Origin of the sequence: Streptomyces sp. P9-2, from assembly GCF_051903975.1 — a bacterium.
GTDB classification, from domain to species: Bacteria; Actinomycetota; Actinomycetes; order Streptomycetales; family Streptomycetaceae; genus Streptomyces; species Streptomyces cellulosae.
In genome coordinates this window covers 115,033-170,530 of record NZ_CP192634.1, presented here as the reverse complement: position 1 = coordinate 170,530, position 55,498 = coordinate 115,033, and the positions used below count along the sequence as shown (strand labels likewise).

Genomic DNA, 55,498 nt, shown 5'->3' with positions numbered 1-55,498 from the left:
GGCCGCCACCTGGGGTCACCGAGGGGACCCGCCTGACACCCGCGCCGTACCGAAACGCGGTCGCAGCACCGCGCCTCCTTCGGCACACTCGACCCGATGGACGAGATCACCCGCATCGGGCACCGCCTGCAAGAGGTCGACGGAGTCGTCGCGGTCGCTCTCGGCGGCAGCCGCGCCCGCGGCACCCACCGCCCCGACTCGGACGTCGACCTGGGCCTGTACTACCGGGCCCCGCTCGACACGGAGGCCCTGCGCCGCCTGGCCGCCGAGCTGACCGGGGCCACGATGGAGGTGACCGAGCCCGGTGGCTGGGGACCCTGGGTGAACGGCGGCGCCTGGCTGACCGTCGACGGCACACCGGTCGACTGGATCTACCGCGACCTCGACCGCGTCCGCCGCGTCTGGCAGCAGTGCCGGGACGGACACGTCGAAACGGGTCTCCAGCCCGGTCACCCCTACGGCTTCTCCTCCCACACGTACGCCGGTGAGGTGGCCCTCGCCCGCGTCGTCACCGACCCCACAGGCGAACTGACCGCGCTGCGGGACGAGATCCGCTCCGGGTATCCCCGACCACTGCGCAACGCCCTGGTGGGTCAGACGCGTTGGGAGGCGCCCTTCACCCTGTCCGTCGCCCGCAAGGGCGTCCCCCGCGGCGACGCGTTCCATGTCGCCGGCTGCCTCTACCGCGCGGTCGGCCTCCTCGTGCACGCCCTGCACGCCGACGCCGGAGCCTGGGTGCTCAACGAGAAGGACGCGGTCCGCTCGGCCGGCGCTCTCCCCGCCGCCCCCGCAGGCTTCACCGCCCGCGCCCACACCCTGTTCGGCACCCTCGACCCGGCCCCGGACCGCCTCACGGCCGTGCTCGACGACGCCGACCGGCTGGCCGCCGACGTACTGAACGCCCTGCCTGCGGAGTGAGCCGACTTCAACTCGGATCTTTCAGGTGCGGATTGCCGGGTACCCGCCGTCGCGGACGATCCGTACAGGGGGCCGACGTGCCCGGCACGCCGGCCCTTCGCGCACAGAAACCCAGGAGGATCCATGAGCACGGTCAAGGAAACGGTCGACGTGAACGTCCCCGTCCGCCGGGCCTACGACCAGTGGACGCAGTTCGAGGAGTTCCCGCGCTTCATGGAGGGCGTCGAGGAGGTGACGCAGCTCGACGACCGGCACAACCACTGGACCACCGAGATCGCCGGTGTGAAGCGCGAGTTCGACACCGAGATCGTGGACCAGCTCGTCGACGACCGGGTCACCTGGCGGACCGTCGGGGGCGAGACGAAGCAGCGCGGGTCGGTACGGTTCGAGCCGCTGGACGACAGCCGCACCCGCGTGGAACTCACCATGGACGTCGAGCCGACCGGCGTGGCCGAGAAGGGCGCGGACGCCCTGGGCGTCATCGACCGCCGGGTCAAGGGCGACCTGCACCGCTTCAAGGAGTACGTCGAGAACGGCGGCAGCGGGGGCGGCTGGCACGGCCGTATCCGCCCGGAGAACCCGGCCGCCGGCCACTGACCCGGAGCACGGGACGCACGAAGGCCGGCCCTCCCCGCGGATCGCGGGAGGGCCGGCCTTTCGTGTGGCGTACGGCGGGACAGGCGCCGTACGTGCGTCAGGACTCGACGATCTTGCGGACGTTGTCCACGGAACCGCAGCCGGACTTCAGCTGGCGCCCCCGCTCCTCCCAGAACGCCTTGCCCAGCTCCTCACGCCGCTCCATCGCCACGTTCTCGCGGGCGCCGTTGAGGATCGTGCGCTCCTCCTCGTCGGCGTGGTGGGTGACCGCCTCGACGAGTTCCTCCAGCTTCTCGTCCCACTCGTCGCCGCCGATCTCCTCGACCTCCAGCAGCGCCAGCAGGGCCTGGTTGCCCTCGTTGTGCTCCTCCTCGCCGTGCTCGACCTCGTCGTCCTCGATGTTCTTGTACCGCTTCAGCGCGGGGTAGACCTTGGACTCCTCGGCCAGCGCGTGCGCGATCAGCAGGTCCGAGAACTCGCGCAGCGCGGCGCCCCGGTCGTCCTCGACACTGCGCATCCGGCGGAACAGATCCTCCATGCGGCGGTGGTCCTGGAGGATGAGCTCGACGACGTCGGAAGTCTCGGGCATGGGACTGCACTCCTTACTTCGAGCGGACTCGGCGGTTACCGACTGCCCCGTCCCGTCGGTCTGAGTACTCCCGATTTCCCGCAGCACCCCTACGGACCCACCGGACGGTCAGGCCGGCGTGAGATCTGTGCGCGGGTCGATCGACCAGTGGTTGCAGCGCAGGACCCGCCCCGCGAACGTCACCTCGCCCTCGGCGACGAAGCGGAAGCCGAGGGAGCGGCAGATGCCGTTGGAGGCGGCGTTGCCCGTGGCGGGGAACGCGTGCACGACGCCCCAGCGGTCCTCGTCGCGGGCCCGCTCCAGCAGGGAGTGGGTCGCGCGCCTGCCCAGGCCGCGCCCCTGGTACTCCGGGAGGACCATCCAGCCGATCTCCGAGACCGGACCGTCCTCCGAGTCGTGCGACCAGAGGGTCACCGTTCCGGCGACCACGCCGGGGGCGGCCGCGTCGGGCACGATCATCTTGATCCACGCGACGTCGGCGGCCGCGTCCCGGGCGTCCCGGCGCACCTTGTCCGCCATGCCCTCCTGCGGCAGCGGCCCGCCCAGGTCGGCCGTCATCACCGGATCGCAGCGCATACGGACGTACGCGTCCACATCCTCCGGCACGACATCCCTCAACTGCACGGCGCCCTCCCCGCTCGGCCTGCCCGTGACCCTACCGATCCGCATGTCTGTCACGGGGCGGTCTCCCGTTGTCTGTCACGGGGCGGTCTCCCGTCCGGTCACGTACTGACAGAGGGGGCATCCACCGACCACGACCGAACCGGGACCGACCATGGTGACTCTGGACCAGCCGATGAGCAGTGCCGATCTCTCCGACACCGCGCTCGCCGTACTCGACGACGACGGGGCGGTGACCGGATGGACCCTCGCGGCCCGCCGGCTCACCGGACGCGAACCCGGCGAGACCGTGGGCCGCACCGCCGCCCGCCTCCTGCCCGCCGTCGCGGACCGGTTCCCCGCCCGCGACGGCCTGCCGGGCCCCGCCCGGACACGCCACCGCGACGGGTGTCTCCCAGACGTCACCCTCCGCGTCTCCCGCACCCGCGCGCTCCGTCCTGGCAGGGAAGCCTCCTGGATCCTGGACCGCGACCCGAGGGCCGTGCGCACCGCCCGCGCCCTCACGGCCCGCACGCTGGAGGAGTGGGGCCTCGACGCCCTCGTGGACGTCGCGGAACTGGTCGTCAGCGAACTCGTCACCAACGCCGTACGCCACGGCGGCGTTCCCGTCGGCCTGCGGCTCCTGCGCGACAAGACGCTCACCGTCGAGGTCCATGACGGCGGGCACGCCCTCACCCCGCACCCGCCCCGCGCACACACCACGGACGAGGGCGGCCGGGGCCTCTACCTCGTCGCGAAACTCGCCCACCGGTGGGGCGCGCGGCCCGTACCCGGCGGCAAGGTCGTGTGGGCCGACCTGGAGTATCCCCGCAGGCCTGGGCCCTTCGCCCTTCCCGCCCGGTTGACGCCCACCCCACTCGACGCCCCCGCCCTCGACGCCGCCTGAGCCACCGCTTCCCCACTCACGCGTCCCGCAGCCGGTGTGACGCGGCCCATCCCCGCCCCGCCACACAGGTGAGCGTGATCTCGCCGCGACGGGGGACACGGTGCGGTATGGCAAGACGAGTGGGTCACGGGGCAGGGACGCGGGCGCGGGGAACGGCACAGGAGCCGACGGCCCTGAAGCGCGCGCTGACGACGCCGCTGCTGTACTTCTTCATCCTGGGCGACGTGCTCGGCGCCGGTGTCTACGTCCTGGTCGGACAGATCGCCGCAGACGCCGGGGGAGCGGTGTGGGCGCCGCTCGTCGTCGCCCTGCTGCTGGCGCTGCTCACCGCCGCCTCGTACGCCGAACTGGCGACGAAGTACCCCCGCGCCGGCGGCGCCTCCCACTACGCGACGCGCGCCTTCGGGCCGTTCGCCGGCTTCGTCGCGGGCTTCTGCATGCTCGCCGCCGGCATCGTCTCCGTGGCGGCGCTCGCCCGCGGCTTCGGCGGCGACTACCTGTCGGCCTTCGTGACCCTGCCCGTGGGACTCGTCGCCGTGGTCTTCCTGGGCCTGCTGGCGCTGGTCAACGCGCGCGGCATCAAGGAGTCCACCCGCGCCAACGTCGTCGCCACCGTCGTCGAGGTCGGCGGACTGGCGGTGGTCGTCGTGCTCGGCGCGTGGCTGCTGCTGCGCGGCGACGGCGACCCCCGGCGCCTCACCGACCTCGGCACACCGGAGAAGGGCATGGCGGCCGCCGTGCTCAGCGGCTCCGTCCTGGCGTACTACTCCTTCGTCGGCTTCGAGACCTCGGTGAACGTCGCCGAGGAGACCCGTGACCCGCGCCGCTCCTACCCGCGCGCCCTGTTCGGCGCTCTCGCCACCGCCGGCGCCGTGTACGTCCTGGTGGGCCTGGCCGCGTCCGCCGCCGTGCCGACCGCGCAACTGGCCGGTTCCAGCGGGCCGCTGCTGGAGGTGGTGAAGGAGGCGGGCGGTGTGCCGCCCAAGCTGTTCAGCGCCATCGCGCTGGTCGCCGTGGCCAACGGCGCCCTGCTCACCGGCATCATGTCCTCCCGCCTCGCCTACGGCATGGCCAAGGACGGTCTCCTGCCCGGCACGCTCACCAAGGTGCTGCCCGGCCGCCGCACCCCGTGGGCCGCCATCGCGGTCACCACCGGGCTGGCGATGCTCCTCGCCCTCACCGGCAGCGTCGCCACCCTCGCCTCCACCCTGGTCCTGCTGCTCCTCATCGTCTTCCTCATGGTCAACACCGCGGTCCTGGTGCTGCGCCGTGACCCGGGGGAGGCCGACCACTTCCGTACGCCGGCCGTGCTTCCGGTGCTGGGCATCGCGTCGTGCGTCCTGCTCGCCACGCAGATCGAGGCCGCGGTGTGGCTGCGCGGCCTGGCGATCGTGGCGGTCGGCACGGTGCTGGCCGCGATCAGCGCGGCGCGGCGATCGCGGCGGGCGGAGAGGAGCACGGAACAGCGCGCGGACGTGGACGCGTCCCAGCCCGGCTGACCTCGGCGCCCCGGGCCTCAGGCGCCCACGGTCCCGTCGACGCCCTCGCGCAGGAAGTCGGCGTGCCCGTTGTGACGGGCGTACTCCAGCAGGACGTGCAGCATCACGATCCGCAGCGACACGTCCTCGCCCCACCTCGGCTGGTGCCCGGCCCGGTCGAGGGAGGACGCCTCCCGCTCGATCCGGCGCGAGTTCTCGACCTCCGCCTCCCACGCCGTGAACGCCTCGCTCCTGGTCGACGCGTCGGCATCGTACGCGGCCTGGAAGTCGACCCTGTCCGACCAGACCATGGGCGCGTCGTCGTCCTGGAACACCCGGCGGAACCAGGCGCGTTCCACCTCGGCCATGTGCCGCACCAGACCGAGCAGCGACAGCGTGGACGGCGGCATGGACCGCCGGCGCAGCTCCTCGTCGCTCAGGCCCTCGCACTTCATGGCGAGCGTCGCCCGGTGGTAGTCGAGGCAGGCGCGCAGCGTCTCCCGCTCGCTGCCGAAGAGAGGCGGTCCGATCCGGTTGTCGCTCGGCACTGAGTGAACTCCTTCGTAGGCGTGGGCGTACGAGTATGCCGGGAGGCGCTCGCGCGGTCAGGGTCAGAGGTGATGGCCGCCCGACACCTCGATGTTCTGGCCGGTGATCCAGCGCCCCTCCTCGGACACGAGCGCGGCGACGGCGAGGCCGATGTCGTCGGGCTCCCCGACCCGCCCGAGCGCGAACTGCCGTGCCAGCTCCGGGACGATCTCCGGGTTCCGGGCGAACGCGTCGTCGGCGAAGCGGGTGCGCGTCGCGCCGGGGGAGACGGAGTTGACCCGGATGCCACGGGCGCCGAACTCCTTGGCCATGTAGCGGCTGAGGACGATCAAGGCGCCCTTCGCGGACGCGTAGACGGAGTACCCCGGCTCGGTCACGTGGGGGAGCGCCGAGTTGCTGGACACGTTGACGATCGCGCCACCGTCCGCGAGCAGCGGCAGCAGGGTCTGCGTGAGGAAGAACGGGCCCTTGAACAGCCCGTCGGTGAGACGGTCGAAGGACTGCTCGGTGGTGTCCTCGATCATCGCCATGCCGGCGAAGCCCGCGTTGTTGACCAACTGGTCGAACGAGTCCCGCCCGAACGTCTCACGCAGGACACCGGTCACGTCCTCGCGGAAGGCCGGGAAACCGGACGTGTCGGCGATGTCCAGCGGCAGCGCCACCGCGGTGCCGCCCAGCTGTTCGATCTCCCGGACGGCCTCCTTGGCGCCCTGCCCGTTGGAGCTGTAGGTCAGGACGACGCCCGACCCACGTCGTGCGATCTCCACGGCCGCGCTGCGGCCGATGCCCGAGCTGGCGCCGGTGACGACGGCAACCTTCATGGCGTGCCTCCCTGAGGTTCCGGAGCCCGGAGGCTCCGTACGGAAAGTGACACCTCCAGGCAACCGCGCGGCCGCCCCACGGGAAACAACGATCCTCCCCGCCTCTTGCTCGATCCTCCCGCGCCGGCCACCTGCAGCTTTTCGGCCGTTTCCGGCGACCCACCTCTGATCACGCCGTTCACGGGCCGGTGGCGTCCTATGCTCTACGCGTCTGTAGAAACGGGCGCGTCGGGCGACGGGCCCGAGGCACGCACGTACGCACAAAGGAGTGGACGCCGCCATGGTGTTCAAACGACTGCTCGGATCCCTCGGTGTGGGCGGCCCCACGGTCGACACGGTCCTCGACCCGGGAACGGCCCGGCCCGGTGGCGCGCTGACCGGCCAGGTCCATCTCGAGGGCGGGCAGGCCGACTTCGACATCGAGCACATCACCCTGGAGCTGGTGGCCCGGGTCGAGGCCGAGCACGCGGAGGGGGAGAGCGAGGGCGTCGTCGCCTTCGAACGGTTCGCCGTCGGCGGCGGTTTCCGCCTCGCCGCGGGCCAACGGCACAGCGTCCCCTTCACGGTCACGCTGCCGTGGGAGACACCGGTCACCGAACTGCACGGCCAGCACCTCGGCATCGTCCTCGGCGTGCGCACCGAACTCGCGGTGGCCGGCGCCCGGGACAAGGGCGACCTGGACCAGCTGAGCATCGCCCCGCTGCCCGCACAGGAGGCGATCCTCGAGGCGTTCGGGCAGCTCGGTTTCGGCTTCAGGTCCGCCGACCTCGAATACGGCCGCATCGCCGGCACCGGCCAGCAACTGCCGTTCTACCAGGAGATCGAGCTGACCCCGGCGCCCCAGTACGCCCACCAGGTCAACGAGATCGAGGTGACCTTCCTGGCGAACCCGGGCGGCGTCGAGGTGGTTCTGGAGGCCGACAAGCGTGGCGGCCTCTTCTCCGGCGGCCACGACGCGCTGACCCGCTTCACGGTCGGCCACCACGACTCGCGCGACTGGAACGCGGAAGTGGACGCGTGGGTACGGCAGTTGACCGAACGGCACGGTGGCGCGTACGCGGTGTACGGCGACCACGGTCACCACGACAGCCACGACCACGGCGGCCACCACCGGAGCGGCCCCGGCATGGGTACCGCCGTCGCGGCGGGCGCCGCGGGCCTCGCCGTCGGTGTCGTCGGCGGCATGGTCGCGGCCGAAGTCGTCGACGAGGTGGGCGACTTCTTCGAGGGTGACGAGGAGGACGAGGGCTGATCGAGGGATCCGCCCCCTGCTGATAAATTCTACAGTAGTGTAGAAACACAGGGAGCCCGGACGACCCCCTTCCGTCCGGGCTCCCGCCCGACACGTACGGAGCTTTCATGGCCCTGTGGGACCGCCTCAAGGAGTCCGCATCGTCGATGCAGACCCAGCTCATGGCGAAGAAGAACGACCTGAAGAGCGGCGCCTTCCGGGACGCCAGCATGGCGATGTGCGCGCTCGTCGCCGCCGCCGACGGCACCGTCGACCCGGTCGAGCGGCAGCGCGTCGCCCAGCTCATCGCCACCAACGAGGTGCTGCAGAACTTCCCCGCCGACGATCTGCGCCGCCGCTTCGAGGACAACCTGAACAAGCTCACGAGCGACTTCGCGTTCGGCAAGGTGAGCGTCATCCAGGAGATCGCCAAGGCGAAGAAGAAGCCCGCCGAGGCGCGCGCCGTGATCCAGATCGGCATCGTCATCGGCGGCGCCGACGGCGACTTCGACAAGGACGAGCAGGCCGTGGTCCGCGAGGCGTGCTACGCGCTGGACCTGCCGCCCCACGAGTTCGACCTCTGACCCACCGCGACACACGGAGGGCCGGCACCGTCACGGTGCCGGCCCTCCGCACATCCCGGCCTCCTACAGCGGCGTCGCGGCGTGCAGGATGAGCACCATCGTCACCGCGGAGTTCGCCGACGACATCGCCGACACGGCCGCCCCCGTGGCGGCACCCCACGCCGCGACACCCACCGCCGTGAACAGCGACGGCCACGACCGCACCGCCGGCGCGGGACCGAGCAGCGCGGCCACCCGGCGCGGCACCGGGCCCGCCGCGGCCAGACCCGCCAGACCGGCAGGCGTGGCGGCCGGGGCGCCCCGCGACAACAACGCCGCCTTGCCGATCGCGCGTGCCACCGTACGGCGGCTGCCGACCGCCTGCGCCGCGTCCTCGTCCGCCCACCGCTCCGTCGTGTACGACACCGCCGTACGCAGTGGCCGCAGGAAAGGATTGGCCTGCGCGGCCAGCCGCACCGCGAGCAGGAATCGGTGGTGACGGGCGGACAGATGCGCCCGCTCATGGGCGAAAAGCGCCCGCCGCTCGGCCGGTTCCAGACACTCCAGCAGGCCTGTCGTGACCACCACACGGTCCCGCCGGCCGCCACCCGGCAGCGCGTACGCGTACGGCGTGCTGTCCGGCAGGACGGCCACCTGCGTGTCCCGCAGCCCCGCCAGCGCCCGGTGGGCCCGACGGCGCACCCGCGCGTGCCGCCACCACGTACGGCCGCACACCGCCAGCACCGCGAACAGCGCGGGAATCGCCGCCTTGCCCGCCACCTCGTCGTACGGCACCGCCGCCCGCACCTCCGGGTCCGACCAGCCGTCGGGCAGCGGATTGCCGGGGAGCTGGGCCGTGCCGACGACCATCACCAGGGCGAGACAGAGCGTGCTGCACGCGGCCATCACCGCGGCCACCCCGGTCAGCAGCCGCGTCGCGGTGCGCGGATGCAGATGCTGCTCGGCCAGGCGCGCGATCGGCCACGCCGTCAGCGGCAGCACCAGCGGCAGAAAGACGAAGACCCCCATGAGGCTTCAGTCTTCCCCGTCGTGCCCCGTCGGACGCAGCAGCCCCCGCAGCAGCCGCTCGTCGTCCGGCCCGAGGCCGGTCACGAAGCTGGCCAGCACGGCCTCGCGGTCGCTCTCGGAGTCCAGCACCTTGCGCATCCGCCGGGCGGCGAGACCCGCCTGGTCCAGCGCGCACGTCCAGGCGAACGACCGCCCGGCCCGCTCCCGCGTGACGGCGCCCTTGGCCAGCAGCCGGGTCAGGATCGTGATCACGGTCGTGTACGCGAGGTCGCCGCCGAGGCGCTCCTGCACCCAGCCGGCGGTGGCCGGGCCGTCGGCCTCCCGGAGCGCCGACAGGACCAGAGCCTCCAGCTCGCCCTGCCCCCGCCGCCGGGGACGCTGCCGCTGCTCGCCCACGTCCTGTCTCCCTCCTGCCGCCATGCGTTCTCCCGCGTTTCCCGCGCGGACATCGTATAGACGCCTGGGGGCCGTCCGTCCGTACGCCATGTACGGGTGCGCGCGGTCCGGCGTCCAGAACGTACGGTCCCACGCCCTGCCGCGTGATCTCTACAGTGATGTAGATTCGTAGCTCCGGACCCGAGCCGCGGGCCCGACCGCACCCGCCGAGAAGGAGCACACCGTGGGAGTTTCCCTGTCCAAGGGCGGCAACGTCTCGCTCAGCAAGGAGGCGCCGGGTCTGACCGCCGTCCTGGTCGGCCTCGGCTGGGACGTCCGTACGACCACCGGCACCGACTACGACCTCGACGCGTCCGCCCTGCTCCTCGACGCCTCCGGCAAGGTGCTGTCGGACCAGCACTTCGTCTTCTACAACAACCTGCGCAGCCCCGACGGTTCGGTGGAGCACACCGGCGACAACCTCACCGGTGAGGGCGAGGGAGACGACGAGAGCGTCAAGGTGAACCTGGCGGGTGTGCCGGCCGAGGTCGACCGGATCGTGTTCCCCGTATCCATCCACGACGCGCAGAACCGCGGCCAGAGCTTCGGCCAGGTCCGCAACGCGTTCATCCGCGTCGTCAACCAGAACGGCGGCGCGGAGATCGCCCGCTACGACCTCTCCGAGGACGCGTCCACCGAGACCGCGATGGTCTTCGGCGAGCTGTACCGCAACGGCGCGGAGTGGAAGTTCCGCGCGGTCGGGCAGGGTTACGCTTCCGGCCTGGCCGGGATCGCCGCCGATTTCGGCGTGAACGTCTGACCCGGAGAGACAGAGGGAGCGGGAGACCATGTTCGGACTGAGCGAACTGGCCATCATCCTCATCGTCGTCATCGCGATCGTGCTGGCCAAGAAGGGCCCCGAGCTCGCGCGCAACGCGGGCAAGTCGGCGCGCATCCTCAAGGCGGAGGCGCGCGCGATGAAGGAGGCGGAGGAGCAGAAGGCGACGGACACGCCTCCGCGGGTCATCCCGGGCGAGACGATCCCGGGCCGCGAGGAACAGCCGCCCAAGGACGGCACGCGCCCGTAGCCCGCCGCACGGCTGCCGGGACCGCCTAGAGGGCGATCAGCCCGGCAGCCGTGGCCCGGAAACCGCAGGCGTCGAGATGGAACGCCCGCAGATGCTCCTCGAAGTCGACGTGCAGCCAGTGACATCCGGCGCTACGGGCCCCTTCGGCGGCGAGACGGACGAGCGTGGTCCCGACGCCGCCCCCGCGGCACCTTGTGGCCACGACGGTGTCCAACAAGAAGGCATGGACCCCGCCGTCCCAGGCGACATTGACGAACCCGACCAACTCCCCACGGTCCCAGGTACAAACCCACCCAACACTGTGCCGTTCCAGCCTCCCCCGCCAGTCGACCACCCCGACGGGCCCGCCGAACCCTTCTGCGTGCAGGGCATTGAGGGCGCCGTTGTCGATGTCGCCGCGCCATTCGTAGGTGATGGTCATGAGAGGTGAACCGGTAACTCGGGGTGCCTCGCCCCGCGTGCCCTACAGGGGAATCCACGATCGCCGGCCATGGTGCGGCAGTGTAGGCGTGGCAACGGGGGTGTGACATGGGGCTGGTGCTCTTCCCAGATGACGGTGACGTGACGAGCCCGGACGTCGACTGGACGTACTCCGGTTTTGCCATGTTCCGAAGGTGGCTGGCGCAGATCGAGGGGTTCGCGCTCAACGACATGGACGGCTTCTGCGGGGAACGCCAGTGGTCCAGCGTGCACACGACCCTGGAGCCACTGCTCAACCACCCGGACGACCATGGGGAACTCACACCTGCCCAGTGCGCCACGATACTGCCGCGGTTGGAGGAGATCCGTGACCACCATGTGGCCGACGGCTGCGACCCCGACATCCGCCAACACGCCAAGGACATCGGCCGATTGGTCACCGTCCTGCGGATGTGCGTGGCAAAGGACGTGGATCTCTGTTTCGGTTAGTCGTAGGTGCCCTGGGCCATGCGAGAAGATGCCTAGAAAGCATCCACATAGGCGAGATGAGTGCCGCACACGGTGCAGCGGAACAGCACCGCATTGGCACCGCCACCCAGGTGGGCTGCGAAGTCACCGAGCTGGTCCAGGGCCTCGGGATACTCCGCCAGCTCCGCGTACCCCACCTCTCCGACCAAGGCCGCCGCATCCCCGCAGTGGGACAGCCAGTGCGGCTGCTGCCAGCCGGAAAAGCCCGGCGTGCGCCGAGTGACCTCCTGCACGACGTCCATGCTGACCCCGTCGAGCCCGAAGCAGTCGGTGAAGTCACCCTCGAAGCGTTCGGCCGCGCTTCCGTCGGCGATGCACCACGGGCAGAAAGGCCCGTCGACATCGTGTGCGGTGTAGAAGCCGGCCGTGTAGATCCAGCCCCTGCTGCGCCCGCAGCACACGCACCTGTCGGAGGACGCCCGGACGGACCCGGTGGCCACGGGGTCCGGGTGATAGCGGAAGTTGGGCAGGTCGTCGCTCATCGCCGGGCCCGCATCTGTCTCATGGGCGGCAGTCTGTCCGTGAACATGGCGTCGATCGAGCGAGGTCCAGTCACCCCGCACCCCTTCCACGCCGCGCAGCCGCACCCCGACCGCCCTCCGAGGCGCACATGCGTCTCCACCTCGGAGGTGTCCGGGCCGCGCCGAATCTCGACCGTCGGCAGTTCACCACCGCTCACGCTCAGAGTGCCGCCCCTCATAGTCGAGCTCGATCTCCACCGCGCCGAACAGATCATCCTGGACGGGCGCTTGCACGATCGAATCCATGGAGACTCCCTGACTCCTCACTGATCACCTATCTCAAGCCTCTGCCGGACCGCAGTGAACGGGAAAGCCGCCGTCCGGCTCTCCGTCCGGAACCGGCGGTAGAAGTCCCCCATCACCTCCGCGACCGGCGCGTACCGCGCGACGACATCGGCGAAGACCGCGGGCATCCGCACTGGCCGGACCCCTTCGGCGCACGTCCGCACGAAGGCTGCACGCTGGTCCGGCCCATGGCCGAGCAGAGCCACGATCAGCCAATTCACCAGATGCGTGACGGCATAACATCGGTCGTACAGGCAGTGCTGCTCGAAGAACTCCGCTTCATCTCGGCCCAATTCAAAACGAGACGAGAACGCCAGCCCGAAGTCGGTGAAGAAGAGCCGACGGCCGTCGGTCAGGATGTTCTCGAAGTGCGCGTCGAAATGCAGCGCCCCGTTGGCGTTCATGAACGCGATGCCCGCCCGCAACTCGTCGTCCACCATGGCGCAGGCCCGCTCGGCGGCCTCCCCGCCGGCGTCCATCCGCTCACCGAGCCAGTCGTGCAAGTTCTGCGGAATGTATTCCAGGAACAGCAGCAGACTCGCCGACGACCCCCGCAGCGCCTCGATGCGGCACCGCACCTCGGGCCCGCCACCCCAATACGCGACCGCTCGCTCCACATCTGCCAGTTCATCGGGAAGCGGCCGGCCCTCGTCCGGCAGCACCCGCCAGTGATGCAGCACCGGGAAGCCCTCGTACCGCCCCCCGATCACCCACTCCGTCGTCATACGGTGTACGGCCAACTCCCGCCACGCCCCGAAGCCCGGGCCGCCGATCGTGCCGACCCCGTAGTGACAGAAGAGCGGCAACTCGAAGAGGTTCCGCGTGGAGTGCCGATTCTCCGGCCGCCGCTCCAGATCGGTCAGGCGTACCCGCTTGACGAATACGGGCGTACCGTCGACGTCGACCAGTACCCGGTCCCCGCCGATGCCGGACCCCAACGGCCGCCCCGCGTCCACGAGTTCACGCAGCCCGCGCTCGTCGCACATCGCCAGCGAAGCGGAAACACCACCATGGGCGGCCAGGCGCGCACCGCGCGACATGCCACCGTGCTCCACGGACACCTCCCCATCACGGAGCGAAACGGTGCCCCACCGTACCCTCCCCCAAGTCCCGAAGGCGCACGCTCGCCGCACCTTCACCGCAGCGTCTGCGTCAACTCACTCCGCCCCGCCGCGTGCACCACGCGTCCGTACGCGCCGTTGACGATCGGCATGTACGGCGGGACGTGCCCGCACTCGACATCGGCGATGACCGGCACGTTCAGGCAGTGGAGCGCGTCGAGGACCGCCTCGTGCTGGGTGAGGGACGGGCTGTCCGGAGCCGCGGTCCGGCCGACCAGGATGGCGTTCGCACCCTCGAAGAACCCGGCGAGCCTCATGCCGTGCAGATGACGGCAGACGGTGAAGGCGTCGCTGTCGCACACCTCCACGTAGACGAGCAGTCCGTCGGGCGCCATGTCGCGGGTGAACGCCGGCATGTCGAGACAGGGCGTCCCCGCGAGATTGCACAGCGTCTCGACGCAGCCGCCGATCAGCCTCCCCTCGACCTCCACGTCCCCCGTGCCGTCCAGCCGGGTCCAGCCGCCCTGCGCGTCGAGCGTGTACTCCCGTACGTCGGGGAACGCGGCGAAGTCGTCGAAACCGACGGTGCGGTGGCGTCCGGGCGGCGTCTGCCTGAACGACCAGCCCGGCGGCGCGGCCGCGATGTCGAACCATGACAGCAGCCCCTCCGGCACGCGGTACGGCGTGTCCATGAGGTTGTTGCCGTGGAGCGTCGCCGTGCCCGTGAGCAGTGTGAGCGGGGTCATGAGGGTCGACATGTCGGAGAAGCCGACGACCCAGGTCGGTTCCGCCTCACGCAGCCGGTCCCAGTCCAGCAGCGGGATCAGGAACCGAGCCGTGCAGCAACGCCTGTGGGCGGTCTCCGAGGAGCTGACGGGGGTCACGTTCCCCGTGTAGTCGGCGGCTCCCCCACGAAGTGGTCCGACTGAGATCATTCCGGGGGAGGTGGTGGCGTGACCACGAAGAGCCACCGTTGGCGGTGGTCGGCGATCACGGCGACGGCGGTCCTGTTGGCCGGCTGCGGCAGCGGGGAGGAGAGCGGCGGCGACGGCGGCCGGGCGGCTGCGCTCACGAAGGAGCAGGCGCGGCGGGTGCTTCCGGACGGTGCGTCGATGGACGGGTGGATGCCGGCCGCCGAGCCCAACAGGTGCGGGTCGGGACCACGCTGCTGTGGGTCCAGACGGGAGGGGAGTCCGAGGGAGACATCGACCCGGACGGCGTCCGCGACTTCACCGAGCTCCTCGCGGAGCGCTCCCGGCAGGCTCAGAACGGCGACACCCCCACCGCCGCACTCGGCGACTGAACGGATCCGCGCACGTGCAGGCGTGGCGCCCGGTCCCCCGGGCACCGGGCACCACAACCGTCCTCACTTCAGCCCGAGAACCTCCATCGTGTGCTCGGCCATCCGCCGCTCACCCAGGGCGTTCGGGTGGACGGGCACCAGGCTCGTGCCGAACAGCACCGGCTCGATCCAGCGGGTGCCGAGCGGTGTGCACGCGTCGTGGCCGTCGGAGACCTCGGCGAAGTCGACGAAGGTCGCGCCCGTCTCCTCGCTGGCGCGTTCCACCGCCGCGTTCAGATGGGCCTGCACGTCACGCAGGTACGGCACGTCGCCCTCGGCGATCGGCAGCTTCAGGTAGCACGACGGGTCGGCCTTCTCCGGGGTGATCCAGGGGTAACCGAGCACCGCCACCCGCGCGTTGGGCGCCTTCGCGCGCACGGCCCGCAGAGCACTCTTCAGCGCGGGGTACGTGCTGTTCTTGATCTCGTCGTTGAAGGACGAGCCGTACTTGTCCTTGCACGGGCTGCCCTTGCCCCCGGTCAGCAGCCCCGCGCTGCCGCAGGACGTGATGGCGTTGATGAAGGTGCCGTTGTCGTTGCCGCCGATCGTCAGCGTCACCAGATCCGTGTCGGAGCTCAGCGCGTTCACCTGGGGCGGCACGCCCAGGTACTGCGACGAGGTGAAGTCCTTCGTCTGGGCCGCGCCGCAGGTCACGTCCTTGAGGTGGGCGCCCGTCCGGTCCGCGATCACATGCGGGTAGTTCACGGTGGACCGCAGGCAGAGCAGGTTACTCGTGTCGACGGGCAGCACGCCGGAGCCGGCGCTGTAGCTGTCGCCGAGGGCGACGTACCGCAGCGGGTCGGACGCCTGGGCCGTGCCGCCGGCCGTGAGGCTCAGAGTGAGCGCACCGGCGAGCGCGCATGAGGTGGCCATGACATTACGGCGCGAGACATGCTTCTGCATGTGATCCCTTTCCGGAGGGAGGGCGGCGGGCTGCGGGTGCGGCGGGCGGCAGGGTGTGTCGGCAGGGCGGACGGGGCGGTCGTGGCGGGGAAGAGTGCCTGGTCGAGCGGTTACCGGTTGGTTCTACCGTCAAGTAATGTGCAGCGGCGCCGAGCCGGAGTCAACATTGTTGACCGAACTTCTTGAAACACACACGCAATCTGCGTCCGGCCCCTGTGAACATGTGAACGCGCAGGTGCGAAGCGCACGGCCGCCTATCCTGGCCCGCATGCTGCAGACCGGCTCCAGCGTGTCGACCCGCGAGTCCATCCACTCGGCCGCCGCCCAGCTCTTCCGGAGCAGGGGCTATTCACGGACCACCGTCCGTCAGATCGCCGCCGAGGCCGGCACGGACCCCGCACTGGTGATCCGTCACTTCAAGTCCAAGGAACTGCTGTTCCTGGAGACGATGCATCTGACGCTCGACGACGAACCGCTGCTCGACGTACCCCTGGAGCGTCTGGGTGAGCGCCTCGCCGAACTCCTCCTGGACCTCGGCGGCTCCGCGCGCGGCGTCTTCCTCGCGCTGGTTCACGGCAGCAACGAACCGCACATCCACGACCGGCTGCGGGACACACACGAACATCTCTTCGTCGAGCCCCTGCGCCGCCGGCTCACCGGCCCCGACGCCGACGTCCGCGCGCGCACGGCGGCCGCCGTGGCCGGAGGACTCCTCTACGCCCTGTGGGTCGCGGGGGACCAAGGCCTGCTCCGCATGGACCGCGCGGAGCTGGTGTCCCGGTACGGCGCCCTGCTCCAGGACGTGCTGACTCCCCGGACACCCGAAGGTCCCCGGACCCCCTGACCGGCGGAGGCCCGGGGAGACACCCCCGTACTGCCCGCCGCTACATCTTCCCCGCCGCCGACTTGATCGCCTCGCGGATCCGCGGATACGTACCGCAGCGGCAGATGTTCCGGATACCGTCCAGGTCGTCCTCCGTGACCTCGCGGCCTTCCTCGGCGACCCGGCGGACCAGCGCGACCGCGGCCATGATCTGCCCCGGCTGGCAGTAACCGCACTGCGCCACGTCCTGCTCCAGCCACGCCTCCTGCATCGGATGCAGCTCGCCGTCCACCGTGTCGGCGAGCCCCTCGATGGTGGTGATCTCGTCGGTCGGCCTCAGGGCGCCGACGGGCACCGCGCAGGGGTTCACCGCACGGCCGTTGAGATGGCTCGTGCACGCCTTGCAGACGTTGATGCCGCACCCGTACTTGGGTCCGGTCACGCCCAGGACGTCGCGCAGCACCCACAACAGCCGCTCGTCGTCCCGCACATCGACGGTGACCTCTTCGCCGTTCAGGCGGAAAGTGTGCTTGGGCACGTGAGAGCTCCAGGGGTGTTCAGCGGACGTGGTCCAGGCCGTCGGCCGGGGAGGCGGGGATCGGCGGCACGGTCGGTTTGGGATCGAAGGACAGGATGTCGTGGTTGATGGGGAAGGTGGTCGGCATGGTGCCGGTCGCACGACCGTACGCGCAGGCCACCGCCGCCATCGACGCGGCGACGCCCAGCTCGCCCGCCCCGCCCGGCTTGCCGGTGGTGTCCGGCATGACGATCACCTTCATCTCCAGCGGGGCGTTCCACTGCCGGGTGTAGAAGTAGTTGTCCCAGCTGGCCTCGAGGAAGTGACCGTCGCGCAGATGGAGGCTGGAGGTGAGGGTCTGGGCGATGCCGTCCATCAGGCACCCCATCATCTGCGCTTCCAGACCGAGCGGGTTGACGGTCAGACCGACGTCCACCACGACGACCGCCTTGGTGACCCGGGGACCGGCCACGCCGTCCTGCACCCGCCGGTTCACCGTCTCAGGCCGGCAGTCGATCTCCACCAGTACCGCGTTGGCCGAGTGGTACTCGGTGTGCAGCGCGATGCCCTGCGCCATGCCGTCCGGCAGCGTCCGGCCCCACTCACCGGCCTCGGCCGCCTTGTCCAGCACGGCCCGCGCCCGGTCGTCCCGCAGGAACCGTCGCCGGAACTCGTACGGGTCCTTGCCCAGCTTGGCGGCGAGCCGGTCCACGATCAGCTCCCGCGCGCACACGACGTCGGGGGAGTAGACGTTGCGCATGCTGCCGGTGTTGAAGCCCTTGTCCGTCTCGGCCAGCAGCCTGCTGTTCGCACCGAAGTCGTACGGCATCGACTGCGACAGCTGGAAGAAGGTCTCCGAGAACCCGATGTCCCCGACCGGCAGCTTGGCCGCCATCGCCGTCAGCAGCTCGCCCAGGCCGTGACCGAGGTCCGTGGAGACGCTCGTGTGCCGTTGCTTGTAGCCGAGGACCGTGTCACCCGCGTACGAGACCCGCACCCGGGAGATCGCCATCGGATGGGTGCGGCCCTGACGGGAGTCGTCCGCGCGGTGCCACATCAGCTTGACGGGCTTGCCCGTCTTCTTCGACACCTCGGCGGCCTCCAGCGCGGCGTCGAAGAACAGCTTCCGGCCGAACGAGCCGCCACCCTCGGTGACATGCACCTTGACCGCGCTCACCGGCAGCCCGAGCTTCACCGCGATCGTCTCCTGGGCGACGATCGGCGACTTCAGGGACGACCAGATCTCCGCGCGGTCCGGACGGACGTCGGCGATCGCGCAGTTGGGCTCCAGCGCGCTGTTGCTGCGGAAGTGGAAGATGAACGAGCCCTCCACGCTCGGAGTCAACGAAGGCAGCCCCATGGACGGTTCGGCGGCGCGCAGCTCCTTCAGCACCGACGCGTCGGACTTGCCCTCCGCAGTCCCCGGCTTCCACGACACGCGCAGCGCCCGTACGGCGTCGATACACCGTCCGAAGGTGTCCGCGCGCACCGCCACCCCGGTGGAGATCACCACGACGTCGGTGACGCCGGGCATGGCCCGCACCTCGTCGAGGTTGTTCACCGTGCCGGGCCTGCCGTTGATGGTGGGCGGCCGGCACACCATGGTCGGCAGCGCACCGGGCACGTCGAGGTCCATGGTGAACTGCTTGCGCCCGGTGACCGCTTCGAGGGCGTCCACTCGGGTGTGCGGGCGGCCGATGACACGGAACTGGTCGCGCGGCTTGAGGCTCACGGAGACCCGCTCGCTCGTGCTGCCCGCAGCCTTCCCGGAGAGCTCCCCGATACCGGCGCTGCGACCGCCGGGGGCGGACACGACGCCGGCCTTCAGCGTCAACTCACCGGTTGTGACCTCGAATTGGTCGGCGGCCGCGGCCAGCATCCGCTGGCGGGCGACCGCGGCGGCGACCCGCACCGGCGTGTAGGTGGAGAACGTCGTGTTGGAACCGCCGGTGAGCTGGTTGAACAGCAGCTCGGGCCGCGCGTCGGCGAGGGTGACCCGCACCCGCTCGACCGGCACGTCCATCTCCTCGGCGATCAGCATGGCCGTCGAGGTGGTGATCCCCTGGCCGACCTCCGCGCGCGGCAGGGCGAACGACACGGTGCCGTCCTCGTTCACCTCGACCGTGATCAGACCCGAGGTCGGCAGGGCGGCGGCCGTCATCACGTCGTTGAGGTCGACCAGTTCGGTGATCTCCGGCGAGGGGATGCCGTCGGCCGCGGCCCGAGGGGCGGAGGACATCTCGGCGGCGGCGACGAGCGTCGGGGCGGCCAGGACGTACCCGAGGAAGCGTCGTCGTCCCGGGCCGCGTGCGTCGGACTCGGGCGTCTTCGCCATCCCGTCACTGGGCATACTGCGTCACGATCCCATCTCGGCAGGTCGGGGGTACGGGGCGCACACCTTTCCGTGCGTGCGCTGATCATGCAAGGGGGCCGCGCGCGGAGACTTCGTGGTGATCGGCGGACGTACCGGGGCACACGGGAGCCGCCGGTGACGGCGACGGCCCGGGCCCCGGAACGTCAACGACGGGCGCGGACAGGGGCGTTCAGAGGGAGCGGTTGGCGTCCGGGATCTCCAGGTGGATGGGCCGCCCCTCGGACATGAACAGCAGGACGAACTTGCGCAGGGCCTCCTCCAGCACCCAGGCGATGGACGGCACCCCGGGCAGCGGTATCAGTCCCTCGCGGAACGCCACCACCAGCGGCCAGGCGCTGCTGACGATGGGCTGCAGGATCGGCTCGCGGTCCAGCCCGATCAGATCGCCGACCCGGTCGCCGACGATGTACCGGGAGAACGCGTTGATCAGCGGCTCGGTGAGCCCCGCGTCGACCTCCGCGATGATGCCGAGGAGCGCGTCGGTGAGCGCGGCGCCCTCCGGGGTGTGGTCGACGATCGGGTCGAGAACCTGCTTCGACTGGGCGTTCGCGGCCGCCCAGGTGGCCGGGATGTACTCGTCCCGGATGCCCAGCATGTGCGCGCTCACCTGCCAGACGTGCAGGAAGCCCTCCGACTCCCTCTCCGTGATGGGGACCTTCCAGTCGCGGAGCTTGCCCATGACGTACGTCGGCAGGCTGTGCCAGGTGACCATCATGTCCGCCTGGCTGATCGGGATGGTCTGCCCGCCGCTGGTCCGGGACCAGCCCGGCGACTGCGGCAGCAGATGCCTTACGGCCGCGTGCACCAGCCGCGTCCGGACCGACGTCGCGATCATCCCGCCCTCAGGCTTGTACGCGTACCTGTCCCCGACGTCGTACCCGAGCTGGGCGGTCTTGGCCACCCGGTCCTTCATGTCCGCGCCGCCCTTGGAGTAGTACACGGCGCGCGCCTCGCGTGGGATGGCGGTGCTCAGCAGCCCGCTGCCCAGGCCGTAGAGGGCGCCGGTGTAGAGCCCCTTCTTCCTGGTGAAGTCGACCGCGTCCTCCAGCTTCGCGGTGTCGGCCCAGGAGGGCAGCTTGCGCGCCTCCTCCATCCAGTCCCGCAGGGCGGAGGGGAGCCCGGCGGGCAGTGGCTGGTCGTTGCGCACCCAGTCCCGCAGCAGGTCGTTGACCTGCGGCACCTGGCCCCGTTCGATCACGTCGGCGATGATCGCGTCGACCTCGTCGTCCCACAGCCAGTCGGGGTCGACACCGGCCCCGCTGCCCGCCACCGAGTCGGCGGGCGACCAGGTCCACAGCGACCGGGCCCGCGCCGGCGAGGCCATTCCCAGCGCCCCGAACGCGCCCAGTGCGCCGCCCGCGAGCAGTAATCTCCGCCTGTTGATGTCGGTCATGCTGCGACTCCTCGTCTGGTCCCGGTGGGTTCTGTCCCGTGGTCCGTGGCTCTTGCCGTGCGTGATCCCTGACGTCGCCGTACCTGCGAGGGGCAGTACGTGCTGCGGCCCATGACCCCCGCTCGGGCCCTGCCCCTTCGCACGATCACTTGGTACGCTGAAACACATTTAGTATCGCTGTATCGTCGCGCCCCCAGGGGAGCACAGACCGCGCAAGATCGCCAGAGGCGCGACCGAATCTATTGACACTCCGTCAACAGCGGTCCACCGTGTGCCGCCCCAGGAGTCCGCAGACGCAAGGCGATGGAGGGAGCCCTCGTGGCCGCATCGGAGCAACTGCACAGATCCGTAGACGGGTTGACGATTCCGGCGCTGCTGCGCGAGAACGCGCGGCGCCACCCCGACCGGCCGGCCCTCACCACCGGCATCGGCCCCGACGACGGCACCCTGACCTGGCACCAGCTGCGCACCGAGGTGTCCGCCGTCACCCGGGGACTGCGCGCCGTGGGCCTTCGGCGGGGCGACCGCATGCTCATCGCGATGTCCCGGCGCGCGGAACACTGGGTCGCGGACCTGGCCGCCGTCCACCTCGGGGCCCTGCCCTGCAGCACGTACGACACCCTGAGCACGGACCAGATCCGCCACCTCGCCCGGCACAGCGCGGCCACCGTCCTGGTCCTGGAGGGCCAGGAACAGATGCGGCGCTGGGGTCCCGTGCTGGACGACCTGCCGTACCTGCGTGCCGTGATCGTCCTGGACTGGAGCGCCGCCCCGGAGGGCGACAAACGGTTCGTGAGCTACCAGGCCGTGCGCGGCTCGGGACCGCTGGACGCCGCCACCTTCGAGGCGCTGACGGACGAGATCACCACGGACCAGCCGCTGACGGTGGTGTACACCTCGGGCACGACGGGCGAGCCGAAGGGGGTGGTGCTCACCCACCGCAACGTCATCCACGAGTCCCTCATGCAGGACCAGTCGCTTCTGGTCCCGGACCACCCTCGCACCGTCGCGTACCTGCCACTGGCCCACATCGCCGAGCGGGTGCTCGGCATCTACCTCCCGATCTGCAACGCGGGCCACGTCACCATCTGCCGTGACCCTGCGCAGCTCCCCGCCACACTCCTGCACGTCCGCCCGCACGGGTTCTTCGGCGTGCCGCGGGTGTGGGAGAAGCTGGCCGGCGTCCTACGGGCCAAGCGGGGCGAGGAGTTGGGGGAGGCCCGCGAACTGGCCCTGAAGGCGTACCGCCTCCGCTCCGCGGCCGAGGACGTCCCCCCTGAGCTGACCGAGCGCCTGACACACCTCGACGGACAGGAACTCCGTCCGATACGGGCCGCGATCGGCCTCGACGAGTGCCGGCGCGCCTCCAGCGGTGCGGCGCCCATCCCCACCGCCGTGCTGGAGACGCTGGCGAGCGTGGGTCTGCCGGTCCACGAGGTGTGGGGTCTGAGCGAGACGACGGGCGCGGCCACCGTCAGCACACCCGATGCCTTCGCCCTGGGCGCGGTCGGCCGGCCGGGACCCGGCATCGAGGTGAAGGCCGCCGAGGACGGCGAACTGTTCGTACGCGGCCCGGTGGTCGTCCCCGGCTACCTGCGCGCCGACGGCGGCATCGACCCCGCGACCGACGAGCACGGCTGGCTGCCGACGGGCGATCTCGGCACCGTCGACGCACGGGGCATCGTCACCGTCACGGGGCGCAAGAAGGAGCTCGTCATGACCGACGGCGGCAAGAACATCGCCCCGACCAGGATCGAGTCCCTGCTCCGCACCCACCCGCTGATCGCCCACGCGGTCGCGGTGGGGGACAGGCGCCCGTACATCACGGCGCTGCTTGTCCTGGACGAGGAGGCGGCGCCCCTGTGGGCGAAGGACCATGAGGTCGCCGCCGACGGCCTCGAGGAACTGGCCCGCCACCCGGAGGTGCTCGGGGCGCTGGACAAGGCGGTGGCGGAGGCGAACGCGCAGCTGTCGCGCCCGGAACAGGTGAAGACGTACCGCGTGCTGCCCGGGCCGTGGACGGCGGAGTCGGGCGAACTGACCCCGAAGCTGAGTGTGCGGCGCAGGGACGTCGAGCGGCTGCACGGGGCGGTGATCGAGTCGATGTACGCGTAAGGGTGCGGGCGGCGGGGGTCTGGAAGGATGCGGGTCGTGGAGATCAACGATTTCGCCATCCGCCGTGCGGCCGGCCCCGACGCGGCGGCCGTGGCCGAGGTGTGGCTGCGGTCCTTCACGGCGGCGCTTCCGGGCGTGCGCCGGGCGCACACGGACGACGAGGTGCGGGCCTGGATCCGCGAGGTGGTGGTGCCCGGCCAGGAGACGTGGGTGGCGACGGTGGACGGCTCGGTCGTCGCGATGACGGTGCTGGACGGTGACGACCTGGACCAGCTGTACATCCACCCGGCCTGGCAGGGCAGGGGCATCGGCGGACGCCTCGTGGACATGGCGAAGGAGCGCAGCCCGTCGGGGCTGACGCTGTGGACGTTCCAGGTCAACGAAGCGGCACGTCGCTTCTACGAGCGGCACGGTTTCGTGGCGGAGGAGTGGACCGACGGTTCACGGAACGAGGAACGGGAGCCGGACGTCCGGTACGTGTGGCGCCCTGGGGGAGCAGGTTTCTGAGGCCCGGTGCCGTGGTCAGTGGGGCAGGGCCGCGGTCAGGTCGACCTCGACGAGCTGCCCGGAGAAGCCGAGCCGGGCGACGCCGAGGAGGGTGCTCGCGGTGGTGAACGCGGGTCCGATGACGGACGCGGTCAGGCGTTGCCAGGCGGCGCCCAGGACCGGTCCGTCGTCGCTGACCACGTAGATGACGGAGCGGACGACGTGCTCCGGCTCGGCCCCTACGGCGTTCAGGGCGGCGAGGGCGTTGGCCGCCACCTGGTCGATCTGGCCGTCGAGATCACCGGGCCCCACAAGCTCCCCCGCCGGGTCGAGGGGGCACTGCCCCGCCAGATAGGCCGTCCGGCCCGCCTCGACGACGGTGATGTGGTGGTACCCCGGGGTCGCATGGAGCTGAGGCGGATTGATACGCGTGATCTGGCCGGTCATAGGCGCGAGTCTGTCGCCAGGAGACAGCCGGACGCATCACATTTTCGCGTGTCGGCTCAAGGCGCGGTCGATGAGGTCCCGGATGGCCTCTTCCTGGCGGGCCGCGGTTTCCGGATCGGCGGAGCGGCTGTGCGCGGAGACGGTGACGGTGAGCCGGCCGTCGAGGGTGGTCGCGGTCTGGACGACGTACCCGAAGCCGCTCCCGCCGTGTCCCAGGTAGCCGCCGCCACGGGAGAGAGGCGTGAAGAACAGGCCCAGGCCGGCCCGGGTGCCTTCCGGGTGACCACTGCCGTGCGGTACCCCCACGGTGTCCCGCATGGCGGCGAGTTCGGCGGGCCGCAGCAGCTGCCCCCTCGCCAGGGCGGCGAAGAAGCGGTTGAGGTCCCGCGCCGTGCCGGTCATCGAACCGTCCGCCCCGCTGTCGAAAGGACGGTAGGGGAGCGTGGTGTCGACCAGCGGGCCGCCCTCGGTGAACTGCTGGTAGCTGGACGTGTGCGGATGCGGGAGGAAGGGGCGGGTGCCCGGGGTGTCGGTGTGCCGCAGACCGAGCGGGCGCAGAATGCGGTCGGTGACCTCGTGCTCCCAGGTGCGTCCGGTGATCTTCCGGATGATCAGCCCGGCGAGGACGTAATGGGTGTTGGAGTAGGCCCAATCGGTGCCGGCCGGAAAGAGAGGGCGGTGCCGCACGGCAAGGCGCACCAGGTCTTCGGGTGCGTACGCGCGCCACCGGTTGGCGAAGTAGGTCTCCGCGCTCTGCCCGGGGAAGACGTCGTGGACGTAGTCGGCGAGACCGCTGGTGTGCCGCAGCAGGTCGCGCACCGTGATGGTCCGACCGTCGTTCCCAGAGCCCTGCACGACCCCCGGCAGCAGCTCCTCGATCGTCCGGTCGAGAAAGACCCGCCGCTCGCCCACGAGTTGCAGCAGGACGGTGGCGACGAACGTCTTCGTCGTGCTGCCGAGACGCAGATACCCGCCCTCCGGCACGGGACGCCGCGTGACCAGGTCCCGCACACCCGACCTGGCCGTCACGGTCCCGCGCGGAGTGTCGAGACGGACGGCCACGCCGGTCACCCCGGTGTCCCGCACCGCATCGGCGTCACGCCGCAGCGACCGGGCGGCACCGGTCAGGCCTGGAGCAGCGGTGGCCGGTAAGGCTGAACCGGCCACCGCCACCGAGGTAGTTGCCATCAAGAGGGAACGACGAGTGATCATGCACCCGAGGCTAGAAGGACGACACGCCACCGCCCATCCGGCGTACGCCACCCCTCGCACTGGTGCCAGCCGCATGGACACCGCCTGATCAGGCCAGCAGCAACGGCATGTCCCAGTCGGCCGGAGTGCCCCCCGTCGCGTACGAGTCCAGCGCGAGCGCGACCCCCGCGGCACCGTCCAGATAACCGGACACGTCGGATCCGAACGGCGCCTTCGTCATCGTGAAGCGCAGTCCGAACGGCAGTGCCGGGTCGAAGGCGGAGACGAGTTCGGCGGCGATGTCGTCCCGCAGTGCGGCCAGCGGCGGTTCCTTCCACTCCTCGTCGAGCCGGCCGAGCTGGTGCAGAGCCCCCGCCCAACCGTGGCACAGGGCATGGTCGTTGATCCCCCAGTGCTGCCGGGGGAGGGTGAGCAGCCGGTCCACCGAGGCGCGGGCCAGGTCCGAGAAGTCCGTCCGGTCGAGAGCCCGCCCCGCCAGTTGCAGTGCGCGGGACACCCCAGGCGTCCCGTAGCACCAGGCCGGCCACTTGGCGGCCCCGGTGTACGCGGCGGGACCGCGCTGCCACTCGGCGAAGGAGAGGTGGCCGGGCCAGAACACACCGTGCCGGTCCGTCACCGCCCAGGTCCGCAGCAGGCCCGCCGTCGCCTCCATCGCCTCCCGCTGCCCCGGCACCCGCACACCCTGCTCCCACGCCAGGGCCATCAACGCGAGCGGTCCGGCAACGCCGTGCGACAGGCCGAGGTTGAGGTGACCACCGGGAAACGCCTCCTCCGAGCCGATCCGCGGCGCGTCCAACGCCCACCAGCGCGGCACCTGTGCGCCCTGATGCTCCACCGTGCCCAGTGACAGACGGACGAGACAGCCGAGGACCGCCGTCAGCGGTTCCTCGCAGGTTTCCGCACGGGCCAGCAGATAGCGGCCCACCCCGGTCAGTCCACGCACCACCTCGTAGTGCCCGATGGTCGACAACGGCCGGTCCTCGACGGGTGGCAGGACCGTCCGTACCAGATCGCGCTGGTAGGCGTCGAACCGCTCGAGGGCGGAGACATATCCGCCGGTGGTGCGGTGGGCGACCAGCACGGCGAACGCCAGCGCGCCGGGCCCCTTGAAGATGCCGCTCGCCGTGCCGCCCGTCACTGACACGGCGCGCGTGCCCGCCGTGAGATACGCATGGGTGCGCGGGACCTGCCGCGCGGCGTCGCGGGCGGCCCCTGCGAAAGCGAGAGCCAGTCCGGGGCTGCCGCTGCCCAGGGTCAGCTCGGCCCAGACCGGCTCGGCGACCCCGTCGTCCGCGGCCTCGGCCGGGATGCGCGTGGCCGCGACGGTGGCGGCGGGGTCGGCCAGCCGTTCCAGGATCTCGGCGGACACGGCGCCCGCTCGTTCCCGGAGCACCGGTGAGGTCGTGCCGCCCGCGCGTTCCCGGGTCGTGCCCCCGGTGGTGGTCACGTCCGTCGCCCCGTTCATCGACCGCCCCCGCCCGCTCGTTGGCCGCCGTGACGCCGTCGTCCCAGATGACTCCGTACCGCACCCCGCAGCACCGCGTACCCCCGCGCCTCCGCCGACCGGTCGATGCCGAACTGACGGTTGTGCCGCATGTGCAGCAGCGACAGCAGCGCCTCGTCGCGGTCGGGTTCCGGGGCGGAGAGGATCAACCGCCCGTACGCACGCGGCTCGTCGGCGCCGGCCCACAGCGCGTGGAGCGCGGGCGCCCTCAGCGCTTCCACGGCCGACGCCACCGTGTCCCCCGGCGTGATCAGCCGGTCGGCGAGAGCACGGTGACGCCGGTAGACCTCGTGCTCGTCGGTCTTGGTGAACATCCGGTCGACCCAGCCGCACCAGTCCCAGTCCCCGAGGGACTCGAGAAGCACCGCGTGCCCGAGCCCGGCGAGCACGTCGGCGGGAAGGGCCCGCGTCGCACCACGCAGGGCACGCACCTGCGCGACGGCCGACAGGCTGTCCGTGTGGAACAGGCGCTCGGCGGACTCCTGGAGGGCCTCGCCTCCGTACCGGTCCGTCTCGGGCCGGTAGGTGTCGAGAGCCGTCGAACGCAGCGCCCCGTTCTCGACGAGCAGGCGCGACGCACGGCTGAGCGCGGGCAGCACCCGGCCGTTCAGAGCCTGACTGTCACCGTGGAACCGCAGCCGCAGATGAGGATCGGGATCCTGGTACCGCACGAAGAACCACCGGTCGACGTCGTCCTCGATCTCGGCGAGCACGGCGGGAAGGTGATCGGCGAGCAGGGCGTCGTGGGCCGACGGTTCCGCGTACCACTTGACGAACAGCCAGTCCTCGCCCGGCAGATGGAACCGGGTGGGCGCGAGCCGCACCGGCGGTGGCGCTTGCGTACGCTCCCTGCCCACGGTCTCGCCGGCCCCGCCGGACCGCCGCGCGCCCGCGAGGGGCACCACGATCTCCGTACTGTGCCCGCCGTTCCAGCCGAGCCCCGCCCCCTCGGCGGTCAGATCCTCGTACAGGACGAACTGGGGCTGCGGGGCGCAGAGTTCGGACCGCAAGAGGTCCCTGTCCCAGCGCTCGCGCAGGTCGACGGGGTACATCTGGTCGTTGCGCGCGATCTGCAGCCGGTCCGGTACGGCGAGACGCCGACGCCAGGCGTCGAGGCCCTGCTCCCACACGTCCGCGCCCTTGGCGCGCGCCGCGTCGCGCAGCCGCCGCCCGGGCAGCCACCGCTTGGGCATCGCCACCACCCGTCCGTACCGCACACGGGGCAGATACGGCAGGGTGTCGTGCCCGGCCCAGTCCCACCCCGACCACACCCGCGGCCGTGCCGTCGCCAGATCCATCAGCAAGCGCGCCACCGGAGGAGCCTGCGTGTCCAGGGCCAGCATGTGGGGCAGCACCGGCCGGACAGGGCGCCCGCTCTCCGGGTGCAGCAGCCGCAGCCCGTCCGATCCGGCGGCGACGAGCAGGGAACGCCAGTCCAGACAGCGGGGGTCGTCCCGGTCGTCGGGCACACCGACGGGGATGCGGTACGGCAGCAGCCGGGGCACCTGGACGATGTTGAGCCCGCGCGGCTCCCGGGGAACCAACTCCACCTGCGCGGCGATCACTTCGCCGTCGGCGGCGCCGGACGTGTCGGCAGCCAGCCGGGCGAGTCCGGCGGTGAGGCCGGCCGCCTCCGCGAAACGGCCCGCGGTCGCCCCGGCCGCCCAGGCCCCGATGTGCGGGCTGCCGAGCAGGCGGAAGTCGCCGCGGTCCAGGGCGGCGGTGCTGTCGGCGAGCACCTGGAAGCAGAGTTCGAGGCCGCGCGGCGACGCGGCCTCCGGGTCGTGCCGGGCGACGTCCGCGAGACGCCGTACGACGTCGTCCGTCAGCACCAGGTCGCCGCCGGACAGGACGGCCTCCTGGATCAACTCACCGATGAGCGCGCGTCGCGGACCGTCCGCCTCGTCACCGGGCCCGGTGCGCGCGAACGTGGGCTCCGCGCCGTACTCAGGCGGCAGACCGAGCCCGCGGTGCGGGTCGGCCAAGTCGCCCAGCGGTACGGCGCAGGCGGTGCCGTACCGCTCGATGAAGCGGTCCCGGTAGTCCCGCATGTACGCCAGCGTCGTCCACTCCGGGGTGATCGCCCAGATCGCGGCCGCGTACCGGCACACCTCATGCCCGACCGTCTCCGGGACGACGAACTCGCCCCGCATGTGCAGATCCACGTGCACGGGAGGCCGGGACCGGGCATCACCGCCCGTGCCGGGGACATCGAGTCGCCGGACCTCGTCCAGCAACGCTCGCCAGGAGTCCCCGCCCTGCCCCGGGGCGTCCAGCTGATACCGCGCACAGGCCGCCCGGATGTCCCGAAGCGCCCGCGCGTCGTCGGGCAGCGGCTCGTCGAGCACGGCCTCGATGCCGTCGAGCAGCGCGGTGTCGATGCGGTGCGGGGTGATCGACGTGAGGAGGAAACCGTGCCGGACGAGCTCGGCGAGCTGACGGTCGAGCTGCTGGGCGTCCACGGTGGGGAAACGCTCGAAGAGCGAGTCGATCAGGTCGCCGTACGCCACCAGGGTCCGAGCCCTCTCCCGCACAGCACCGACCAGTGCGGTGTCCCGCACCGACTGCTCCTGCCCGCCGGTCCGCAGATGCAGCCGCCCGTCCCGCAGCAAGCACAGGTCGTTGAGGACGACGTCCACACGCCGGCGGACGGCGGGCTCCGCGAGCCAGGCCAGGACACGACGGCGCAGCCACGCCCCGTCGAGCCGGACCGCGACCTCACCGGTCCCCGGCTCCGCCTTGGCCGCGGAACCGAACCTGGCCCTGCCCACCCCCGCGAACAGACCGAACGGCGTCGGACGCGCCGCGGCCCGGCGGGCGTACCGCGTGAGGGTGCGCGCGGCGCTCACCGTCCGTTTGCGCCCCAGCGCGGCCGCACCCTCGTCGCTGGTCAGACGGTCCAGACTGTGCGCCAGGGAGCCGCTGGCCACCCGGACCGCCTGGCCGAGCAGGGGATCGGAGGCGAGCCGTCGCGCCCCCGGCACCGGATCGGTGGCGTCGACGCCCGCGAGTGCGGCTCCGCGCGGCCGGCTCGCCATGCGGACGAGCACGGGCTCCCGTACCTCGAATACTGCAGACGCCTGATCGGCTTCGGACTCCGCCGCCACGTGTGTGCTCTCCTCGTCGCCGTCCGTACGGAAGAGCGGGGCGGTCCCAGCACCGCCCCGCTCGGAAGAGCCCCTCAGGGGCCTCAGTCCGTCAGCAACAGACGGGGCAGCGCGTGCCGATCGCGTAGCTGCTCGGCGAGGTGTAGGTGCCCTGCCCGAACGACTCGGCCTGCTCCGGCAGATCGGACACACGCAGGTCCAGGTCGAGGTCCAGCTCGGGGGCATCCTGGGACAGAACGATCTCGGTACGCATGCTTCTCCCTTGGGTGGTGGGGGTGCACGGACTCGAACACGCCGGGCCGCTGTTGCGGCCCGGACATGCGTATCCTTCGCGGCCGCCGCTGATAGGTGGTAGATGAAATCACGCCATCGATCACGGTGCGGGGCGCGCACCCTTCCGGCTCACTCCGGCGACCGCAACCGGTCGAGTTCATCCCCGATGCCCGCCAAGCCGGCGCCGCGCCTCCGCATCACGGTGGGGTTGTCGCCCCGGAACGCAGCACCGATACGGTCTGTGCGTCGGCCGTCAGTCATGATCCGCACCTGTCGGGGCGGGGTTGGCGGGTTGCCGTCCTTGTGGACAGGGTCCCGCGCGTGCAGTACATGGGAGCCGTATCCGTGGGGAAGCGGAAGCGTCGGCCGCGTCGTGAGAACCGGACGCGCCCGCCCGTGTCGGCATTCGGCCAGGTGAACCGCTGGGGGAGCACGTGAACAGCCCGCGTCCGCTGTCGGACCTCGCCGCCCTCACCACGTGGTGGAACAGCCTTTCCGGCAACGGCTTCTTCGTCCTGCCGCCGCCCACTCGACGCCGCGTCACGCGGGCCGACGGTCACGAGGAAGCCGCCCCCCTGCTCGAAGCCAAGGGCGGCGGCACCGAGGTCCCACCCCCGCCTCCTTCGCCTACTGGCACTGGGACGCCCACAGGCACGCCTTTGACCGCTCCGGCACACTGACAGGCGAACTGCTGCTCCACTGGGGCGGCCACCACGCCACCGTCGCCGCCGGGCTCGGCACGGGACCTGCGGGCTTCGCCGTCGTCGACGGCGGACCACGCTCCGCGTTCCGGCTGGACCGGATCACCCACCGGGGACGACGGGCTGCCCGACCCGTCGGACCCTGACGGCGTACGCCAGTTCCTCGACACGCTCGGCGAACCGCTGGACCGCGGTGCGTCCCGCTCCCCGTCGCCGACCGTCTGATCGGCACGCCGGGGGATTCGCGATCACGTGCCGCACCGGGTACTGCTCGGCGTGGCCGACCCCGCGCAGCCGCTCTGGCACTACGCCGTGGACTCCAGGAGCCGAAGCTGGTGGCGGCGGGCCCGGAAGGTCGCCGAGGACACGTGCCTCTCTCCAGAGGCCCGCGCGATCGCCCTGCGGACCGCACGCGACCACGCCCTGATCCGCCACCCGGACCAACTGAAGCCACCCCCGGCCGAGACCGAACGGGGGGAAGCCCTGGCATGGCTCAGCCGGCACGGCGGCGACCGAAGCAGCGCAGGGGCGGCTGTCCTGCCCCTACGGGAGGAGAAGCGCGGCGACGCCCTGCTGCGTGGGCGGCTCCCCGTGCGCGGGGACGGTCCTGGGCAGCTGCCCTGGTGAGAAGGCGAGGTGAGCCCGCGACACGCGCAGGCTCGCCCCAACACCGAACGCTTCTCACTCCCCGGCAAGCCTCACCAGCACCCCACCCGTCAGCGCCGCCCGGAACACCATGCCCGACACCGATGCGCACTCCGTCCGCGCATGCGCCCCGTGGCCGACCGCCCCGATGCCGTCCAGCACCGGCACACCCGCCGCCGCGAGGAAGTTGCCGTCGCTCGCCCCGCCGACCGACGCCTCCGCGAGGTCGTGCCCCAGGCCGCGCGCCACGGACTTCGCCAACTCCGCAGCCGCCGCGACCTGTTCGCCGCGTTCGAAGACCGGACGGTTCCAGTCGCCCGTGACCTCCACCCGCGTCCGGGGGTTCACGGGACGCAGTTCCGCGAGCGCCCGTGTGATGCGGTCCTGCTCGGCCGCGCTCGCCACCCGGACGTCCAGATGTGCCGTGGCGCGGCCCGCCGTGACGTTGCTGCGGGTGCCGCCCTCGATCACGCCGACGTTGAGGGAGGTGCCCGCATCCAAGTCGCGCAGCTCCGCCAACCGCACCACCTGCGCGGCGAGTTCGTCGACCGCGCTCGCCCCGGCCGTGGGGTCGAGACCCGCGTGCGCCTCGCTGCCGGTGACCGTCAGCGTGAACAGGCCCACGCCCTTGCGTGCCGTCTTGATCGCCCCGTCCACCGCCGCCTCGAACACCATGGCCAGCCGGCAGTCCCGGCCCGTCTCCACGATCGCGTCGCGGGAGGCGAGACTCCCCGTCTCCTCGTCGCCGTTCAGCATGAGGGTGACGGCCGGGCGGGGCAGGCCGAGGGCGTCGAGGGCGCGCAGGGCCCACACCGCCTGGACCAGACCCGCCTTCATGTCGAACACCCCGGGCCCGGTGACGGTGTCGCCCTCGCGGCGGAACGGCCAGGACTCCAGTGTGCCGGTCGGCCACACCGTGTCGTAGTGCCCAAGCAGCAGTACCGGCCTCGCGTCCTCCGCCGTGGTGTCACGCGCCGGGTAGCGGCGGATCAGGATGTCCCCGGCGTCGTCCCGCCGCAGGATCTCCTCACTCCCCGCCGCGCCCAGCCGCTCGTCGAGCCAGCCGCGCAGCCAGGCCAGGCACGCGTCCAGCGCGTCCAGGTCGTCGCTCGCACTGCCCTGCGCGGTGTACGCGGCCAGGTCCGCGACCATCTCCTCGCGGTGCTCCTCCAGCCACCGCCGCACCCGTACGGCCGGGTCACCGTCCTCCAGGCCTCCCCGGACGCCGGAGTCTCCGGCGCCGAGGCCCGCCCGGATGCCCGGGTCACCCTCGTCGAGGCCCGCCCGGACACCCGGGTCCGCGTCGCCGAGGGCCGGCCCGCCGGTCAGCCGGTCCAGCGCGTCGAGACGCCCCTCGGACATCGTCTCCGGCGCGCCCTCCAGCTCACGCAGCCCGTCCATGACCGTACGCAGCAGCGTCGTCGGCAGGCCCAGCTCCGTGGCGTACGCGATGACGTCGCGGTAGTGCGTCGTGACCTCGACGGGGCGGTGCCGTACCGCCAGGTCGCGCCAGATGCCGCTGCGGTCCTTGCTCTGCGTGCGCAGCCACGCCGTCAGCCGGTCGAAGGCGGCCTCGCGGGCCGCGGCGTCCGCGCCCTGCCGGAAGGGCTCCGGATCGAAGGCGTCGAACGCCTGGAGCGTGACCCCGCGCCGGTCGGCCACGGCGAAGACCTCCGACGTGAGCGCGGCCATGGCCGGCCGGTGCCGGTCGATCAGGTCGGCCATGGGAGCGTCGGCGAGAGCGGTCGCCGCGAGCATCGCGCCGAAGCCTGCCTTGGCCCACAGACAGCCCTCGACGTTGTCACTGGCCCGGGCCGGCCCCCAGCTCTGCAGGTCGGAGACCAGCGACCGGACACGCTCGCTGACAGGCGCGCCCTTCGGTTCGCCGATCACCAGCGCCCCCGCGCCGCCGTCCAGGATCACGCCGGGTTCGACGACGTCGGCGAAGATGTTGACGAACGCCGCGACCGTACGGTCGATGCCGACGTACTCGGCGATCAGGTCCTCGTTGAAGCCGTTCTGCACGGAGACGACGTAACCGCCGGGCTCCAGACGAGGGGCGATCCACTCGACCGCGCCCCGCGTCGCCTGCGCCTTCACCGCCAGCAGGACCCGGCCGAGGCTGCCGTCGAACGTGTCGGGCGTCTCGGCGCGCACCGCGACGCTCGTACGGCGGTCGCCCCGCGCCAGCACGAGACCGTGCGCGCGGATGGCCTCCACATGTGCCGGGTCGGCGTCGACGACGGTGACCGGGTGGCCCGCTCGGGCCAGGGCGAAGGCGAGGGTTCCGCCGATCGCCCCGCCGCCGACGACGGTGTACGCGGCCGGGCCCTGGGTGGTGTCGCTCATCGGGTGACTTCCTCCGTCGTGGTGCCGGCACCCACCGGTGCCTCCGCATGTGCAGGGCGGGTTGCCCGGGTGCCGTCCGCCTGCCAGATCCGCGGCAGATGCAGCGCCCCCGTGCTCGACCCGCCGTCGACGCGTACGGTCTCGCCGGTGATCCAGGAGGCCTCCGGCCCGGCGAGCCAGCACACCGCGCGGGCGATGTCCTCGGGCGTCCCGGGGCGGCCCAGCGGATTGACGTCGATGCTCCGGGCGTACTCGGCGGACACCGGGTTGACGTCGCTGTCGACCAGCACGAACCCGGGGCTGACCGCGTTGACGCGGATGCCCAGCGCGCCCAGTTCGAGCGCGGCGGCCCGCGTCGCCATCTCCAGGGCCGCCTTGGAACTGGCGTAGGGCCCGCCTCCGGGGCGGGAACGCAGCGCGGACCCGGAGGAGATGTTGACGACGGACGCGGGGCGGCCCGACGCCGCGGCGAGGCGGGCCAGCGCGGCGGTGGTCAGGACGGGGGCGCGCAGATTCACGGCGAACAGCCGGTCCCACGACGCCGCGTCGACGTCCGCCATGTCCAGCGAGGGGTAGACGCCCGCCGCGTTGACCAGGACGTCCACCGGGCCGTGCGCCGCCCAGGACTGCTCGACGAGGTCACTGGCCGCATCGGCGCCGGTCAGGTCGGCGGCCCGGATCGCGGTGCCGCCGTCGATGCGGGCGGCCGTGGCGTCCAGGGCGTCGATGTCCCGGTCGGACAGGGTGAGGAACGCGCCCTGCGCGGCGAACGCCTCGGCGATCGCGCTGCCGATGCCGCCCGCGGCCCCGGTGACGAGAACGTGGGTCACTTGAAATCCTTGTCCTTGGTCTCGGGCATCGTGAGGTAGACGACGAGGGAGATCAGCGAGGCGACGCTCACGTAGATCCACAGCAGACCGCTGTGGCCGCTCTCGTGCATCCACGTCGTGACGTACGGCGCGGTGCCGCCGAAGACGGCGACGGCGAGCGCGTACGGCAGGGCGATGCCGGTGGCGCGGACCTCGGCGGGGAACTGCTCGGCCATGATGACGGCGCAGTTGGAGGAGTAGCCGAGGATCAGCAGCATGCCCACGAGCTGCACCGGGAACAGGCTCCAGAAGCTGTCGCCCAGCAGGTGCAGCAGCGGCCAGGCAAGGACGACGAACCCGCCCGCGAAGGCCGCCATCGTCGGCTTGCGCCCGACCCGGTCGGAGAGCAGCCCGGCGAAGGGCAGCGCGATGACGAACACGACCAGGCACAGCGTCTGCGACAGCAGCGCCGTCTTCAGCGGGATGCCGGTGGTCAGATTCGCGTACGTGGGAAGGTAGTTGACCCAGATGTAGTACGTGAGCGTGCCCGCGACGGTGATGCCGACGACGCGCAGCGTGGCCGCCGGGTGCTCGACGAACATCGCCTTGACGGGGTTGGTGCGGGTACGGCCGCTGTCCTGGCTCTCGGTGAAGGACTCGGTGTCCTCCACGGAGACCCGCAGCCACAGGCCGACCAGACCGAGCAGCCCGCCGAGGACGAACGCGACGCGCCAGCCCCACGAGTGCAGCGCCTCGTCGCTGAGCGTGGAGGTGGTCAGGGTGCCCAGCAGGGAGGCGATCAGCACACCGCCGGCGACCGACACCTGCTGCCAGGACCCGGCGAAGGCGCGGCGGCCGCGGGCCGCGGACTCGACCAGGAACGCGGAGGACGAACCGAACTCACCGCCCGCGGAGAAGCCCTGTACAAGACGGGCGACGAGCAGCAGCAGCGGCGACAGCAACCCGATCTGCTCGTAGCTGGGCGTGATCGCGATGGCGAACCCGGCGCCCGCCATCAGCGCCACCGTGAGCGTCATGCCCTTCTTACGGCCGTGCCGGTCGGCGTACGCGCCGAGCACGGCCGCGCCGACCGGGCGCATCACGAACCCGACGGCGAACACGGCGAGCGTCGACAACAGGGCGACCGCGCCGTTCCCCTTGGGGAAGAACTCGTCCGCGATGATCTTCGCGAAGATCGAGTAGAGGGCCCAGTCCACCCACTCGACGGTGTTGCCGATGGTGCCCGCGACGATGGCCTTGCGCTGCTTCGCGTTCAGCTTCCGCGAGGCGGGCGCGCCGGCCGCGGCGGGGGACCCGGCGGACAGGTCGGACTTGAGGTTCATGGCGTGTGCTCCGAGGGGACGGGACGGGTGCCGGCGGTGCCGTCGAGCACGGTGCGGGCGGTGTCGGCGAGCTGGGCATGGGTGGTGAACCACACGTCGTGGTGGGCCGTGATGTGGTCGAGCAGTTCCCGCAGCACGACCAGGCGCGACCGATGGCCGATGACATGGGGATGCAGCGTGAGCTGGAACACTCCGCCGTCGCGGTAGGCGGCGTCGAACTCGTCGCGCCAGATCTCACCGACGTCGCGCGGCCGGCTGTAGGGGCGGACGGCGCCGTAGCGGTCCATCGTGAAGTACGGCGCGTCGTCCCGGATCCAGTCGACCGGGATCTCCACCAGACCGGTGGGACGCCCCTCGGCGACGATCTCGTACGGCTCGTCGTCGGCCATGAGCGAGGAGTCGTACGTGAACCCGAGCTCGAGCATCGTGGCGAGCGTGGACTCGGAGAAGTCCCACGACGGGGTGCGGATGCCGACCGGGCGGCGGCCCGTCAGCGCGTCCAGCGTGTCCAGGGCGCGCGCGGTCAGCTCCCGCTCGTCCTCGCGGCCCAGCAGCATGTTCCGCTCGTGGATCCAGCCGTGCACCGCCAGCTCGTGCCCGTCCTCCGTGTACGCGCGGGCCTCCTCCGGATGCAGCAGGGCCGACACGGCGGGCATGAAGAACGTGGCGGGAACGCCGTAGCGGGCCAGCAGCCGCAGGATCCGCGGCGCGCCGACGCGGGCGCCGTACTCGCCCTGCGCCAGCCGTCCCGGACTGGTCTCGCCGTCGCGCAGGGGGATCGTCTCGTGGTCGGAGTCGAACGACAGGGCGACGGCCACACGGGCGCCGCCGGGCCAGCGGTCCGGGACGAGACGCCGTCCGGCGCGCACGGCGTCGACATGGCCGCGCCAGGCCGGCTCAGGCCAGCGCCAGCTCTCTTCGGGCAGGCCCGGGTCGTCTGAGGGCATGGGAGGGCTCCTGAGGGTGTGGTGTACGAGCGGGAAAGCTCAGGTCGGGACGTACGGGGACGGTGGGGGAGGGGCGCGGCGGAACCGCCGGTACCGGCGTCTCGTCGGGGAGACGGGGACCCCGCCCGGTGTGGATCAGACGGGGCGGTGCATCCGGTACCAGGAGTACTTCACGGTGGCGAGGTGCAGCGTCACGTCGGAGGCGATCAGCCCGGGCAGCGACCCGATGACCTCGCTGGTGTACGGGTACAGGTCGGTGCGCCGGGGCAGCACCATGTGTCCGATGAGGTTGAAGCGCCCGCTGGCGGCGCCCAGGAACTTCGTCCCGGGATGCCTGGCGAGCTGCCGTCCCGCCGCCTCCAGCCTTCCGGGCTCGATCGACAGCCACACCATGAACTCCGCGTCGAACCCGAGCAGGGACGGATCGACGAGGGTACGGAACTGCAGGACACCGCGCGAGATCAGCCGGTCCAGGGCGCGTGCCACGCTGGACTCGGCGCGGTCGAGCCGCCGGGCGAGGACACTGACCTGGGTCCGGCCGTCCTCCCGCAGCGCCGCGGCGATCTCCTGCTCGAGCGGGGTGAGCGCTTGTGGCGCACGGTCCCGGCCGATGGAGTCCGGAGCGGCCGCGGCCGGCCGGAGCTCCGCCGCCGCCTCGGGAGGCAGCAGCCCGGTGTCCCACATGGCCGCCGAGGTGAACGGCCGGATGACGGGAACGACCTCGGTGCTGGTGATGAGGTCGGTCGCCGGCAGGTCGGTGAACAGCATCCGCATCATGTCGTCGTTGTCACGCGCGACGAAGTCGACGACGAGATCGGCGGAACCGGTGACGACGGCCACGAAGCGGACGTCGGGGCTCTCACTGAACCGCGCCGCCGCCTCCAGACCTCGTCCCGGGCGTGCCTGGGCCCGGACCATCATGGAGGATCCCCCCTCGGTCCGGTCCAGCTCGAGAGTGCCGGTCACCCGCAACAGCCCTCGCTCACGCAACGCCGCGTAACGACGCTGCGCGGTGGTCTCGCTGGCACCGACCCAACGGGCCACCGCGCTCCACGGGGCACGCCCGTTGAGCTGGAGCGCCGCGATCACACGGCGGTCCAGATCGTCGACGGTGTCCCGGAGGGCTGCTTCGGACATGACCCGAAGCTAACCGTCGATATCCGGCCAGTCAATGACGGAATCCTGCATCGACGCAGGTCAGGGGGCTGGTATCAAGCGGACGGCGCGCCGAAAGGTGCTGCTGGGCGCCTGATGCCGGGGCGGGGGCGCGTGAAGGATTCCCCCACGAGTCGGCGGCGGAAGTTTTCGGCGGGCTCGCGGCGTCGGCGGAATCGCCGTATGTCTCGTCGTCAACGGACGGCCGGGGCGAGCCGGCGCGGGTGAGCCGGAACGCGGGGCGGCGTGGGAGACCGATCAGAACGGCGGATCCTGGCTGAAGCCGCCTTGCCGGGCGGCGTGAGCAGCTGCGAGCCGGGCACAGCGCTCACGGGCCGCCACGTCGGACGTCGTCTCCAGTCCGCCGACGTCGCCGGTCGCTGTTTCGACGCTGTGGTCGATGATCTCGTCCCACGCGTCGGCATCCACCTGTGTGGGGGGATGCCGACGCATCCGGACGCTGACGTTCACCGGGCCCGTGCTGATGCCGGTGCAGATGACGGCCTGCCCGGGCCGGGAGAAGACCAACCCGTTCGACGTGTCGAACCCCAGGGGGGCGCGTTTGTCAGAGTCGATCAGCTCGAACGTGTGGTGATCCACGTGGACCGGGCTGGAGGCCGCGGTGGGTGCTGGCTCCGTCATGCGGCCATGTTAGGGGCCGTTACCGGACGATCCACACGTAGAACGCGTCGTTCTCCAGGACGCGGTTCTCGTTGTAGAAGATGCGCAGGTCGTCGCGTCCGGCGGCGGTGCTCGGCGGCAAGGCGAGGAGGGCGGATCACGTGCCACCGTGCGCACGACCCACCCCGAGATGAATGGCAATTCACTGCTAAGGTGAATCGCCATTCACCAACAGAATCACCGCCCAGGTCTGCCGCTGGAGTGCCCATGGCGTCGTCCGCCTCGACAGCCCGTCCGTCCCGTGACTCCTCCGGCCTCCGGGCCCGGCTCACCATCCCCGTCCTGGCCTACGGCGGCATCCTCATGGCGGTCATGCAGACGGTCGTCGTGCCGTTGCTCCCCGACCTGCCCCGGCTGACCGGCGCGTCGGCGTCCGCCGTTTCCTGGATGGTGACCGCGTCCCTGCTCTCGGGCGCCGTCCTCACCCCCGTCCTGGGCCGCGCCGGCGACATGTACGGCAAGCGCCGCGTGCTGCTGCTGTCCCTCGCCCTGATGACCGCCGGCTCGGTGGTCTGCGCGCTCACCGCCGACATCGCGCTGCTCATCACCGCCCGCGCGCTGCAGGGCGCCGCCGTCTCCGTCGTACCCCTGTCGATCAGCATCCTCCGCGACGAGCTGCCCCCGGAGCGCCGGAACGGCGCCGTCGCGCTGATGAGCTCCACCGTCGGCATCGGTGCCGCCCTCGGCCTGCCCGCCGCGGCCCTGATCATCCAGTACGCCGACTGGCACGTCATGTTCTGGGTCACCGCCGCCCTCGGCGCCTGCGGCGTCGCACTGATCCGGTGGGCGGTGCCGGAGTCACCGGTGCGTGAGAGCGGCCGCTTCGACGTCACCGGCGCCCTCGGACTGGCCGCCGGCCTCGTCTGCCTGCTCCTCGCCGTGTCCCAAGGCGGCACCTGGGGATGGGGGAGTGCCCCGATCGTCGGCCTCTTCACCGGAGCCGTTCTCGTCCTCGCCGTCTGGTGGCGCCACCAGCTCCACGCCGACCGCCCCCTCGTGGACCTGCGTCTCGTCTCCCGGCCCCGCGTCGGTCTTTCCCACGTGGCCGCCCTCCTCACCGGCTTCGCCTTCTACGCCAACACGCTCGTCACCGCGCAGCTCGTGCAGGCCCCCGAGGCCGGCGGCTACGGACTCGGCCTGTCGATCGTCCAGACCGGCCTGGTGCTGCTGCCGAGCGGCGTCGTGATGCTGCTGCTGTCCCCGGTCTCCGCCCGCATCTCGGCCGCGCGGGGACCGAGGATCACCCTCGCCCTGGGCGCCGCCGTCATCGCCCTCGGCTACGGCGTGCGCATCGCCGACAGCCGCTCCCTGGTCATGATCATGGCCGGCGCCACCGTCGTGTCCATCGGCACCACCCTCGCCTACTCGGCGCTCCCCGCCCTGATCCTCCGCGCCGTCCCCGCCACGCAGACCGCCTCCGCGAACGGCGTCAACGTCCTCATGCGCACCGTCGGCCAGGCCGTCTCCAGCGCCGCCGTCGCCGCCGTCCTCGTGCACCACACCAGCCTGGTCGGCGGACTCCCGCTGCCCACCCTGCACGGCTACCTCGTGGCCTTCGCCGTCGCCGCAGGCATCGCCCTCGTCGCCGGCGCCGTGGCTCTGCTCATACCGGGCGACGCGGCCTCCGAAGGCGAACCCGTCTCCGAGGCCGGCCGCGAGAGCGAGCCCACCCGCACGAGAGGCGTCCGGTCCGTCACCGAGGGCACCGCCATGGAGGAAGCGTGAGCACCCGGAACACCCAGCCCCACGACGAGGCGCCCCGCCCCGCACGACGCGACGCCGAGGCGACCAAGGCGGCCATCCTCCGCGCCGCCCGCTACTTCCTCGCCCGCCAGGCCCACGCCGACATCACCCTCAAGGCGGTCGCGGAGCGCGCCGGGGTCAGCCCGCCGCTCGTCCTGAAGTACTTCGGCAACAAGGACGCCGTCTTCGCCCGCGTGATGTCCTTCGAGGAGGACGCGGCGGCCCTCCTCGACGCGCCCCTCGACGACCTGGGCCGGCACATGGTCCGGCACGTCCTGGTCAGCCAGCGCGAGCACGGCTCGGACCCGCTCCTGCGGATCGCGTTCGCGCCGCTCCAGGGGGACCACGGCGACGTCCTGCGCGCCAACTTCCGCGCCCAGGTCACCAGTCGGCTCGCCGCCCGCCTCCCCGGCCCCGACGCGGGCCTGCGTGCCGAACTCGCCCTGGCCGCACTCCTCGGCCTGGGCGTGATGTGCGGCATCGCCCGCGGAACGGACGTGAGGTCGACGCCCGTCGAGGAAACAGTCGAACGCTACGGCCCGCTCGTCCAGGCCCAGTTGACGTCGAAAGGGTGACCGAGTGACCCGCCTGAACCCGGGCGCACTCCGGGGAGGCGCGGTCGCGCGCTACAGGTGACCGATGACTTCCCGCGACGAACCAGGTCTGCCCTCACATGACCCACATCATCGCCGACATCTCGATCTCCCTCGACGGCTACGTGACCGGCCCCGACCCCGGTCTGCACAACGGCCTCGGCAACGGCGGGGAGGGCCTGCACACCTGGGCCTTCTCGGACGACCCGGAGGATCGCCGTATCGTCCGGGAGACGACCGAACGCTCCGGCGCCGTCGTCCTGGGCCGCAACCTCTTCGACATCGTCGACGGCCCGAAGGGCTGGAACGACGAGACCGGCTACGGCGCGCGCGAGGCCGGCAAGCCGTCGCTCGTCGTCGTGACGAGCGCGCCGCCCGCGTCCGTCCGCACGTCCGACCTGGACTGGACGTTCGTCACCACCGGGGTGCGCGACGCCGTCGCCGTCGCACGCGAACGCGCGGAGGCGGCGTCCGCGCGCAGCGGCAAGGACCTCGACGTGTACGTCATGGGCGGCGGGCTCACGATCAGCTCGGCCCTCGACGCCGGGCTGATCGACGTATTGACCCTGCACATCGCACCCGTGGTCCTGGGCGGCGGCACACCCCTCTTCACCGGCGGGGTGCCGCACACCCTTACGCAGCGAAGCGTGCTCCGCACGCCGACGGCGACCCACATCGCCTACGACGTACCCCGCTGACCGACCCGGCGGCACCGCCCGCCACGGCACCAAGCCGATCGCCGGCACCGTCGACGAAAGCTGCCTGCGCGAGTGGTACCGGCCGCGCGACCTCCTGCCCGGCGGCATTGAAACGGTCGTCACCGCCGAGAGCGCGCTGCACGGCACCGTCGACCGCATCATGCGCGAAACGGTCCTCGACTTCCTTGCCGTCTCTGACTGCTGACGGAGCGCCATAGGCCACGGCGAGCAAACGACGGCACTCCGCCCCCGGAGTTCATATTTTCTTCACATAGCAGATACAGTTCGTGCTTCAACTAGCGCCCGGGGGGCATGATGACCAATCCGTATACGACCGGAGGCCGCACCGCGCCGAAGTGGGCGCGCAAGCGGTACGTGCTGCCGGCGCTCTTCCTCGCCTTCTGCATGGGCATCGCGGCGAGCGGCGAGGACAGCAGCGCGAAGGGCGACGCGAAACCCCTGGCGGCCAAGGCTCAGCCGTCGGCGACCGTCACCGCGACGGTGACGGCCACGCCGCCCGCGGAAGCGGAACCCGCCCCGACCGTGACGGTCACGGAGACCGAGACGGCCAGGGTGAAGGTGAAGGTCACCAAGACCGTGACCGCGGAGCCCGCCGAGGACGACTACAGCGGCGGTGGGGGAGGGGGCGGCAGCGTCTACTACGAGAACTGCTCCGCCGCCCGGGCCGCCGGTGCGGCGCCCGTGCACGTCGGTGACCCGGGCTACGGCAGCCACCTCGACCGCGACGGTGACGGCACGGGCTGCGAGTAGAACGGGCCGGGCATAGGCGGGGCCCCGCGTGGCACTCGTCCGATGCGGGCGGCGCCCGCTGCCACCGGGGGCGCCGCGACCGTACACGAAGAGCCGCCGAGGATGAGGACGGTGCCGACATGACCGGGAACAGCCCCGCCCACCGCGGACGCGGGTCATGAAGCGCGGCAAGCGGTACGCCGTCGCCGCCTCCGGTCAGTGGACCGACGAGGAGGAGGGCCGCCGCAGGCTGCCCGCCGGGGAGGTCCACGCCTGGGAGCCGGGCCGCAACGAGACCGTCTGCGGCCTGTCCCTCAGCCGCTCACGCCTCGTCCGCTTCTCGCACGTCAACTGGCCCGACACGTTCCCCGAGTCGGGCGGCGCGGCCGACAAGGTGCGGCGGGTGTGCCCGCGTTGCGCGTCGGTGGCCGGACGCCGAGGCAGTGACGCGCGCCCACGCTGGGTGCGCGTCCGCCCCCGCCCATGACATGAGCGCCGCGGCTCACGCGCCGGTCAGCAGGTCACCCTCCTCGACGGCCGACAACGACAGCGTCTTGTAGCCGACCTGCTCGAACAGCACGGTGACGCGGTCGTCCTCCATGTGCATCACGGTGCCGGCACCCCAATCGGCGTGCTGCACACGCTCGTTGGGTTCGTACGGCCCGGCCTCCCCGGCCGGGGACGCGTGGTCGGACGCAGCGGGCTCGTCGTCCAGCCGCTCGCACATGTCGCACCGCCCGCACGGCGAGTCGAGCTGCTCGCCGAAGTAGCCGAGCAGATACTGGCGGCGGCAGCTCGGCGTCTCGGCGTACCCGCGCATCATCTCGATGCGCGAGCGGTCGATACGGCGCCGCTGTTCGAACACCTCCGCCGCAGCCTCCGCGGCGTCCTCCGCCGACCACCCGGCCACGGCCCGCACCGCACGCCGCCGCCCCTCGACGGCGACGGCGCCGGCCTCCTCCAGCAGGTTGAGCAGGTCGCCGGCCTTCCGGCGCGACAACCCGCACAACTCCGCCGTACGACTGCGGCTCTGCGGCGCGTCCTGCTGGAACAGCGTGCTCATGATCCGCCGCAGCGCCTCGCTGTCCAGCGACTTGGACGTGAGGAACTTCTGCAGCCCCAGATCCTCGGGCCGGTAGAACAGCACGGCGTCGGCCGCCTCCCCGTCCCGGCCGGCCCGCCCGACCTCCTGGTAGTAGGAGTCCAGCGACTCGGGCACGGACGCGTGCGCGACGAACCGTACGTCCGGCTTGTCGATGCCCATCCCGAACGCCGAGGTGGCGACGACCACGGCGGGAGCTCCCTCCATGAATCCGTCCTGGATCCGCCGCCGCTCGGCCGCCCTCAGCCCCGCGTGATACGCCTCGGCGTCCACCCCGTCCTCACGGAGCCGCTCCGCGTACGCCTCGGCGTCCTTGCGGGTGGCGGTGTAGAGGATGCCGGGTGCGGGAGCGGCGGCGGTCCAGCGGGAGACGGCCTCTCGCTTGGAGGGGTCGTCGGTGTACGTGTGCACGCTCAGCTGGATGGCGGGCCGGTCCGTGCCGGTGGTCACGAGGTGGGGGTCGCGCATGTGCAGGTGCTCGACGATGTCCTCCCGGACGGGGGCCGCGGCGGTCGCGGTGAGCGCGAGAACAGGCGGCCGGCCCAGCCGCTCGGCGGCCTCACCGAGGGTGAGGTAGTCCGGCCGGAAGTCGTGCCCCCAGGCGGACACGCAGTGGGCCTCGTCGACGACGAACAGCGACGGCCGCAGCTCACGCAGCCGCTCCAGGACGTCCTTCCTGGCGAGCTGCTCGGGGGAGAGGAACAGGTACTCGGCGTCACCGTCCTCCACGGCCTGCCAGCCCTCGTCCGTCACCGACTGCGACTGGGCGGAGTTCACGGCGACGGCGTCCGGGGCCTCACTGTCGCGCAGCCCCGTGACCTGGTCACGCTGAAGGGCGATCAACGGCGACACGACGACGGTGGGGCCGCCGAGCAGCACGGTCGGCACCTGGTAGATCGCCGACTTCCCGGAGCCGGTCGGCATCACGACCAGCACGTCCCGGCCGTCCAGCAGCCCCTGCATCGCCTCGGCCTGCTCCGCGCCGAGATCACTCCAGCCGAACCGCTCACGCGCCACCCGCCGCAGCTCGGCCCCCCGCTCCCGCTCCTCCATCGCACACGCCCTTCCCAGCCCCTGACCAGTGAGTTCCCGGCCCCGGGTGCCCGGTGTGGGGAAGGGGATGCGCGATACCGCCTACCGCTGTCGCGCGACCCGGGCGACTCAGCCCTCCGGCTCCCGCGGCTTGGCGTCGACCTCGCGCAACCCCTGCTCCCCGAGCCCGGTACGCGCCTCCGTACGGTGCCCGCGGGCGATGTAGTCCCGCACGATCGCCTCGACGGCGTCCTGCGGCGATCCGATCCCTGCCAGGACCATCACCTCCACCACGAGTTCGGCGTCCAGACTGATGCTGACCTTGGCCACCATGCCCCCTCGCATCGCGTTCGTCCCGGCCGCCTCCGAGCCGGCCGGGGCCTGTGCTCGACAGCCTCGCGCACCTGCCCGACCCTACGCATCGACTTCGCCGCCGCCGACCGCAATCGGCACCGCTGGACACCGGGCATCACCGGACGCGTCACCGCCCCGCCGTCACCCCCGGTGCGCTGTGTGTGCGGCTGTTCGCCGCCGGTGACCGGCCCACGTACGTGTGGAACTGGCGGCGCAGGGCGACCGGGTCGCCGAGACCGCAGGCCTTCGCGATGCGGGCCACGGGCAGGGTCGTGGATTCCAGGAGATGGCGGGCGCGCGCGAGCCGGCGCCGGGCCGGCCACTTCAGCGGGCTGAGCCCCGTCTCCTGCCGGAAGCGGCGCGTGAACGTACGCACACTCATGTGCGCGTGCCGCGCCGTGTCCTCGAGGGTGAGCGGCTCGGCCGGCCGCTCCAGCGCCCACTCGCGTCCCAACGCACTCAGCCCGGTCCGCCTTGACCTTGCGGCCGCCGTCTTCGACGACCCGGACGACGTCCTCCGCCGCCTCGTCGTCCTTGGCGTGGTTGAACACCACGGCCGCCCCGTCCGTCCCGGCACAACCGCTCGACGATGGCCCGCCCGATCCCCCGGGACCCGCCGGTGACAACGGCGGTCGCATCCTTCAACACGGTTCCCTCCGGGGGTGCACGATGCTCCGTGAGGTGCGAAGGTACTGGGACGTCGGCCGAAGTCCGGCAGCTTCCGCGGAGCGCGCTACGCGTCTCGGTCGCCGTGATGGGTCCAACGGCTCCGGGCGGCGCTGTCCTTCATCGATCTCATGTGCAGACCCTGGCCTCGCCAGGCAGTGCACATTCATGATCGGCTGGGACGGTCAGGAGCTCGCACCGCCCACCAGGAGGAGCCGTGTCACAACCCCTCACCCCCGAGGAACAACTCGCCGCCGCGAAGAAGCAGTTGCACATCCCGGCCATCGTCGCCATCTGCGGCTCCACCCGCTTCATGGCCGAGATGGCCGAGGCCGACCTGCGGGAGACCGTAGCGGGGAGGATCGTCGTCAAGCCGGGTTGCGACCTGAAGTCGCCGAACGCCCTCTGGGCCGACCCCACAGAGGCCCAGACTCTGAAGGTGCGGCTCGACGCCCTGCACCGGGCGAAGATCCGGCTCGCGGACGAAGTACTCGTGGTCGGCGACTACATAGGGGACAGCACCCGAGCCGAGATCGGCTACGCCCGCTCACTGAACAAGCCGGTACGGTTCACCCACCCCGAAGTCGACCCGGACGCCTGACCGGCCGCCCTCAGCCGCCGGCATTCAGCCAAGCCATCGGGTCCGAGTACTGGCCGTCGAGGATCACCTCGAAGTGGAGGTGCGGGCCGGTGGACAGTCCCGTCGAGCCGGCCAGCCCCACCGCCTGTCCCGCGGCCAGGCCCTGCCCCGCGCTCACCTGAAGCGCCGACAAGTGGCTGTACGTCGTCTGCAGCCGCTTCCCCTCGACCGTGCCGTGGTCGATCACCACCCGGTACCCGTACGCCGGCGTCATTCCCGCGAACTCCACCACCCCGCCCCAGGCCGCCGACACCTGCGCCCCCTGCGGCGCGTCGAAGTCGACGCCCGTGTGCAGTTTGGTCATCCCCGTCGGCGGGTGCTTGCGCGAACCGAACGGCGAGGTGACGGAGAGGGTGACGACGGGCGACTGCAGCCGCGCGCCCGCGGCCGGAGCGCCGCCCTGCTGCTCGGGATTACGCCGGACCAACGCGCTGTACTGCGGCAGCCTCTTCTTCACCTCCGTCACGAACAAGCGCGCCGACGACGGGACTTTGCCGGCCTCCGCCACCTCGTCCACCCCCACCGCGTACGCGGCGAGCGTGAGGTCGGCGAGATCGCCGTTCACGGTGCCCTTGGTGCGCAGCGTGGTCATCCGCTTCGACAAGGAGCAGTCCTGACGCCCCAGCGCCATGATCGCGTCCACCTTGTCGAGGGGCGTGGACGTACCGTTGCCGTCCTCGTCCCGGCCCCACTTCTTCCAACTGGCAGCGGTGAAACGAGCGATACCCCGCTCGGACAGACTCGCGCTCTCGCTCTGCCACCCGGACAGCTGGTCGATGTGCGCGGCGAGGAGCGCGGGGGTGACCCCCACGCAGTCGGCCGTCGCTTTGCGCAGCCAGGGGACGTACGAGCCGTCCACATTGCTGACGGCGGACTCCGCCTGGCCCGGCGTCCCACCCTGCGGAACGGCCGTCTCACCGCCGACCAGCGAGACGAATGCGAAGACGGCACCGAGCGTCACCACACCCGGCAGTACGACCAGCAGGCATCCGCCCGGGCCGCGACGGCGCTGCGACACAGCAACAGTCGCCGAGGCGGAGGCAGTTGGGGAAGTCGGCGATGCGGTCTGTCCCACGCCGTCGCCCTTGGGCACGTTCTGCTGCTCCCACTCTCGGCGGCAGCCCCCGCAGTCAGCAGTCCGGCATGCCTCCCCCGTTCTCGAACACGGCGAACGCTACGCGCTCCGCGATCGACACGGCACCAGTCACAAGGACCAAGTCACCTGCCCGATGGGGCACCCCGCACAAGGCAGCCGGCACGGCACAGCCGCCTCCACGGGCAACCCGCCCGCTTCGGACCGACCGGGGCAGACCCCCGTCACCCGCCACCCTCCAGCGCCGCCCTCCCCGCCTCCAACCGCGCCACCGGCACCCGGAACGGCGAGCAGGACACATAATCCAGCCCCACCCCGTGGAAGAAGTGCACCGACTCCGGGTCCCCGCCGTGTTCGCCGCACACGCCCATCTGGAGGCCTGGCCGCGCCGCGCGTCCCTCCCTCACCGCGATCTCCACCAGGCGTCCCACGCCCTTGCGGTCGATCGTCTCGAAGGGGGACACCGTGAAGACGCCCTTGTCGAGGTAGGCGGAGAAGAAGGCCGCCTCGACGTCGTCGCGGGAGAAACCCCACGTCGTCTGGGTCAGATCGTTCGTGCCGAACGAGAAGAACTCGGCCTCCTCCGCGATGAGTCCGGCGGTGAGCGCCGCCCTCGGCAGCTCGATCATCGTGCCGACCGGGCAGTCGACAGGCATCCCGGCCTCCGCCGAGACATCGGCCAGCACCCGGTCCACCTCCTCGCGCACCAGGCGCAGTTCCTCCACGGTGTCGATCAGCGGCACCATGATCTCCGCCCGCGGGTCACCGCCCGCCCGCCTGCGCTCCACGACCGCCTCGGCGACCGCCCGTACCTGCATGGCGACCAGCCCCGGAGCCACCAGCCCGAGACGGACGCCGCGCAGCCCCAGCATCGGGTTCTCCTCGTGCATCCGGTTCACGGCGTCGAGCAGCCGTGCGTCATGCTCGTCCGGCGTACCGCCCCGCGCCTCCGCCGTGGCGACCCGCACCGCCAACTCCGTGCGGTCGGGGAGGAATTCGTGCAGCGGCGGGTCGAGGAGCCGGATGGTGACGGGCAGACCGTCCATCGCGTCCAGGATGCCGCTGAAGTCCTGCCGCTGGAGCGGCAGAAGCGCCTCCAGCGCCCGGTCGCGTTCCGCGTCGCCCTCCGCCAGGATCATCGCCTCGACCAGCCGGCGCCGGTCGCCCAGGAACATGTGCTCCGTACGGCACAGGCCGATGCCCTCCGCCCCGAAGCGCCGCGCACGGGCCGCGTCCTCGGGGGTGTCGGCGTTGGCGCGAACGCCCAGCCGGCGTACGCCGTCGGCGTGCTCCATGGCGCGTGCCACCGCGTCGACCAGCGCGTCCGGGCGCTCACCCGTCTCGAAGTACCGCACGACGGACGAGTCGACCAACGGCACCGCCCCCGGGTGCACCGCCCCCGCCGATCCGTCCACGGAGATGACGGTGCCCTCCTCCACGACCGTGCCGCCGACGGTGAACCGGCGCCGCCGGGTGTCCACGGCGATCTCCTCGGCCCCGCACACGCACACCGTGCCCATGCCGCGCGCGACCACGGCCGCGTGACTCGTCTTGCCGCCACGGCTGGTGAGGATCGCCTGCGCCGCGACCATGCCGGGCAGGTCGTCCGGGGTGGTCTCCTCCCGCACCAGCACGACCTTCTCGCCCTCCGAGGCCCGCCGGACCGCCTCCGCGGAGTCGAACACCGCCGCCCCCACGGCCGCCCCGGGGGAGGCGGGCACACCGTGCGCCAACGGCTCCCCGACGGCGGACGCGTCGAACCGCGGGAACATCAGCCTTGCCAACTGGTCACCGTGCACCCGCTCCAGCGCCTCGTCCGCGGTGACGAGCCCCTCGTCGGCCAGCGCGGAGGCGATGGCGAAGGCCGCCTCGGCGGTGCGTTTGCCCACGCGGGTCTGCAGCATCCACAGCCGGCCGCGTTCGACGGTGAACTCGATGTCGCACAGGTCGCGGTAGTGCGCCTCCAGCGTCGCCATGTGCCGGCGCAGCTCTTCGTAGGCCTCGGGGGCGATGCGGGCGAGTTCGTCCAGCGGCACGGTGTTGCGGATGCCCGAGACGACGTCCTCGCCCTGCGCGTTGGCCAGGTAGTCGCCGTACACGCCGGAGCGGCCGGTGGCCGGGTCACGGGTGAACGCGACACCGCTGCCGGAGTCCGGGCCCAGATTTCCGAACACCATGGTCTGCACGGTGACGGCCGTGCCCAGGTCGTCCGGGATGTGCTCACGCCGGCGGTACAGCCGGGCACGCTCGACGTTCCACGACTGGAACACCGCCAGCACAGCCCGCTGCAACTGCTCCGCCGGGGACTGCGGGAAGGACTCACCGGTCTCCCGGCGGATCACCTCCTTGTACGTTTCCACCAGACCGGCCAGGTCGCCCGCGTTCAGCCCCAGGTCGTCCGCCGCGCCCACCTCTCGCTTCAGATCCTCCAGCGCCTGATCGAACAAGGCGCCGCCGACACCCATCACCGTGCAGCCGAACATCTGGACAAGACGGCGGTACGAGTCCCAGGCGAACCGCTCGTCACCCGCGGACTTCGCCAGTCCCGGCACCGAGTCGTCGTTGAGACCGACGTCGAGGATCGTCTCCATCATCCCGGGCATCGAATAGCGCGCACCCGAGCGCACCGACACCAGCAGCGGGTCGTCCCGCTGCCCCAGCCGCCGCCCCGCGGCCCGCTCCAGCGCGGCCAGATGGTCCGAGATCTCACGCGACAGACCAGAAGGTTCACCGCCGGTCGCCAGGTACGCCCGGCAGGCCTCCGTGGTGACGATGAAACCGGGCGGCACCGGCAGCCCGAGCCGGGTCATCTCGGCCAGGTTGGCGCCCTTGCCGCCCAGCAGGTCGGCCTGCTCCTTGCCGCCCTCGCCGAACGCGTACACGTAACGGACCATCTCGGTGCTCCTCCTCATCAGACCTTCCGCGTCGTATGCGCCGCCCCCGGCTCCCGCCCGCCCTGGTCCAGCCGGAACGGCGGATACACGTCCGTGAGCAGCGTCGCGTAGGCGGCGACCCGCAGCACCCACCGGTTGAGGCCGAGCAGCAGGTCGTACAGCCCGCGCGGATAGAGCCCGGTGAAGAGCAGGGCGACGCCCGCGAACAGCGTGAGCAGGCCGATGAGGCCGCCCGAGTACCAGGCCAGGCGGGCGCCCCCGGCGAAGAAGCCGAGGACCAGATAGTGCGGCAGGGCCAGCAGCCACCACTTCACCAGGACCAGCCCGCGCGACAGCCGCTCCGGGTACGTCACGTCCCAGTGCGCCGGGTAGTCGGGCACGTCGGCCAGGGTGAACGGCGGATAGCGGTCGGTGCCCAGGGTGCCGTACGCGTAGTACGCCACACGCCAGTTCCAGCGCAGCACACCGGCGGTGAAGTCGAACAGCGGCCGCGGGTACCGGCCGGTGAACAGGATCGCGAAGAAGGCCGCCACGCTCACCAGCACGACCCCCACCCAAAGGAAGAACAGGACGATGTGGTGGGGGAGCGCGAACAGCCACTTGACCAGCCACAGCCAGCGCGACAGCGGCGCGTCCAGCCGCGCCGTCAACCGGGCCGGATACGCCTCGGCTCCCGCGGGGCCGGGCGGCGGTACGGCGGCGGAGGTGAGATGTGAGCTCATGATGACCGGTCCCTCCGGAAGCCGATGACGATCACGGAAGCGAGTGTGACGATCACGGAAGCGGCTGTGACGCTCACGCGGCGACGATCACGGACCGAGGCGCCCGGCCGTCGGCGTCAACGCCTCGGATCGCCCTCCTGCCGCACCACGACCACCGGGCAGGCCGCGTGCTGCGCGCACCGCTGGCTCACCGACCCCAGCACCGCCCGGGCGAAGCCGCCGCGCCCACGCCGGCCCACGACGAGCACCTCGGCCCCCTCGGAGGCGCGGATCAGCACGTCGGACGGATCACCCTCGACCAGACGCTGCGTGAGCCCCTCCGGGAGCCCGTCGGCGAAGACCTCGTCCAGCTCCCCGGCGAAGCGCTGCCGTGCCTGCTCCACGTCGAACACCGGCTCAGTCGCCGGCCCGCCCCACCCCCCGAAGGTCGGGCTCTCCCAGACGCAGACTGCCTCGACGGCACCGCCGACGAGGCGCGCGTAACGGTCCGCCCAGCGCAGTGCGTCGTACGACGAGGAACCGTCCACGCCCACCACGATGCGCGGAGCCTCGGAGGATGCCATGGAACACCACCTCACACAGCCGTCCCCCTCCTTCCACGCTGACGGAACGCGCGCCACCGCGCCAGCCGGGGCCCCCGGAGCGAGCACTTCCGGCGTGGCGTGGCGTCACCCGGCCGCAGAGGCGACGCTGGGAGGGGGCGAACACGGCGAGCAGAGCCTGGAGGTGTCATGACTGGTGCGGACGGGCGTCGGCCCATCGTGGTCGGCGTCGATCCCGACCCGGAGAAGCGCCTGGCACTGTCCTGGGCCGCCGACGAGGCCGAGCGGCGGAAGCTGCCGCTGCGACTCGTGCACGCCCAGGGCACCCCGACCGGCGGCTACCGGTCGGGGGAGGTGCGGCCCTCGTGGGAGGAGTGGAACCGTGAACTGCACGGACTGGGCGACCAGGTGCTCAAGGACGCGGTGTCCTTCGTGGAGTCCCGGCAGCCGGCGGTCGACCTGTCGACGCTGCTGGCGGAGGGAGAACCCGCATGGATCCTCCACGAGGAATCACGCGACGCCTCGCTTGTGGTCGTCGGCTCCCGGCACCTGAGCAGGCGGCGCGGACTGTTCTCGTCCGCATCGGTGGCGCTGCCGCTGGCGGCGCACGCGGCCTGCCCGGTCGTGGTCGTACCGGAGCCCGAGCACATCACCCAGCAGCCGCCGTACTTCGTCGTCGGTGTCGACGGCAGCCCGCACTCGGCCGCCGGCGTGGACCTGGCTGTTGAGGAGGCGGACCTGCGCGGGGCGATCGTGCGGGCGCTGTACGTGTGGCATCCGCCGCTGCTCGGCGTTCTCGACGAACACGCCACGGTGAATGAGTGCCGCCGGGTCCTGGCCGAGACGGTCGCGGGCCGCACCGCGGCCCACCCGGACGTGGAGCTCCATCATGAAGTCGTCCGCGGAGGCCATCCGGTAGAGGTCCTGACGGAGGCGTCCGAGCACGCCCTGGGACTGGTCGTGGGCACCCGTGGTCACGGAGGCTTCACCGGCATGATGCTGGGCTCGGTGAGCCAGGGAGTGCTGCTTCATGCCCGCTGTCCGGTCATCACGGTCCCGGTCTGAGACCACGCGTGGACGCGCCCCGTGACAGGGCAGCCCGGCCCGCGGCCGCCCGTGACGGAGCTCCCCGCCGACGACGTGTTCACCGCGCTGGAGACGTCGCGGCGCGGGCTGTCGAGGGCCCAGGCCGAGGACCGCCCGAGAACGCACGGGGTCAACGGACTGCCCCGCACCGCGCCCCGGGCCGTGGGGCGGCAGCCGGCGGCGCAGTTCACCGACCTCTTCGCGGTGATGCTGCTCGCCGCCTCCGGCATCACCTTCCTCGCGTACGCCCTCGAGGAGCCACGGGACGCGAGCACCCTCACCCTCGCGGTGGCGATCCTGGGAGTCGTGGGGCTGAACGCAGCCATCGGCTTCGCGCAGGAGTACTCGGCGGAACGCACCGCCCAGGCGCTGGAGGCCATGGTCCCCCACACCTGCCGGGTGCTGCGCGACGGACGGTCGTCCGCGACGGCCGGCCCACCGTGCCGCACCCGCAGGTGCGTCTGCGGGCCGGGGACGAGATCCTGCTCGTGTCGCACTCCGCCACGGAACACGAGATCCACGCGGCGTTCCAGTGAGATCACAGCAGGCCCCGGCGTACCGCCAGTTCCTCTCACCGCTGACGCAGCGCGACCTTCAGCGCCCCCGACTCCGTGCCCTTCGAGAACACCTCGTACGCCTCCACTGCCCGTTCCAGCTCGAAGAAATGGGTGAGCAGCGGGGACACCTGAAGGCGTCCGAGCCGCAGCAGCTCCATCAGCCAGGGCGTCGAGGAGGTGTCGACCTGGCCGGTGCTGATCGTCACGTTCTTACGCCACAGCGACTCGAGATGCAGCGTGGTGGACCGGCCCGGCGTGCCGATGACGGCGATGTGGCCGCCGGTCCGGACGGCGCGCGTGCACAGCACGAACCCGTCCGGCTCGCCCGACGCCTCGACGACCACGTCGGCGCCCGGTCCCTCGTACAGCTCGGCGATCATCCGCCCCGGCACCTCGGCCGCGTCGGCGCCCATGCGGACCGCCGCCTCCAGCCGGGCCGTGGACAGGTCCACGGCGACGACCCGGCGCGGCGAGCAAAGCCGGGCGATCGCCACCGTGGCGAGACCGACGGGCCCCGCGCCCACCACGACCACGGTGTCCCCGGGGCCGACCTCGCCGTTGCGCACCCCCACCTCGTACGCGGTGGGGAGGACCTCCGCGAGCAGGACCGCCTCGTCGGGCGACGGAGAGAACGGCAGCCGGTGCGTCGAGTCGTCGGCGAACGGCACCCGCACGTACTCGGCCTGGGTGCCGTGGATCAGATGGCCCAGGATCCAGCCGCCACCCCCGCGGCACTGCCCGAACAGGCGGTCGCGGCACGGCCGGCAGCGGCCGCAGGCGGACACGGACGAGACGACGACCCGGTTGCCCGGGTGCAGCCGCCGGACGTCGTCGCCGGTCGCGACCACCTCGCCGACCGCCTCGTGGCCGAGGACCGTGCCCGCCGTCACCTCGGCCAGGTCCCCGCGCAGGATGTGCAGGTCGGTGCCGCAGACCGTCGTCGTCCCGACACGCACGACGGCGTCACCGGGATCCTCGATCACGGGATCCGCGACGGTGTCCCAGGAAATGCGTCCGGGACCGTGGTAGACGAGGGCTCGCATGGTCTTCCACTCCCTGACGGCGCGGCCGCCCCTGTCCACCGTCGCCCGGGACGAACCCCCGGGCAACCGGGACACGGGCCGCGCCTTCACACGTCGACGGCGTCGCCACGGCAGGACGCCGCCGTCAGTCGGGCTCCATGTAGGGGCGCCGGAACACCGGCGCCTGCGCCGTGCCCCACGGCCGCACGGCGGCCAGGGCCCGCTCGACCGCGGCGCCCAGTGAGCCGCCGGTGTCGACCGGGACGGCCTCCGGCCACGGCGGTTCCGCGGCCCGCATCGCGTCGGCGACCGAGGCGTCGGCGTCGGAGGACCCGCACGTACGCGCGTCGAGCCGGGCCGCCGCCACCTCGCCCGGCACATGGCAGCGCAGCGCGACCAGGTCGGCGCCCGCCTGCCCGGCGACACGGTGCGCGGCCTTCCGCCGGGCCGTGTCGTACCAGGTGGCGTCCAGGACGACGGACTCCCCGGCGGACAGCAGAGCCCGCGCACGGTCCAGGAGCGCCGCGTACGTCTTCGCCGTCCACTCCGGCGTGTAGATCCCCTCGCGGTACCCGGCCGCCGCGGACTGCTCCGCCGGGATGCCCGCCAGTTCCTTGCGGACCCGGTCGCTGCTGAGCAGGGTGACCCCCAGCCGGTCGGCCAGCGCCCCCGCCAGGGTCGACTTGCCGCTGCCCGGCAGCCCGCCGACCAGCGTCAAACCGACGGCCGCGGTCCGCAGATGCCGCAGCGTCGTGGAGACCAGCCGCCGGAACGCCGCCTCCGCGCCCGGGGCGCCCTGACGCGCCTGGATGAGGGACACCTTGGCGCGGACGAACGCGCGGTAGGCGACGTAGTGGTGCCGCAGCGAGGACGGCGCCGGGTCGCCGGAGAACTCGCCGTAACGCGCGAGGAACCACGCCGCCGCCTCGGGCGCGCCGAGCTGCTCCAGGTCCATGGCGAGGAACGCGGCGTCGTCCAGGCCGTCGACATGGCGCAGCCGGTCGTCGAATTCCAGGCAGTCGAGCAGGCGCGGGCCGTCGTCGAGGCAGAAGACGTCCTCGGCGAGCAGATCGCCGTGGCCGTCGACCACCCGGCCCTGCGCGATCCGCGTGGCGAACAGCGGCGCCCGGCCCGCCAGATAGCGACGCACCAGCCGCTCCACCCCCGGCACCTCGTCGGGCAGCCCGCCGTCCCCGGCCAGCTCCCGCACCTGCCGGAAACTGTCCTCCCAGCGGGAGAGGAGCGCGTCCCGGGTCCCCTGCGCGTCCACCTCCGGTCCTCTGGGCGCCCGCGCGTGCCAGGCCGCGAGCTGCCGGGC

Annotated in this window: 55 protein-coding genes and 1 pseudogene (1 of these 56 cut by a window edge); 22 read left to right on the top strand and 34 right to left on the bottom strand. The window is 71.9% G+C overall.

Features of this window, described 5'->3' with window-relative positions; genetic code table 11:
* Positions 1-96 precede the first annotated feature (96 nt).
* Positions 97-918, top strand: coding sequence for a nucleotidyltransferase domain-containing protein (locus ACQY0Z_RS33375; RefSeq protein WP_439813454.1), 822 nt, complete (start codon positions 97-99; stop codon positions 916-918).
* A gap of 123 nt (positions 919-1,041) precedes the next feature.
* On the top strand, positions 1,042-1,515 hold the full coding sequence (locus tag ACQY0Z_RS33370; protein ID WP_254586464.1) for an SRPBCC family protein: 474 nt from the start codon (positions 1,042-1,044) through the stop codon (positions 1,513-1,515).
* 97 nt (positions 1,516-1,612) lie between these two features.
* On the opposite strand, the gene ACQY0Z_RS33365 is transcribed toward ACQY0Z_RS33370, so the two are convergent.
* The gene (locus ACQY0Z_RS33365; RefSeq protein WP_439813453.1) at positions 1,613-2,104 is read right to left on the bottom strand and encodes a hemerythrin domain-containing protein; all 492 of its coding nucleotides are present in this window, start codon (positions 2,102-2,104) and stop codon (positions 1,613-1,615) included.
* Positions 2,105-2,212: 108 nt separating this feature from the next.
* Positions 2,213-2,728: a GNAT family N-acetyltransferase gene (locus ACQY0Z_RS33360; RefSeq protein ID WP_439813452.1), complete on the bottom strand. Its 516-nt coding sequence runs from the start codon at positions 2,726-2,728 to the stop codon at positions 2,213-2,215.
* Positions 2,729-2,879: 151 nt separating this feature from the next.
* Between ACQY0Z_RS33360 and ACQY0Z_RS33355 the strand changes: the two genes are divergently transcribed.
* A complete protein-coding gene (locus ACQY0Z_RS33355) occupies positions 2,880-3,611 on the top strand; it encodes an ATP-binding protein (RefSeq protein WP_439813451.1) in 732 nt (243 codons plus the stop codon).
* Positions 3,612-3,718: 107 nt separating this feature from the next.
* The gene (locus ACQY0Z_RS33350) at positions 3,719-5,110 is read left to right on the top strand and encodes an APC family permease (protein ID WP_439813450.1); all 1,392 of its coding nucleotides are present in this window, start codon (positions 3,719-3,721) and stop codon (positions 5,108-5,110) included.
* 17 nt (positions 5,111-5,127) lie between these two features.
* Here ACQY0Z_RS33350 and ACQY0Z_RS33345 read toward each other — a convergent pair whose 3' ends face one another.
* Together ACQY0Z_RS33345 and ACQY0Z_RS33340 are read right to left on the bottom strand one after the other, a co-directional pair.
* Entirely contained in the window at positions 5,128-5,637 is a 510-nt protein-coding gene (locus ACQY0Z_RS33345) for a DinB family protein (protein WP_189898226.1), read from the bottom strand.
* A 63-nt stretch (positions 5,638-5,700) separates the two neighbouring features.
* Entirely contained in the window at positions 5,701-6,459 is a 759-nt protein-coding gene (locus ACQY0Z_RS33340) for an SDR family NAD(P)-dependent oxidoreductase (protein ID WP_189898227.1), read from the bottom strand.
* A gap of 280 nt (positions 6,460-6,739) precedes the next feature.
* On the opposite strand from ACQY0Z_RS33340, the gene ACQY0Z_RS33335 reads away from it, so the two are divergent.
* Both ACQY0Z_RS33335 and ACQY0Z_RS33330 read left to right on the top strand, forming a co-directional pair.
* Positions 6,740-7,711: a sporulation protein gene (locus tag ACQY0Z_RS33335; protein WP_439813449.1), complete on the top strand. Its 972-nt coding sequence runs from the start codon at positions 6,740-6,742 to the stop codon at positions 7,709-7,711.
* A 107-nt stretch (positions 7,712-7,818) separates the two neighbouring features.
* A complete protein-coding gene (locus tag ACQY0Z_RS33330) occupies positions 7,819-8,274 on the top strand; it encodes a tellurite resistance TerB family protein (protein WP_189898229.1) in 456 nt (151 codons plus the stop codon).
* Between the two features lie 63 nt (positions 8,275-8,337).
* Here the strand turns inward: ACQY0Z_RS33330 and ACQY0Z_RS33325 are convergent, their stop codons facing one another.
* Positions 8,338-9,282 carry a M56 family metallopeptidase gene (locus ACQY0Z_RS33325; RefSeq protein WP_189898230.1) on the bottom strand — a complete coding sequence of 315 codons (945 nt, stop codon included), beginning with the start codon at positions 9,280-9,282 and terminating at the stop codon, positions 8,338-8,340.
* 6 nt (positions 9,283-9,288) lie between these two features.
* Positions 9,289-9,678: a BlaI/MecI/CopY family transcriptional regulator gene (locus ACQY0Z_RS33320; RefSeq protein WP_347224561.1), complete on the bottom strand. Its 390-nt coding sequence runs from the start codon at positions 9,676-9,678 to the stop codon at positions 9,289-9,291.
* Between the two features lie 223 nt (positions 9,679-9,901).
* Here ACQY0Z_RS33320 and ACQY0Z_RS33315 point away from each other — a divergent pair, with 223 nt between their 5' ends.
* Both ACQY0Z_RS33315 and ACQY0Z_RS33310 read left to right on the top strand, forming a co-directional pair.
* A complete protein-coding gene (locus ACQY0Z_RS33315; RefSeq protein ID WP_189898232.1) occupies positions 9,902-10,477 on the top strand; it encodes a TerD family protein in 576 nt (191 codons plus the stop codon).
* A gap of 28 nt (positions 10,478-10,505) precedes the next feature.
* Entirely contained in the window at positions 10,506-10,745 is a 240-nt protein-coding gene (locus ACQY0Z_RS33310) for a twin-arginine translocase TatA/TatE family subunit (protein WP_189898233.1), read from the top strand.
* 25 nt (positions 10,746-10,770) lie between these two features.
* Here ACQY0Z_RS33310 and ACQY0Z_RS33305 read toward each other — a convergent pair whose 3' ends face one another.
* Positions 10,771-11,166, bottom strand: coding sequence for a GNAT family N-acetyltransferase (locus ACQY0Z_RS33305; RefSeq protein WP_439813448.1), 396 nt, complete (start codon positions 11,164-11,166; stop codon positions 10,771-10,773).
* Positions 11,167-11,273: 107 nt separating this feature from the next.
* On the opposite strand from ACQY0Z_RS33305, the gene ACQY0Z_RS33300 reads away from it, so the two are divergent.
* Positions 11,274-11,654: a hypothetical protein gene (locus ACQY0Z_RS33300; RefSeq protein ID WP_189898235.1), complete on the top strand. Its 381-nt coding sequence runs from the start codon at positions 11,274-11,276 to the stop codon at positions 11,652-11,654.
* Between the two features lie 32 nt (positions 11,655-11,686).
* On the opposite strand, the gene ACQY0Z_RS33295 is transcribed toward ACQY0Z_RS33300, so the two are convergent.
* The 3 genes from ACQY0Z_RS33295 to ACQY0Z_RS33285 form a co-directional block, all read right to left on the bottom strand.
* Positions 11,687-12,175, bottom strand: a complete 489-nt coding sequence (locus tag ACQY0Z_RS33295; protein ID WP_254586343.1) for a CbrC family protein — start codon at positions 12,173-12,175, stop codon at positions 11,687-11,689.
* Between the two features lie 302 nt (positions 12,176-12,477).
* Entirely contained in the window at positions 12,478-13,539 is a 1,062-nt protein-coding gene (locus tag ACQY0Z_RS33290; protein ID WP_439813549.1) for a protein kinase family protein, read from the bottom strand.
* A 95-nt stretch (positions 13,540-13,634) separates the two neighbouring features.
* Positions 13,635-14,444, bottom strand: coding sequence for an LD-carboxypeptidase (locus tag ACQY0Z_RS33285; RefSeq protein ID WP_254586342.1), 810 nt, complete (start codon positions 14,442-14,444; stop codon positions 13,635-13,637).
* A 236-nt stretch (positions 14,445-14,680) separates the two neighbouring features.
* Here ACQY0Z_RS33285 and ACQY0Z_RS33280 point away from each other — a divergent pair, with 236 nt between their 5' ends.
* Complete coding sequence (locus ACQY0Z_RS33280) at positions 14,681-14,863, top strand: hypothetical protein (RefSeq protein ID WP_254586341.1); 183 nt, start codon at positions 14,681-14,683, stop codon at positions 14,861-14,863.
* A gap of 63 nt (positions 14,864-14,926) precedes the next feature.
* Here the strand turns inward: ACQY0Z_RS33280 and ACQY0Z_RS33275 are convergent, their stop codons facing one another.
* Complete coding sequence (locus ACQY0Z_RS33275) at positions 14,927-15,805, bottom strand: SGNH/GDSL hydrolase family protein (protein WP_381729536.1); 879 nt, start codon at positions 15,803-15,805, stop codon at positions 14,927-14,929.
* A 268-nt stretch (positions 15,806-16,073) separates the two neighbouring features.
* Between ACQY0Z_RS33275 and ACQY0Z_RS33270 the strand changes: the two genes are divergently transcribed.
* On the top strand, positions 16,074-16,649 hold the full coding sequence (locus ACQY0Z_RS33270) for a TetR/AcrR family transcriptional regulator (RefSeq protein WP_189898241.1): 576 nt from the start codon (positions 16,074-16,076) through the stop codon (positions 16,647-16,649).
* A gap of 40 nt (positions 16,650-16,689) precedes the next feature.
* On the opposite strand, the gene ACQY0Z_RS33265 is transcribed toward ACQY0Z_RS33270, so the two are convergent.
* From ACQY0Z_RS33265 to ACQY0Z_RS33255, 3 genes are all read right to left on the bottom strand, one after another.
* Positions 16,690-17,166: a (2Fe-2S)-binding protein gene (locus ACQY0Z_RS33265; RefSeq protein ID WP_189898242.1), complete on the bottom strand. Its 477-nt coding sequence runs from the start codon at positions 17,164-17,166 to the stop codon at positions 16,690-16,692.
* A 19-nt stretch (positions 17,167-17,185) separates the two neighbouring features.
* Positions 17,186-19,495 carry a molybdopterin cofactor-binding domain-containing protein gene (locus ACQY0Z_RS33260; RefSeq protein ID WP_439813447.1) on the bottom strand — a complete coding sequence of 770 codons (2,310 nt, stop codon included), beginning with the start codon at positions 19,493-19,495 and terminating at the stop codon, positions 17,186-17,188.
* Between the two features lie 193 nt (positions 19,496-19,688).
* On the bottom strand, positions 19,689-20,912 hold the full coding sequence (locus tag ACQY0Z_RS33255) for an oxygenase MpaB family protein (RefSeq protein WP_254586337.1): 1,224 nt from the start codon (positions 20,910-20,912) through the stop codon (positions 19,689-19,691).
* Positions 20,913-21,230: 318 nt separating this feature from the next.
* On the opposite strand from ACQY0Z_RS33255, the gene ACQY0Z_RS33250 reads away from it, so the two are divergent.
* Positions 21,231-23,027, top strand: a complete 1,797-nt coding sequence (locus ACQY0Z_RS33250; protein ID WP_439813446.1) for an AMP-dependent synthetase/ligase — start codon at positions 21,231-21,233, stop codon at positions 23,025-23,027.
* 27 nt (positions 23,028-23,054) lie between these two features.
* A complete protein-coding gene (locus ACQY0Z_RS33245) occupies positions 23,055-23,534 on the top strand; it encodes a GNAT family N-acetyltransferase (protein ID WP_189898248.1) in 480 nt (159 codons plus the stop codon).
* A gap of 15 nt (positions 23,535-23,549) precedes the next feature.
* Here the strand turns inward: ACQY0Z_RS33245 and ACQY0Z_RS33240 are convergent, their stop codons facing one another.
* The 5 genes from ACQY0Z_RS33240 to lanA form a co-directional block, all read right to left on the bottom strand.
* On the bottom strand, positions 23,550-23,960 hold the full coding sequence (locus ACQY0Z_RS33240; RefSeq protein ID WP_254586334.1) for a RidA family protein: 411 nt from the start codon (positions 23,958-23,960) through the stop codon (positions 23,550-23,552).
* 36 nt (positions 23,961-23,996) lie between these two features.
* Positions 23,997-25,148 (bottom strand): serine hydrolase domain-containing protein, encoded by a 1,152-nt coding sequence (locus ACQY0Z_RS33235; protein ID WP_189898564.1) that lies wholly within the window; start codon positions 25,146-25,148, stop codon positions 23,997-23,999.
* 112 nt (positions 25,149-25,260) lie between these two features.
* A complete protein-coding gene (locus ACQY0Z_RS33230; protein WP_439813445.1) occupies positions 25,261-26,637 on the bottom strand; it encodes a lanthionine synthetase C family protein in 1,377 nt (458 codons plus the stop codon).
* Entirely contained in the window at positions 26,634-29,783 is a 3,150-nt protein-coding gene (locus ACQY0Z_RS33225; protein ID WP_439813444.1) for a lantibiotic dehydratase, read from the bottom strand. Before ACQY0Z_RS33225 ends, ACQY0Z_RS33230 begins: the two co-directional genes overlap by 4 nt.
* A gap of 91 nt (positions 29,784-29,874) precedes the next feature.
* The gene (lanA, locus tag ACQY0Z_RS33220; protein WP_058915350.1) at positions 29,875-30,036 is read right to left on the bottom strand and encodes an SCO0268 family class II lanthipeptide; all 162 of its coding nucleotides are present in this window, start codon (positions 30,034-30,036) and stop codon (positions 29,875-29,877) included.
* Between the two features lie 973 nt (positions 30,037-31,009).
* Here lanA and ACQY0Z_RS33215 point away from each other — a divergent pair.
* On the top strand, positions 31,010-31,384 hold the full coding sequence (locus ACQY0Z_RS33215) for a hypothetical protein (RefSeq protein ID WP_254586330.1): 375 nt from the start codon (positions 31,010-31,012) through the stop codon (positions 31,382-31,384).
* Between the two features lie 54 nt (positions 31,385-31,438).
* Here ACQY0Z_RS33215 and ACQY0Z_RS33210 read toward each other — a convergent pair whose 3' ends face one another.
* The 6 genes from ACQY0Z_RS33210 to ACQY0Z_RS33185 form a co-directional block, all read right to left on the bottom strand.
* Complete coding sequence (locus tag ACQY0Z_RS33210) at positions 31,439-33,751, bottom strand: M20/M25/M40 family metallo-hydrolase (RefSeq protein ID WP_439813443.1); 2,313 nt, start codon at positions 33,749-33,751, stop codon at positions 31,439-31,441.
* Positions 33,748-34,581: an SDR family NAD(P)-dependent oxidoreductase gene (locus tag ACQY0Z_RS33205; RefSeq protein WP_439813442.1), complete on the bottom strand. Its 834-nt coding sequence runs from the start codon at positions 34,579-34,581 to the stop codon at positions 33,748-33,750. Before ACQY0Z_RS33205 ends, ACQY0Z_RS33210 begins: the two co-directional genes overlap by 4 nt.
* Complete coding sequence (locus tag ACQY0Z_RS33200) at positions 34,578-35,903, bottom strand: MFS transporter (protein WP_439813441.1); 1,326 nt, start codon at positions 35,901-35,903, stop codon at positions 34,578-34,580. Before ACQY0Z_RS33200 ends, ACQY0Z_RS33205 begins: the two co-directional genes overlap by 4 nt.
* On the bottom strand, positions 35,900-36,850 hold the full coding sequence (locus ACQY0Z_RS33195) for a polysaccharide deacetylase family protein (RefSeq protein WP_189898263.1): 951 nt from the start codon (positions 36,848-36,850) through the stop codon (positions 35,900-35,902). The genes ACQY0Z_RS33200 and ACQY0Z_RS33195 overlap by 4 nt, the downstream gene beginning before the upstream one ends.
* 135 nt (positions 36,851-36,985) lie before the next feature.
* Positions 36,986-37,987 carry an Lrp/AsnC family transcriptional regulator gene (locus ACQY0Z_RS33190; RefSeq protein WP_439813440.1) on the bottom strand — a complete coding sequence of 334 codons (1,002 nt, stop codon included), beginning with the start codon at positions 37,985-37,987 and terminating at the stop codon, positions 36,986-36,988.
* Positions 37,988-38,263: 276 nt separating this feature from the next.
* Positions 38,264-38,647 (bottom strand): hypothetical protein, encoded by a 384-nt coding sequence (locus tag ACQY0Z_RS33185; RefSeq protein ID WP_381729526.1) that lies wholly within the window; start codon positions 38,645-38,647, stop codon positions 38,264-38,266.
* 246 nt (positions 38,648-38,893) lie between these two features.
* Here ACQY0Z_RS33185 and ACQY0Z_RS33180 point away from each other — a divergent pair, with 246 nt between their 5' ends.
* From ACQY0Z_RS33180 to ACQY0Z_RS33160, 5 genes are all read left to right on the top strand, one after another.
* The gene (locus ACQY0Z_RS33180; protein ID WP_439813439.1) at positions 38,894-40,411 is read left to right on the top strand and encodes an MFS transporter; all 1,518 of its coding nucleotides are present in this window, start codon (positions 38,894-38,896) and stop codon (positions 40,409-40,411) included.
* Positions 40,408-41,004, top strand: coding sequence for a TetR/AcrR family transcriptional regulator (locus tag ACQY0Z_RS33175; protein WP_189898269.1), 597 nt, complete (start codon positions 40,408-40,410; stop codon positions 41,002-41,004). Before ACQY0Z_RS33180 ends, ACQY0Z_RS33175 begins: the two co-directional genes overlap by 4 nt.
* Positions 41,005-41,102: 98 nt before the next feature.
* The gene (locus tag ACQY0Z_RS33170) at positions 41,103-41,720 is read left to right on the top strand and encodes a dihydrofolate reductase family protein (protein ID WP_189898271.1); all 618 of its coding nucleotides are present in this window, start codon (positions 41,103-41,105) and stop codon (positions 41,718-41,720) included.
* Positions 41,721-42,035: 315 nt separating this feature from the next.
* Positions 42,036-42,491, top strand: a complete 456-nt coding sequence (locus ACQY0Z_RS33165) for an excalibur calcium-binding domain-containing protein (protein WP_189898568.1) — start codon at positions 42,036-42,038, stop codon at positions 42,489-42,491.
* Positions 42,492-42,648: 157 nt separating this feature from the next.
* The gene (locus ACQY0Z_RS33160) at positions 42,649-42,957 is read left to right on the top strand and encodes a hypothetical protein (protein ID WP_189898273.1); all 309 of its coding nucleotides are present in this window, start codon (positions 42,649-42,651) and stop codon (positions 42,955-42,957) included.
* A gap of 15 nt (positions 42,958-42,972) precedes the next feature.
* Here the strand turns inward: ACQY0Z_RS33160 and ACQY0Z_RS33155 are convergent, their stop codons facing one another.
* The 3 genes from ACQY0Z_RS33155 to ACQY0Z_RS33145 form a co-directional block, all read right to left on the bottom strand.
* Positions 42,973-44,625 (bottom strand): RecQ family ATP-dependent DNA helicase, encoded by a 1,653-nt coding sequence (locus tag ACQY0Z_RS33155; protein ID WP_439813438.1) that lies wholly within the window; start codon positions 44,623-44,625, stop codon positions 42,973-42,975.
* Between the two features lie 108 nt (positions 44,626-44,733).
* Positions 44,734-44,934, bottom strand: coding sequence for a DUF2191 domain-containing protein (locus tag ACQY0Z_RS33150; RefSeq protein ID WP_189898570.1), 201 nt, complete (start codon positions 44,932-44,934; stop codon positions 44,734-44,736).
* A 151-nt stretch (positions 44,935-45,085) separates the two neighbouring features.
* Positions 45,086-45,412: a helix-turn-helix domain-containing protein gene (locus ACQY0Z_RS33145; protein ID WP_439813437.1), complete on the bottom strand. Its 327-nt coding sequence runs from the start codon at positions 45,410-45,412 to the stop codon at positions 45,086-45,088.
* A 429-nt stretch (positions 45,413-45,841) separates the two neighbouring features.
* On the opposite strand from ACQY0Z_RS33145, the gene ACQY0Z_RS33140 reads away from it, so the two are divergent.
* On the top strand, positions 45,842-46,225 hold the full coding sequence (locus ACQY0Z_RS33140; protein ID WP_189898277.1) for a hypothetical protein: 384 nt from the start codon (positions 45,842-45,844) through the stop codon (positions 46,223-46,225).
* 10 nt (positions 46,226-46,235) lie between these two features.
* Here the strand turns inward: ACQY0Z_RS33140 and ACQY0Z_RS33135 are convergent, their stop codons facing one another.
* From ACQY0Z_RS33135 to ACQY0Z_RS33120, 4 genes are all read right to left on the bottom strand, one after another.
* Positions 46,236-47,282, bottom strand: a complete 1,047-nt coding sequence (locus tag ACQY0Z_RS33135; protein WP_439813436.1) for a M23 family metallopeptidase — start codon at positions 47,280-47,282, stop codon at positions 46,236-46,238.
* A gap of 299 nt (positions 47,283-47,581) precedes the next feature.
* The gene (gene ppdK, locus ACQY0Z_RS33130) at positions 47,582-50,251 is read right to left on the bottom strand and encodes a pyruvate, phosphate dikinase (RefSeq protein WP_439813435.1); all 2,670 of its coding nucleotides are present in this window, start codon (positions 50,249-50,251) and stop codon (positions 47,582-47,584) included.
* A gap of 17 nt (positions 50,252-50,268) precedes the next feature.
* Positions 50,269-50,973, bottom strand: a complete 705-nt coding sequence (locus tag ACQY0Z_RS33125; protein WP_439813434.1) for a DUF4389 domain-containing protein — start codon at positions 50,971-50,973, stop codon at positions 50,269-50,271.
* 116 nt (positions 50,974-51,089) lie between these two features.
* On the bottom strand, positions 51,090-51,536 hold the full coding sequence (locus tag ACQY0Z_RS33120; protein WP_189898282.1) for a universal stress protein: 447 nt from the start codon (positions 51,534-51,536) through the stop codon (positions 51,090-51,092).
* Positions 51,537-51,704: 168 nt separating this feature from the next.
* Between ACQY0Z_RS33120 and ACQY0Z_RS33115 the strand changes: the two genes are divergently transcribed.
* Together ACQY0Z_RS33115 and ACQY0Z_RS33110 are read left to right on the top strand one after the other, a co-directional pair.
* Positions 51,705-52,580: a universal stress protein gene (locus tag ACQY0Z_RS33115; RefSeq protein WP_381729515.1), complete on the top strand. Its 876-nt coding sequence runs from the start codon at positions 51,705-51,707 to the stop codon at positions 52,578-52,580.
* A gap of 21 nt (positions 52,581-52,601) precedes the next feature.
* A pseudogene (locus ACQY0Z_RS33110) lies at positions 52,602-52,772 on the top strand (cation-transporting P-type ATPase); the annotation flags it as partial.
* 400 nt (positions 52,773-53,172) lie between these two features.
* Here ACQY0Z_RS33110 and ACQY0Z_RS33105 read toward each other — a convergent pair.
* On the bottom strand, positions 53,173-54,201 hold the full coding sequence (locus ACQY0Z_RS33105) for an alcohol dehydrogenase catalytic domain-containing protein (RefSeq protein WP_381726725.1): 1,029 nt from the start codon (positions 54,199-54,201) through the stop codon (positions 53,173-53,175).
* Positions 54,202-54,325: 124 nt separating this feature from the next.
* Positions 54,326-55,498 carry the 3' portion of an AAA family ATPase gene (locus tag ACQY0Z_RS33100; protein ID WP_439813433.1) on the bottom strand. The gene runs 348 nt beyond the window's last position, so only the last 1,173 of its 1,521 coding nucleotides appear in the window; the start codon falls outside the window, past its right edge; the stop codon is at positions 54,326-54,328.

Coding starts and splice junctions, on each gene's coding strand:
- ACQY0Z_RS33375 (WP_439813454.1), top strand. CDS start 97: ATGGACGAGATCACCCGCATCGGGCACCGCCTGCAAGAGGTCGACGGA.
- ACQY0Z_RS33370 (WP_254586464.1), top strand. CDS start 1,042: ATGAGCACGGTCAAGGAAACGGTCGACGTGAACGTCCCCGTCCGCCGG.
- ACQY0Z_RS33365 (WP_439813453.1), bottom strand. CDS start 2,104: ATGCCCGAGACTTCCGACGTCGTCGAGCTCATCCTCCAGGACCACCGC.
- ACQY0Z_RS33355 (WP_439813451.1), top strand. CDS start 2,880: ATGGTGACTCTGGACCAGCCGATGAGCAGTGCCGATCTCTCCGACACC.
- ACQY0Z_RS33350 (WP_439813450.1), top strand. CDS start 3,719: ATGGCAAGACGAGTGGGTCACGGGGCAGGGACGCGGGCGCGGGGAACG.
- ACQY0Z_RS33340 (WP_189898227.1), bottom strand. CDS start 6,459: ATGAAGGTTGCCGTCGTCACCGGCGCCAGCTCGGGCATCGGCCGCAGC.
- ACQY0Z_RS33335 (WP_439813449.1), top strand. CDS start 6,740: ATGGTGTTCAAACGACTGCTCGGATCCCTCGGTGTGGGCGGCCCCACG.
- ACQY0Z_RS33330 (WP_189898229.1), top strand. CDS start 7,819: ATGGCCCTGTGGGACCGCCTCAAGGAGTCCGCATCGTCGATGCAGACC.
- ACQY0Z_RS33325 (WP_189898230.1), bottom strand. CDS start 9,282: ATGGGGGTCTTCGTCTTTCTGCCGCTGGTGCTGCCGCTGACGGCGTGG.
- ACQY0Z_RS33310 (WP_189898233.1), top strand. CDS start 10,506: ATGTTCGGACTGAGCGAACTGGCCATCATCCTCATCGTCGTCATCGCG.
- ACQY0Z_RS33305 (WP_439813448.1), bottom strand. CDS start 11,166: ATGACCATCACCTACGAATGGCGCGGCGACATCGACAACGGCGCCCTC.
- ACQY0Z_RS33300 (WP_189898235.1), top strand. CDS start 11,274: ATGGGGCTGGTGCTCTTCCCAGATGACGGTGACGTGACGAGCCCGGAC.
- ACQY0Z_RS33295 (WP_254586343.1), bottom strand. CDS start 12,175: ATGAGCGACGACCTGCCCAACTTCCGCTATCACCCGGACCCCGTGGCC.
- ACQY0Z_RS33290 (WP_439813549.1), bottom strand. CDS start 13,539: ATGTCGCGCGGTGCGCGCCTGGCCGCCCATGGTGGTGTTTCCGCTTCG.
- ACQY0Z_RS33275 (WP_381729536.1), bottom strand. CDS start 15,805: ATGCAGAAGCATGTCTCGCGCCGTAATGTCATGGCCACCTCATGCGCG.
- ACQY0Z_RS33270 (WP_189898241.1), top strand. CDS start 16,074: ATGCTGCAGACCGGCTCCAGCGTGTCGACCCGCGAGTCCATCCACTCG.
- ACQY0Z_RS33260 (WP_439813447.1), bottom strand. CDS start 19,495: ATGCCCAGTGACGGGATGGCGAAGACGCCCGAGTCCGACGCACGCGGC.
- ACQY0Z_RS33255 (WP_254586337.1), bottom strand. CDS start 20,912: ATGACCGACATCAACAGGCGGAGATTACTGCTCGCGGGCGGCGCACTG.
- ACQY0Z_RS33245 (WP_189898248.1), top strand. CDS start 23,055: ATGCGGGTCGTGGAGATCAACGATTTCGCCATCCGCCGTGCGGCCGGC.
- ACQY0Z_RS33240 (WP_254586334.1), bottom strand. CDS start 23,960: ATGACCGGCCAGATCACGCGTATCAATCCGCCTCAGCTCCATGCGACC.
- ACQY0Z_RS33235 (WP_189898564.1), bottom strand. CDS start 25,148: ATGGCAACTACCTCGGTGGCGGTGGCCGGTTCAGCCTTACCGGCCACC.
- ACQY0Z_RS33230 (WP_439813445.1), bottom strand. CDS start 26,637: ATGAACGGGGCGACGGACGTGACCACCACCGGGGGCACGACCCGGGAA.
- lanA (WP_058915350.1), bottom strand. CDS start 30,036: ATGCGTACCGAGATCGTTCTGTCCCAGGATGCCCCCGAGCTGGACCTC.
- ACQY0Z_RS33210 (WP_439813443.1), bottom strand. CDS start 33,751: ATGAGCGACACCACCCAGGGCCCGGCCGCGTACACCGTCGTCGGCGGC.
- ACQY0Z_RS33200 (WP_439813441.1), bottom strand. CDS start 35,903: ATGAACCTCAAGTCCGACCTGTCCGCCGGGTCCCCCGCCGCGGCCGGC.
- ACQY0Z_RS33195 (WP_189898263.1), bottom strand. CDS start 36,850: ATGCCCTCAGACGACCCGGGCCTGCCCGAAGAGAGCTGGCGCTGGCCT.
- ACQY0Z_RS33190 (WP_439813440.1), bottom strand. CDS start 37,987: ATGTCCGAAGCAGCCCTCCGGGACACCGTCGACGATCTGGACCGCCGT.
- ACQY0Z_RS33185 (WP_381729526.1), bottom strand. CDS start 38,647: ATGACGGAGCCAGCACCCACCGCGGCCTCCAGCCCGGTCCACGTGGAT.
- ACQY0Z_RS33180 (WP_439813439.1), top strand. CDS start 38,894: ATGGCGTCGTCCGCCTCGACAGCCCGTCCGTCCCGTGACTCCTCCGGC.
- ACQY0Z_RS33170 (WP_189898271.1), top strand. CDS start 41,103: ATGACCCACATCATCGCCGACATCTCGATCTCCCTCGACGGCTACGTG.
- ACQY0Z_RS33165 (WP_189898568.1), top strand. CDS start 42,036: ATGACCAATCCGTATACGACCGGAGGCCGCACCGCGCCGAAGTGGGCG.
- ACQY0Z_RS33160 (WP_189898273.1), top strand. CDS start 42,649: ATGAAGCGCGGCAAGCGGTACGCCGTCGCCGCCTCCGGTCAGTGGACC.
- ACQY0Z_RS33155 (WP_439813438.1), bottom strand. CDS start 44,625: ATGGAGGAGCGGGAGCGGGGGGCCGAGCTGCGGCGGGTGGCGCGTGAG.
- ppdK (WP_439813435.1), bottom strand. CDS start 50,251: ATGGTCCGTTACGTGTACGCGTTCGGCGAGGGCGGCAAGGAGCAGGCC.
- ACQY0Z_RS33125 (WP_439813434.1), bottom strand. CDS start 50,973: ATGAGCTCACATCTCACCTCCGCCGCCGTACCGCCGCCCGGCCCCGCG.
- ACQY0Z_RS33120 (WP_189898282.1), bottom strand. CDS start 51,536: ATGGCATCCTCCGAGGCTCCGCGCATCGTGGTGGGCGTGGACGGTTCC.
- ACQY0Z_RS33115 (WP_381729515.1), top strand. CDS start 51,705: ATGACTGGTGCGGACGGGCGTCGGCCCATCGTGGTCGGCGTCGATCCC.
- ACQY0Z_RS33105 (WP_381726725.1), bottom strand. CDS start 54,201: ATGCGAGCCCTCGTCTACCACGGTCCCGGACGCATTTCCTGGGACACC.